The organism is Hymenobacter puniceus (genome assembly GCF_014333525.1).
GTDB lineage: Bacteria > Bacteroidota > Bacteroidia > Cytophagales > Hymenobacteraceae > Hymenobacter.
In genome coordinates this window covers 633,806-690,958 of sequence record NZ_JACSCX010000003.1, presented here as the reverse complement: position 1 = coordinate 690,958, position 57,153 = coordinate 633,806, and the positions used below count along the sequence as shown (strand labels likewise).

The window sequence follows — 57,153 nt, the reverse complement described above, 5'->3', positions numbered from 1 at the left end:
GCCGGCATAGCCGAGGGCCGTGGCGTAGGGCAGCGTTTCGGTGCCGTACACGTGGCGGCGGAAGAAGTCATCGTAGCGGCGGCCGGCTACTTTGGCCACGGCCGCCTGGTATTCCTCGTCGGTGAAACCACGCTTCTTTTTCACGTAGTATTCGTCGTAGAGGTAACGCATCACGTCGTCGAGGTGCTTCTGGCCCTTGGTTTCGTTGATGATCATCAAATCCAGCACGGCCCCGATCAGCTCGCCCTTGTCGTAGTAGCTGATGCCGGTGTTGCTGGAGTTTTCGTTGGGCCGGTAGCCTTTAATCCAGGCGTCGAAGCTGCTTTCAGCGGCCGACTGCTGCTTGTTGCCGGGCGTGTTTTCCACGCGCGTGATGCCGTTGCTGGTGCTGGCCAGGTACTCATCCACGCTCACGAAGCCGGCGCGCTGCACCAGCAGGTCGCCGAAATAGCTGGTGCCGCCTTCGCTCACCCACAGCATACGCGTGTAGTTCTCGTTGTCGTAGTCGAACGGGCCAAGGGCCACAGGGCGGATGCGCTTCACGTTCCAGAGGTGGAAATACTCGTGCGCCACCAAGCCCAGGAAGCCTTTGTAGCCGGCGTCGGAAGCATACGCGTTGCGCGACACCGACAGCGTGGTGGAGTACAGATGCTCCAGGCCGCCCGTACCCCGGTCGATGTTGTGCACAATGAACAGGTAGCGGTCCAGCGGATTGCGGCCCACCACGCGGTGCGCTTCCTCGCACACCTTTTTCATGTCGGTCAGCAGCTTGGTTTCGTCGAGTTTTGCAGCCTGCCCGAACATGGCTACCGTGTGCGGCGTCCCGTTGGCCTCGAAGCTCAGCACCTTCTGATTGCCGATTTCAATGGGCGAGTCAGCCAACTCATCATAGCTTTCCGAGCGGAACGTATTGGGGGCGCCAGCGGGCTTCAGGCTGGTCGAAACCTGGGTCCAGCCGGTAGCGGGCTTCACTTCCAGCGTGCTGGGCAGCTGCTGGCCATCGGCTGGGTACATAAATACGCTGGTGCCGTTTACGTAGCCGTGGGCGGCATCCAGGAAGCTGGTGCGCACGCTCAACTCGTAGGCATATACCTTGTAGCGCACCGTGAAGCTGCTGGCTTTGGGGTGGTACACGCGCCAGGTATTTTTCGTAATTTTCTCGGTGCGCAGGTTTTCGCTGCCGGCCTGGGCCGTGAAGTTTTCCACGTGGCGGGCAAACTCGCGCACGAGGTAAGAGCCGGGGGCCCACACCGGCATTTTCAGGTCGGTGTAAGCCTTGCCAAAACCGCTCAGGCTGGTTTCAACTTCAAAGTAGTGGGTTTGGGGCGCGGGCATGGCCAGCGTGTAGCGCAGTACAGGAGCCGCCATGGCCGGGCCAAACTGGCTCAGCAGCAGCCCCAGCACCAGCGTCATCAGCACACGGGTACGAGAATGAGTCATGAAAAAAGAAGTGAATGAGGAGGTATGGTTGGGGCAAAGAACGGCGAAAAGTGGGCAGGGCTGCAACCTCTCCGGCGACAGCCAGGAAACTACGCGCTTAGCTCCACCGTTAGGAAGGTCCTCAACCCTGCTTCACTTATGCGCTACGTCTGGATTTCCTTTGTTGCGCTGGCGGCCCTGCTGGTCGGTGTATTTGCCTGGCCTGCCCGCACGCCTTCTGCTCCTGCAAACGAGCCCCGCACCTTGCCGGCCCGCCAGGTGGCACTAGTAACCAGCACACGCCCAACCCCTACCGCCGACAGCATCGTGACGTTTGCTATGCGCCAACTGGGTACCAACTACTGCTACGCCGGCAACACCCCCGAAACGGGCTTCGACTGCTCCGGCTTTGTGCAGTATGTGTTTCAGGAGTTCAAGGTGGCCATGCCGCACTCCACTTCCCTGCTTATTGCCGTGGGCCGACCCATAGCGCGCGAGCAGGCCCGCCGCGGCGATATTGTGGTGTTCACGGGTACGGCCGCCACATCTGCCACACCGGGCCACGCGGGCATTGTGGTTTCCCACCCGGGCCAGCCGCTGCGGTTCATTCATTCTTCGTCGGCACGGCGCGAGTCCGGCGTTAAAGTCAGCCAGGTGGAAGGCACCGACTATGAGCGCCGCTTTATGCAGGTACGGCGGGTGCTGTAGAGCAGTTGAGTAACTGAGTACTCGTTCTGTTTGAGCGTATTTGGTAATTCGAAAAGAACGTCCTGCTTGATCTGGCATCCGCTTGTCGAAGCGGCCTTACTGCTTCGACAGGCCCAGCAGGACCGCACCGATGTTTTTACATAACTCGAAGCACACGCTAACAGAACGAGTACCCAGTTACTCAACTGCTCAGTTATGCTATAAAAAAACGATGCCCGGCCGCCTGTGCAGTCCTCACAAGAGAGGCTGCTGGGCGAACCGGGCATCTAATCCTTCAAATCTTACCAAGCGACGAGTCTGGGGTACAGCCCCGCCATCCGTTGTGTAAGACCTTGCCAGAATGCGGGAAAAAGCCAAATAGAGCGTTTTTCCGCGCGAAAGCTGTTGTTAAGCGCGTTCGGCGGTGAGGCGAACTACATTCGACAGGCTTGGCAGGATTTGTTTGGGACTACTAGACATTTTGTACCTCCTTTCTTTACGTTCGACATAACCCCGGCCGCGCCTCCCAGCACCTTAGGGCTGCTTGGGCGGGGCTGTAGCACTCACTACGGTAGGTAAAGTTATAAGCCTGCCGGATGGTTCAAAATAAAAACCCCTTTTTTTAGAACGCCAGCGGCCTTTACCGGCCATACCTCTGACCATCAGGCGCTTTCTTTTCCAAGGCATACCAGTAAAAAGCCTGGCCTCAAACTTGCCACCCGTCTGGTCGGCAGTTTCGTATAGTTGGCATGCTTGCATGCAGGAGATTTGTCCTATCTTTTCCCACCTTTACCCATATTCCCATTCAACACCATGAAAAAATTCCTTTTCCTTTCCCTGATTTTCCTGTTCGGCGCCGTCCGGCTGGCTTCAGCACAAACCCTTTCTCCGCTGGGCACCTGGACCAACGAGGAAAAGAAGGCGACGTTCGAAATTTACAAGTGTGGCACCAAGCTATGCGGTAAAATCGTGACGCTGACTGTCCCGAATGATCCGGCAACCGGAAAGCCTAAAACCGACTCGCAGAACCCTAACCCAAAGCTGCGTACCCGTCCGCGGCTGGGCATGGTCTTCATGCAGGGCTTCGAGTACGACGATGCCAACAAGTGGGATGATGGCAAAATCTACGATCCGGAAAGCGGCAAAACGTATTCCTGCTACATGAAGATGATCAACGCCAACAGCATGGAAGTGAAAGGCTATATCGGCTTCTCCATGATTGGTAAGTCGCAGAACTGGACCCGCGTGAAATAGGCCTTTGTGCCATTGATTGCGTATACTTGACGACGCTTCCGCATTGCGGGGGCGTCGTTTTTTTGTTGCCTGTCCGGTACGCCCTGGTTTTAGGGGCGGACGGCGGGCCGGTTTTTTCTTACGATTTCCTGCCGCTTGAAATCCTTGTTGCTGAGTTTGATGATAAGCCTGTTGGCGCTGCTGCCTGCTGCGGCCCAAACGCCTCCGTTAGGCGTCTGGGCCGACGACACCGGTGACTCGCACATCGAGCTGTACCGCTGCGGCGAGCAGCTGTGCGGGCGCTTGGTGTGGCTGCGCGCGCCCACCGACGCCAACGGCAAGCCCCGCCTCGATGTACGCCACCCCAGTCCCGAGCGCCATACGCAGCCTCTGCAGAACCTGACGGTGCTCCAGCACCTGCGCTACAATGCCGAAACCGACCGCTGGGAGGACGGAGAAATCTATGATCCTGAAAATGGCCGCACGTACTCCTGCTACGTAGCGGCAGCTGGCAAAGACCGGCTGGAAGTGAAAGGCTATATCGGCTTCTCCCTGATCGGTAAAGCACACTATTGGCAGCGCGTGAAATAGCTGCTGCGGTAAGCCAGCAGTCTGAAGAGCATACCCCTCACGGATTTCGCTTTTTTGGACTGAAATTCGCTTTTCAGCAGCCAGCACTGCGCTGCGGCTCTCTAAACCATTTGCGGCGGCGGGTGTTCTTGCCTTATACACCCCTACCGTTTTGCTTGACTTTTTCAAACAGTTGTTTTCTCCGGGCGCTGCCACCCACTCCACGGACTGGCAGCCGCTGCACCGAACTGCGGCGCAGGAGCGCAACCGTGCCCGCTGGCTGGAACAGCAGGTATATCTGAACTGGGCGGGCCCTTACTTCAAAGCGTATCACTACAGCAAGGCCGGCATCACGGGCCAGCAGTTTCGGGTGCAGTTGCTGGAAGAAGCCGGCCGCCAGGGAGCCGTTCTGCTTTATGACCCCAGCATCGGTCCCGGAAACTTTCGCCACTTTTTCGACCTGCTGCGCGACCGGGTGCAGGCGCTGGGCTACAATGTTTCGGCTTCCGACCACCGCACCCTGCACCATGAGCGATACTCAGAAACCGTAGAAAAGCACTTCTTAAAGCCGCTACCAAACGACTGCACCGCCACAGGCCTCTGCAACCAGCGCTATGGCAATGTTATGGTGGATCTGGTGCGTGTGAACGGCCAGCCGGGATTTATTCGCCTGGTCAGCAACCCCTACCAGGACTCTTTTTTCACGCCCGCGCACAGCTTCGATGAACTGATGGCAGCCGTGCTGGACCTGCCGCCGGCCCCACCTGAGGTACAGGCGCTGGTCAAGGAATACTGGAAAGACTAGCCTGGCCTCGGCAACTTCATCACACAAAAAAAGCGGCCCGTCTGTACAGACGGGCCGCTTTTTTTGTGTGATGAAGGCTTGCCTTATTCGCGCACAAAACGAGCCAGCGACACTTCGCCAGCCGCCGAAGTGAGGCGCAGGTGGTAGAGGCCGGCAGCCAGCGTGCGGGTATCCAGCTGAGCATGTAGCGGATCGACGCTCTGGCGCAGCAACACCCGGCCGGTAGCGTCCGTCACCTCGGCTGTGGCACGGGCCGTCAGGTCTTTCAGGCGTAGCGTTTCACGGCATGGGTTTGGGTACACGCTCAGGCGGGCGGCGCGGGTGGCAGCCGTGGCCAGCACCAGCGCATTGTCGCGGAGGATGGTGGGAGTTACCTGCAGCACCCATTGGTCGGGGTCCACGAAAACGGCGGTAACGGTTTTACTGGTGGGGATACTAAATGAGGATACGGCCTGCCCATGACGCACCCGCAAGGTCTGGCTGGTATTGTCGCTGAAAACAAGGCGGTAATCCAGTTCCACATCAAAGAAGGGCGTGACAGCCGGCATGCTCACCGTCTGGGTGTTGCGGATAAACACAGTTGGGCCTACCTGATTCCAGCGCACATTGAAAATCGGGTACCCTTCTCCTGCATACCACTGGTTGAAAAAGTACTGGAGCGAGCGGCCGGCTTCGGCCTCAAAAATACGCTGCAGGTCGATGGTGCGGGCCGTGCGGCCGCTGTAGGTGCTCTGGTAGGTGCGCAAGGCCCGGAAGAACTTCACGTCGTCGTTGAGCAGGTAGCGCAGCATGTGCACGACAGTGGCGCCCTTCTTGTAGCTGAGGCGGGAGCTGAAAATCCGGCCTACGTTGGTGGTATCGGGCACCCGGACGCTACCGCCGAGCTGCTGCCGGGCCGTAGCCTGCGCACTGTTCATCCAGCTGCGGGCATTGGCCGCCGACGAAAACCGGTCGAGTGAGAGGTACTCACCATAGGACGCGAAGCTTTCATTGAGCCAGATATCCTCCCAGGAGGCGCAGGTCACGTTGTTACCAAACCATTGATGAAACAGCTCATGTGCCGTGAGCGTGAAGCTGAAGCCGTCCTGGGTGGTCATGGTCTGGTGCTCCATGCCGCCGCCAATCGGGGCCATGCTGTGGCCGTATTTTTCGCTGGCAAACGGATATAGGCCTACCTGACTGGAGAAGTTTTCGAGGAAACCCGGCGTGCGGTCAATTTCAGCACGGTAGAAGTTGAGGGCCGCCTGGCTGTAGACGTAATTGACGATAGGAACCTGGGGGCCACCCGTGGGGTTGGCGTAGTTCACATACTCGATGTAAGGCGCCACGGCTACCGACACCAGGTAGTAGGCAATGGGCTTGGCGCGGTGCTTCCACTCGTAGCGGCTCTTGCTGTTGGCAAGGGGCGTCACGCGCTGCAGCACGCCGTTGGACCCCACCTTGTTCACGCTGCTCGTCGTCACCCACACATCCAGCGAGTCGGCTTTGTCGGTGAGCACCTGCTTGCAGGGCCACCACTCGTGGGCCGAAAACGGCTCGGAGAGGCTCCAGGTAACATTCACGCCGTAAGTGCTCTGAAACTGCGTGTTCAGGGCATTGCCGATGGCGGCGCTGTTGCCGTTGGGCGCGGTGCCACGGTAATAAACTACGGTGCTAAACAACGTATTGGCCGGCACTACCTGCGGCAGCAGCACGGTCACGTCGGGGCCGGCGCGGCGGATACCGTTGGCACGGCCCCCATTTACCACCACCGAGTCGATGGTAAACGTGGGGTACAGTTCAAATGCTACTGAGTCGAGAGGCTGCGTGAGGGTGCGGGCCAGCATACGGACGTTGCCGCCCACATTGCGCGAGTTATTTTCCAGCGCAATGTCCAGCTTGTAGTATTTCACGTCGTAGCGGTCCATCTTCCGGCGGTGCGGCACGCTGGTGGCGGGGCCCCGCAGGGCGGTGCGGGTGCGGGCCTGGCTGCACAGCAGCGCGGCATCGTCGGGCGCTAGCCGGGCGGGCGTTGGGTCCGAGGGTTGAGCCTGCAGAGCAGGAGCCAGCAACAGCAGCCCCGTCAGGAAAGAGTAGAATCGCAGCATGGAAGCCTAAGTGGGTGAGAATAAAGGAGTGTCACAAATTCAGTTCCCAAGATACAGAGCCTGTAGCAGACAACTGCTGCTGTTAAGGTGCAGGTTCCGGCGCGGCGTCGTATATTCGAAAGGTATCCGCGCCAGCCCACTCGGCCTCTTCTATGCATGCACTTCTATCCTACTGTTTCGGCCCCTGTGGTTCGGTCCGGCGCCTGCTACCGGCGCTGCTCCTGTTATTGGCCCTGCCAGCCCGCGCTACCCACATTGTTGGCGGCGAAATGGACCTGCAATACCTGCAGAACGCCACCTACCAACTCACGCTCAATCTGTATTTCGATGCCGTGAATGGCAGCTCCGGAGCCCTGGACAATGATTTGACGGTTAGCATTTTCGAGAAAGGCACCAACCGGCGCATGCAGAACCTGACGCTGCCGCTGGGCGCCAACACGCTGGTGAACTACACCAGCCCGGCCTGTGCGCTGCCCACGTCTCTGGTCACGCGCAAGCTCGTATACTCGGGCCGGCTGGAGCTGCCCGCCAACACCTACACCAACCCCGCCGGCTACTACGCGGCCGTGGAACGCTGCTGCCGCAACAGCGGCATCCGCAATATTCAGGACCCGGCCGACGCCGGGCAGACGTTCTATCTTGAGTTTCCGCCGGTGGTGCGCAACGGACAGCCTTTCCGCGACTCCACGCCCCGCATCTTCCCACCGCTCGGCGACTATGCCTGCCTGGGGGAACTGTTCTACTACGATTTCGGGGGCCAGGACGCCGACGGGGATTCGCTGATTTATGAGCTGGCCACGCCCCTAAACGGAAACTCCACGCCGGGCCTTCCCAAGCCGCCCGTAGCCAACCCACAGCCGTACCAGGAAGTACGCTGGACTGCCGGCCTGAGCACCTTCAACCAGATTCCCGGCACGCCTACGCTCAGCATCAACCGGCAGACCGGCCGCCTGCAGGTGCGCCCCACCGACGAGGGCCTATTTGTGTTCGGCATCCGGTGCTCGGAGTATCGGCAGGGCGTGAAGATTGGGGAAGCGCGGCGCGATTTTCAACTCAAAGTCATCAGCTGCCCGCGCAACGCCGCCCCTACCATGCGCGTGACAATGCCCAACGGCGCCGGCACCTTCCGGCCTGGCCGCGACACGCTGCGTTTGCGCCCTGGCTTCAGCCGCTGCCTCACCCTCAAAGTTTCCGACCCCGATTCGCCGTCGCGCCTCACCATGTCGCTGCGGCCCGTGAACTTCTCGGCCGGGCAGCTGCCCACGTTCAGCACCACCCAGGGCACGGTGCGCAGCCCCGGCGCGCCCGACACGCTGGTGTCGCAGCTGTGCTTTCCGGCCTGCTTCAACACGCGCGGCCAGGTATATCTGCTGGATTTGATAGTGGCCGACAACGGCTGCAGCCTGCCCAAGCGCGACACCGTCCGTCTGGCTTTCACGGCTATTCCCGACCCGAACACGCCGCCTGTTATCAGCAGCACGGCCGCCCTGCCTCTCCGTGCCCGCATCGGTGACCTGATAACCTTCGACGTAACGGGCTTCGATGCCGACAGTGACCCAATGACGCTGAGCATGGCCGGGCGCGGCTTTGCGCCCACCGACTTAGGCGTCACGTTCGTGCAGCAAGCCAACGGCAATCAGCTGCTGGGCCGCTTCACGTGGCGCGTAGACTGCCGGGCGGCGGCCCGTACCTCCTACGAGTTCGACTTCACGGTCAGTGCCGGGCCCTGCTCCGAGCCTACGGCCGTGAGTTTGCGCATTCCCATCCAGATTGACTACTCCAACACGCCGCCCGTGCTGGTTTCCAGCCTGCCGGCCCCTAGCCCTACCGGCCCGATTGATGCGCCGGTACGCATCCGGCGCCTGATCGGCAACGCCTACGAAGCCACCTTTACGGGTACCGATGCCGATACCGACCCGCTGGTATTGTCGGCTACCGGCAACGGGTTTGATCTGGCGGCAGCGGGCATGAGCTTCCGGCCGCAGAACGGCAACGGCCGCGCCACTGCCACTTTCCGCTGGGACCCAAACTGCACCGGCCTCAAGCTGCCGGAAGGCGCCCTGGAAGTGACGTTTCGGCTGCAGGAAACCACCTGCCGCCCCGAGCCCCGCTCCCGCGTGGTGCGTTTCGAGTTGATCAATCCGGATACCGTGGCTTTCACGCCGCCCAACATCTTCACACCCAACAACGACCCGGGCCGTCTCAACGAATACTTCCAGGTGGAAAACCTGCCGCCCGACTTCTGCGACTCGCGCTTTGCCGACGTCAAAATATTCTCGCGCTGGGGCAACCTGGTATTCCGCAGCACCGACCGCAACTTTCGTTGGGATGGCGGCCAGCTGGCGCCCGGCACCTACTTCTACCTCATCGAATTCACGGATGGCCGCAAGTTCAAAGGCCCTATCACGCTGGCGCGGTAGTGGTTTTAAGTGATGAGGTGAATGGTAATGGAATAATGAAGCGACACATGTGTGTCCGACGCCTCATTACCCCATTACCATTCACCTCATCACTTAAAACCACTAATACATAAACACAAACACCACAAACAGCAGCACCCACAGCGCGTCGATGAAGTGCCAGTAGGTACCCAGCATGCGGAGCTGCAGCCGGCGGTAGGGGTTGCGGATAAACACCAGCGTACGCACGGCGTCGCGGGAAGCATGCATGGTGCGCAACAGCAAAGCCAGCAGAAACAACATGCCGCCCAGCAGGTGCAGCACGTGCAGCGCCGAAATCAGGTATACATAAGTGCCGCTGGCTTTCCCCTCGAAGAATACACCCTGCAACATCAGCTCCCGCCAGCCCAGCACCTGCAAACCCGCAAAGATGCTGCCCAGCAGCAGCGTAGCCCCGAGGCAGCGCGCCAGCCCGTTCACGTCGTCGGTGCGGTAGAGGCGCGGGGCCTGCGCCAGCACGTAGCTACTCAGAAGCAGCACGATGGTGCTGATGGAAAAGAACTTGGGAAACTGCTGAATGCCGGCCGGCAGCTGGGTGGCCGAGCGGGTGCTGATGTAAGCGCCCACCAAAAACAGGAACAGCACACCGATGCCCACCAGCCCCAGGTACAGCATCATTTGCAGCGGCGGCACCCGCTCCATGCGCTGGAAGGTGGAAACCGGCTGGTTGGCACCCACTTTGTCTTTACGTTCTTTATCGGAGTTCATGCGCAGCAGAAGTAGCAAGGGTTGTTTGGCAAACCATTCCAACCGCCTTTAGTTCCGGTAAAATGATGCTGCCCAGGCGTTCTGCCTCCTTCCAAGATACGCAAACCACACGCCCCCCGACAAGCAGGATTTGGGGTATTTTGGGGCTCAGGGAATAGGGCTCAGTGCTTGGGGCGTCCAGAGAAATGAAGCACCCAAGCACTGAGCCCTATTCCCTGAGCCCTAATTTTTAAAGAATGACCCGATTTTGCCTAGCACGGCGTTGAGTGTGATTTTTGGGCTGCGGCTGGTGCCGAACGTGACGTAGGTTTTGCCTGCAACCCGCAAATCCAGCACCAGCCCTAGGCGCAGGGCCAAGTCGTTGAGCTGCTGTAGTGGGTCGGGGGCGCGCGGGTCTTTGGGCTTGGGCGGCGCGTTGGGGTCTTTGGGCGGGCCGCTGGTGAGCTTGTCGAGCACCCGCTGGCTGGGCACATTGAGAATCAGGTAGGTACCCGAGGCCGCTACCTGAATATCGTCGCCATCCAGCGAAACAACCAGCTGCGCCTCTATTTCGAGGCCACTAGCCAATGGACGAAGGCGTAGTGGGTGGCAACGCAGAATCGGCGGGCTTTTCGCCGCGCGTACGGATGCGCAGCGAGCCATTGAGGCGCCAGGTAGCAGCTGGCGCGGTGGGGTTTTGCGGGTTGGGCACCTGCAGCTCCATCTGGTCGAAAGCCAGGGCCAGCTCTACGCCACCCGACAGCTTGGATAGCAAAGAAGCGGCCGTATCGGCCCAGGAAGTAGGTTGTGCGGAAGAATCGGGCATGAGAATGAGTGGTTGAGGAATGATGCAACGCGCAATAGTCGGCAGTTTCTGCCAAACGGCGCGCTGGTTCGCAAGTTACACGCCCGCCCGGACTCCGGAATGCCGGTGGGTAGCACTAAAGCATACTGGCAGCACTTTTGAGAGGTCACTGCTTAAGCTTGCAATCAAAATATGCCGGATTGCGTATGTTGGCCCACTCACCTTTTTTATTGTTCAGCTGGCTTATGCCCTTCTCCTTTCGCTTTCTGCTGCTGGCCCCTGCTCTGGCACTGCCGCTTTCCTCCGCTCTGGCCCAAACTGCCAACCTGGCTCCTGGCGCTACAGCCACGGCGGCCAGTCAGCCTTTTGCCCTCACCGACAATACAGAACTGGTGTACCGCGTGCTTGATGCTGGTGGCAAGGCCATAGGCGAGGTTCGGCAGCGGGTAGCAGACCTGAAAACTACTGAAAGAGAGGAAGACAAGCTAAAGGTAACCGAGCAAACGGCACTGCTCAAGAGCGGCACCTACAGCCGTAAAAACACGCTGGACCGCATTCAGGACCTAACTTTCCGGGCCCGCCGCGACACCAGCTTCACCGATGGCATGGGCGAAATTAACAACGACGCCCTCCGCTCCTTCCGCGACCGGAAGCTGGCCTTCGAAACCACGCCGCTGGCCTGGCCCAACCAGCCGACGGTAGGCACGGAACTACCGGCCGGTGGGGTCAGCATCAAGATCAGCAGCTCGGTGGTGAGCATTGCTACTGTCAGCACCACCCTGCAGAAGCGGCGCGTAGTAAGTGGCCCGGCCCCGATTACCACGCCGGCCGGCACCTTCCAGTGCTACAAGGTAGAGGCCGAGCGTGAGGAAGCCACCATCCCGCGGCCCGACATGGCCATGCGCAGCAGCACCAAGCAAATCGACTACTATGCGCCGGGCGTGGGCATTGTGCGCACCGAGCGCTACACCAAAAACGGCAAGCTCAGTGAAGTGCGTGAGCTGACGTCTCGTAGTGCCGCCAGCCGCCAAACGTCCGAGAAGGTAAAAGTCAAAACAAAAAAGTCGTAATTTCAGGGCGCAACCTTTTTTCAGCGCCCATATCCATGACCATCAAGCAATTCAGCCTGGCCGCCACCCTCCTGACGCTGGCCGCCTGCCAGACCACGCCAGCCACCGAAACGACTGCTACCGCCCAAACGCCGGCCGCTACGCCGGTAACCCTCACTGGCAAAACCTACGGGGCCGCCGTGACGGCCGAAGGCGCACGGCCGCTGTCGGAGCTGCAGCAGGTGCTCGGCACTCAGGACTCGGCCCAGGTGAAGCTGGTGGGCAAGGCCGATGCCGTGTGCCAGGCCAAAGGGTGCTGGCTGACCATGAAAACGCCCGAAGGCCAGGAAATGCGGGTTAAGTTCAAGGACTACGCCTTCTTCGTGCCAAAGGACATTTCCGGCCAGACGGTAGTGATTGACGGCTGGGCCCACCGCGAGGTAGTGCCCGTGTCAGATCTGCAGCACTATGCCAAGGATGCCGGCAAGTCGGAAAAAGAAGTGGCGGCCATTACCAAGCCAGAAGTGCAACTCAATTTTGAAGCCAGCGGCGTACTCGTAGCCGACAAAACCCTGTAGGGCACCACCGCTTTGCTAACCTCACTAAAAAGCCCACCTGATGGTATTCAGGCGGGCTTTTTCCGTTCTAGCTGCGCATAAAGCCGTAGCTTGCACTCCCGAAATCAGTTGCTTCTACCGTTTGCTTTAGGTGGGCGGCCCTTGTGCCGGCTGCTTTCTTCTCTGCCTTATGACGCCCGACATCCAAGCCCGAATTACGGCCCTCACCGAACGCCTGCACCACCTCAATTACCAGTACTACCAGCGCGACATCAGCGAAATTCCGGACCAGGAGTTTGACCACTTGCTGGCGGAGCTGGCGGAACTGGAAAAGCAATACCCTGAACTGGCCCACACCAATTCGCCCACCCAGCGCGTGGGCGGCACCATCACCAAGCAGTTCCCGACGGCAGCGCACCGTTACCCGATGCTCAGCCTCGGCAATACCTACTCCGAAGCCGACCTGCGCGAGTTCGACGAACGGGTACAGAAGGGTTTGGAGGGCGCCGACTACGCCTATGTCTGCGAGCTGAAGTTCGATGGCGTGGCCATGAGCCTAACCTACGAAGCTGGCCAGCTTACGCAGGGCGTCACGCGCGGCGACGGCACCCGCGGCGACGTGGTAACCAGCAACGTGCGCACCATCAAGAACCTGCCGCTGCATTTGCGCACGGCCGGCCCCGCCCAGCCGCCGGAGTTTGAGGTGCGCGGCGAAATATTCATGCCCCTGCCGGTTTTCGCGGAGCTGAACGCCGAGCGCGAGGAAAACGGCGAGGCTCTGCTGGCCAACCCGCGCAATGCTGCCAGCGGCGCCCTCAAGCTGCAGGACTCGGCGCTGGTGGCGGCGCGGCGCCTGCGCTTCTATGCCTACTCGTTTCTGATGCCGGGCCGCAGCATCTTTGACACGCACAGTGCCTCACTGGAAGCCCTCAGTGGCTGGGGCTTGCCCGTGTCGGACACGTGGCGGCGGTGCGGCTCCATTGCGGAGGTGCTGGATTTCGTGCACGAATGGGATAAAAAGCGCTTCACGCTGCCCGTAGCTACGGATGGCATCGTTATTAAGATCGACGATTTCCGGCAGCAGGAATTGCTGGGCTACACGGCCAAAAGCCCGCGCTGGGCCATTGCCTATAAGTATCCGGCCGAAGCGGGCCGCACCCGTCTGCGCGACGTGCAGTACCAGGTGGGCCGCACCGGCGCCGTCACGCCCGTGGCCCTGCTCGACCCCGTGCCGCTGGCCGGCACCGTGGTTAAGCGCGCGTCCATGCACAACGCCAACCAGATTGCGGCCCTCGATTTGCGCGTCGGCGATATGGTATTTGTGGAGAAAGGGGGCGAAATCATTCCTAAAATTACGGGTGTGGATTTGATTGCGCGGCCCACTGACAGCCAGCCGATTGTGTACCCTACGGTGTGCCCGGCCTGCAGCACCCCCCTGATCCGGCCCGAAGGCGAGGCGCATTTCCGCTGCCCCAACGACCGAGGCTGCCCGCCGCAGCGCAAAGCCAAGCTGGAGCACTACGTGTCGCGCAAGGCTTTGAACATCGACGGTCTGGGCGCCGAAACCGTGGGCCGCTTCTTCGACCTGGGGCTTGTGACGGACGCGGCCAGCCTCTATGACCTGCCGGCCAAAGCCGAGGAGCTGGCGCAGCTCGACCGTATGGGCGAAAAGTCGGTGCAGCGGCTGGTGGCTGGGCTGGAGGCAAGCAAGCAGGTGCCCTTCGACCAGGTACTGTTCGGGCTGGGTATCCGGTACGTAGGCGAAACCGTGGCCGAGAAGCTGGCCAACCACTACCGCACTATGGAGGCCCTGATGGCCGCTACAGCCACCGAGCTGGCGGCCGTGCCGGAAGTGGGCGGCGTCATTGCCGAGTCGGCGGCGGCGTGGTTTCAGGAGCCGCAAAACCAGGAGCTGGTGGCGCGGCTGCGGGCGGCGGGCGTGCAGCTGGCCCTCACCGGCGAGGCGCCCCAGGCTATGAGCAACCGCCTCGAAGGGCTGACGTTTGTGCTGTCGGGCGTGTTTGAGCTGCACTCCCGCGACGAGCTGCAGGCCCTGATTCAGGCGCACGGCGGCAAAATCACGGGCAGCATCAGCAAGAAACTCAGCTTTTTGGTAGCCGGCGACAAGATGGGCCCGGCCAAGCGCGAAAAAGCCGTTGGCTTCAAGGTGCCCATCATCAGCGAAACTGAGCTGCTGGCCATGCTGCCCGCCGGCCCGGAAGCCACTTCAGCCCCCGCAGAAACCGACGATACAGCACCTACTATGTCGGCCGATTCGGATTCAACGCCACTCCAGGGCACCGGAACCCAAACTTCATTGTTCTAGCGCAGTCCGGTTTAGCTTCCCGGCTGGACAACTTAGCAGTTTGCCTTCTTTCACAAAGTCCCTAACAATGTACCGCTACCTTTCCACCCTGGCGCTGGCCAGCCTACTTACGGGCAGCGCGGTACTGGCCCAGGCGCCCACGCCACCCCCACCCGACATGGCGCCGGCCAAGGCCACCAAGCTCATCCGGCGCCATAAAGTGGTGGTGCTGGACGTGCGCACGCCGGCCGAATTCGCCACCGGCCACGTCGTGGGGGCCCGCAACGTGGATTTCAAAGCCGCCGACTTCGCCCAGCAGGTCAGCCAGCTCGACAGCACCCAAACCTACCTAGTGTACTGCGCCAGTGGCAACCGCAGCAGCAAAGCCGCCACGCTCATGCGCCGGCAGGGCATGCGCAGAGTGGTAAACGGCGGCTCTTTGCCCAGCCTCAAGCAAGCCGGCGCCAAAACCGAATAGCTTCCTCCCAACTCAACAGCTAGACAACGCAAAACGCCCCACCTGCGCAAGCAGACGGGGCGTTTTCACGAAAGCATCAGGAAGAGCACCAGCTACAAAATCCGTGTAATCCGCTAAAATCCGTGCTAATCCGTGATCCTAGAAGGACTGCACGATGCTGTTGTGCAGGGTGCGGGCGCTCCAGTAGCCGCTGGCAATGATCCGACGAATGGTGAACAGCGGGTCCTGCGGGTCGCGCTTTTCAGCCAGCACGAAGGCGGCCACCATGCCGCGCTTCTTCAGCTCCGGAATGGCTTCGGGATTCCAGAGGCCGAAGGGATAAGCGAAATACTTGATGTCTTTGCCGGTGATTTCCTCCAGCGTTTTGGTGGGCTTCTCGATCTGCGTCACCCAGTCCTCGCCCTGGTACTTCTTCACGTTGTGGTGGTCCCAGGTGTGCGAGCCGATGACGTTGCCTTCATCCGAAAGCTGCTTCACCTGCGCCTTGCTCATGTAGCGCGGCCGGCCCAGGCTCACGGTCATGATGAAGTAGACGGCCTTGAAGTTGTGCTTGTCCAGCTCGGGCTTGGCCACCGTGAACTGGTCGAGGTCGGTATCGTCGAAGGTGAGCATGATGGGCTTGCTCGGGAGCTTGGCGCCGGTGGTGAGGTAGGCGTAGAGCTGGTCGGGCAGGATGGTGTGGTAGCCGGAGTCGGCCAGCATCTGAATCTGCTTTTTGAACGCATCCACCGGCACGATGTAGTCTTTAGCGCCTCTTGAGTCCTTGGCGCGCCAGTCGCGGATCTGGTGGTAGCACAGGATGGGTACCTGCGGCCGGGCCGTGATGGTGGCGGCATCGGCGATGCTACCGGCCGGAATGGTGCTGGGGTCAGGAGCAGCGGCGGTGGTACCTGCTTTAGTAGCAGAGTCTTCGGCGGCCGCGGTGGCGGCGGTGCCGCTCATGGCGGTGCTGGCAGGGGTGCTGGTTTCGGCGGTGGCGGCCGTTTTGGCGTCGTTGCAGGAAGGCAGGGTGAGGGCCGAGGCCAGGGCGGCGGCGGTCAGCAGCGCGGAGGAAGTAAGCTTCATGAAAAAGGAAAAGCGGCCGGAGAGCCGGCAAATGCTGTAATTTTGTGGAAAGAAGGCCCATCAGAACATCGGCGTACCTTTGTTCCTGACCTCCTACCCTACAAAGCAACAGCTAATTCCTCGCATGGACAAGCTTCACGGCACCGGCGTCGCCCTCGTCACGCCCTTTACTTCTGATACGCACGCCGTGGACTACCCGGCCCTGCGCCGCCTCCTCGATTTCGTTGTTGATGGCGGGGTGGAGTACCTCGTCATCAACGGCACCACAGCCGAGTCGCCCACCATTTCCACCGACGAAAAGGCGGAAATCCTGCGCGTGGCCCGGGAGCACACCGCCGGCCGCGTGCCGCTCGTGTACGGCATCGGCGGCAACGATACGGCCGCCACAGAAGCCCTGCTGCGCTCCACCGACCTTACCGGCGTTTCGGCCATTCTGTCGGCCTCGCCCTACTACAACAAGCCCAGCCAGCGCGGCATCATTGCCCACTACGAGCGGCTGGCCGACGCCTCGCCCCTGCCCATCATCCTCTACAACGTGCCCGGCCGCACCGCCTCTAACCTCACGGCGGCCACCACGCTGCACCTGGCCCAGCACCCCAACATCATCGGCATCAAGGAAGCCAGCGGCAACCTGGAGCAGTGCATTGCCATTGCCGCCGCCAAGCCCGCCGACTTCCTGCTGATTTCCGGCGACGACATGATGACGACTTCTCTGATCAGCTTCGGGGCCGTGGGCATCATCTCGGTGCTGGCCAACGCCTTCCCGCGCCGCTTCTCCGACATGACCCGCGCCGCCCTCTCCGGCGACTTCCCAAAGGCCAGCCAGCTGCTGTTCGGCTTCACCGACCTCAACCCGCTGATGTATGAGGAAAGCAACCCCGTCGGCGTGAAAGCCGCCCTGGCCGCACAAGGCCTCTGCTCCGGCGCCGTACGCCTGCCGCTGCTGGAGGCTTCGGAGAGCCTGATGGAGCGGGTGAAGCAACTAATTTAGTTGCTTTTACCACCGAGCCTGCCTTCCTGAGCATGCCGCTTCATACGCACTTTGCTCAGGAAGACAGGCTCTCCTATTTGCTTGTTGTTCAGCTACCAACTAGGGCTTGACAGCACGCAATTTGGTCAAGTCTGCAGCAAAACGCTGTTCGAGTTCAGTTACAGATAAATCGGCTGAACCTCCTTGAGCTTGAATAAATAAGATTTCCCCTAATTCAATTAGCCGATAAGCTGTAGCAGTCGCACTATCGCCAAATAGCTCTGCTTGCTCAATCTCGACGTCCCGTAATAAACCTCCAGCTAAGCGCCTGCTCAATGCGCCCACCTTAATCTGCTGCATAAAGGGATTTCCAACGGAGTTGGTAGCTTGAAGCTTTTCCACACACATTTGAGCGGCTGCCATTTGTCCGGCTTCAATCCGCAGCTTCCATTCCAATGCCAGGGTCAACTCTACCCAAGTCCATTGATTATAATCCTGCTTGAACTCCAAATCATTGAGCAGCCGACAAACTTGCAGGCATATTTCCGGTAACTCATACACGTACAGCCAATAAGCTAAGACCTTTGTGCGCTCGAGTGTTGCAGCTACACTTGGCTTAAAGCGTTCTGCCAAGCTAACGGCTAAGCGGACCAAACGTGGATAAGCAGGAATGCTGGTGGATATGGAGGCCAGTACATTACGTTTTTCGTCAAGTGTCATACCTGTTTGGTTCGCCACTCATAATCGGAACGTTAACGCCGAGTTTGTCAAGTTGAAACTCCCTTACCAGCCACTCGCCAGCACATCGGCAATGTGCATCGTCTTGATGGGCTTCTTCTCGCGGCGGATGTAGGCGTCGAGGTGCATGAGGCAGCTCGTGTCGGTGCTGACGATGTAGTTAGCGCCGGTGGCCAGGGCGTGCTCCACCTTCTGCTCGGCCATGGCTACGGATATGGCCTGAAACTTCACGGCGAAGGTGCCGCCGAAGCCGCAGCAGGTTTCGCTCTCCACCATTTCCAGCCGCTGCAAGCCCGGAATAGCATCCAGCAAACGGCGCGGGCCTTCTTTGATGCCGCACTCGCGCAATGCCGAGCATGAGTCGTGGTAGGTGTAAGTGCCATTGAGGCGGGCCTGCGGCACCGACTGCACGCCCAGCACGTCCACCAGAAACTCGGTCAGTTCGTGGATGCGGCGCTGGATACCGTGGTATTGGCCTTGCTCGGGGCTGCCATCGAACAGCTCGGCGTAGGAGTTGCGCACCATGCCCACGCACGAGGCCGAAGGACTCACGATGTAGCGGCCCGGCTCGTTGGGGAAATCATCAAGAAACTTGCACGCCACTTCGCGGCTTTCCGCCTTGTAGCCCGCGTTGTAGGCAGGCTGACCGCAGCATGTCTGATTGCTGTTGTAGTGCACCTCGCAGCCCACGGCTTCCAGCACCTTCACCATGTTCATGGCAGTTTGCGGAAACAGCTGGTCTACAAAGCAGGGAATGAAGATATCGACGGCAGTTGGCATGAAGCTGATGACTGTTTTTGGGAGTTATAAATAATCCTCAATTAGTTGCCATGTATAAGGGTAACTAATTTCCTCTGAATACCTACGTTCAAAAAGCTTATAGCCAAAGGCACGTTGTATATACAGCACAATCATACTAGCATCAAACTCTAAACGATATTCCTGATCCTTATCATTCGATTCAATTCTGTACTCTGTGTCTGGTTTCAGCTCGATTTCATAGCAATCAGGCTCAACCCATATTGCTAACTTATTAGCTTGGCGGTTGTAAAATTCTATTCCAATCATGGACATAGTATTTACTAGCTAATGCCCCGCAAATATCTCCTGATTCAGCTGCATGGCCTCGGCCAGCGCTTCCAGGTTCAGATGCAGCTCCTCCCCTTTTTCGGTGGCAAACTCAATCAGACGCTCGGTGGGCATGTTGCCGGTTAGCTGGTCCGTGGCCATGGGGCAGCCGCCGTAGCCGCCCAGGGCGCCGTCGAAGCGGCGGCAGCCGGCTTCATAAGCAGCCTGCACCTTCTCGCGCCAGGTGGCGGGCGTGGTGTGCAGGTGCGCCCCGAACTCGATGTGCGGGAAGGCCGCCGTCAGCTCACGGAAAGCCGGCGCAATGGTGGCCGGCATGGAGGCCCCAATGGTATCCGACAAAGCCACGATGCCCACGCCCAGCGCGTCGAGCTTCTGAGTGAACTCGCCCAGGATTTCGGGGCTCCACGGGTCGCCGTAGGGGTTGCCGAAGCCCATGCTCAGGTACACCACCTGCTCCTGCCCGGTACGCGCGCACAACTCCTGCATGCGCGTCACGTCCTCAAATGCCGCCGTAATGCTCTTGTTGGTGTTGCGCTGCTGGAAGGTTTCGGACACCGACAGCGGGAAACCGATGTAGCGGATCTGAGGGTACTGGGCAGCGGTTTCGGCCCCGCGCAGGTTGGCCACGATGGCCAGCAGCCGGGTGCCCGACTGCGCCAGGTCCAGCCCTTCCAGGACCTTGGCGGTGTCGGCGAGCTGCGGAATGGCTTTCGGCGACACGAATGAGCCGAAATCCAGAGTGTCGAAGCCCACACGCAGCAGCGCGTTCAGGTAGGTGGTTTTCTGGTCGGTCGGGATGAAAGTGGGCCAGCCCTGCATGGCGTCGCGGGGGCAGTCGATAAGTTTCATGGGCAGCAAGCTGAGTGGGAGGCGCAAAGGTAGAAGCCTGCCCGACATCTGCCCGCTGTGGCCCGGTTGGCCTGTTAGCGCGGCACTACGCCGTAGCGGCGGCCCTTCACGTCCAGAATCAGGGTGCGGCCCTCAAACGGCTGGTTGCCCAACATGCCCGCCATCCCCGAAAAGCGCATCAGCGTCGATTGCATCAGGCCCATGCCTTCAATGTAGGTGACGGTGCGCAGCGGGGCCTCGATGGTGCCAAAGCGGATTTGGGCGGCCGTGGGGGCCGTGTGCACGAGCAGCTTTTTACCCCAGGAGTTGGAAGCAGTGGTGCGGGTGGGCGCACCCGGCGTTGCCAGCTGGCTCCAAATATCCTCGCTGGTAATCAGCGCGTTGGCACTAGAACCCGAGTCAAACAGCAGCTGCTGAGGCTTGCCCTGCAGCCCGGCATCGAGCAGCACCCGGCGGTTGGTGAAAGCCAGCGGCCCGAATTCGGCGCGCCGCGCCAGGCTATCGGGCACTTTGGTGCTGAGGGTGAACTGGTTACGGGCATAATCCAGAACCAGCACGCGGCCGTCCAGCACATCCGTGCCCAGCGTACCAATGACATAGGGCGCCAGGCTATCGGCGGGCAGTTCGGGGCGGCCCAGGGCCAGCACCTTGGCTTGGCGCATCGTCACGGGTGCCCCGCCCAGGCTGAACCGGAAGTTCTGCACCATATCCTGGGAAACCTGCAGCGAGGTGCTTAGGGCCGGGTAGTGGCGGCGCAGCACTTCCAGCTGATGCGCGTAGAGCAAGGTGTAGGGGGCGCCGGTATCAAATTGCAGGTAGAGCGTGCGCGGGCAATTCGGCAGCTGCACGGGCACCAGCAGGGCGTCGTGCTGCACGGCGGGTTTGGCGGTAGTATCGGTGGTCCAGCGGAGCGAGCCGACAGCGGGCAGGCCTGTTACCGAGAGTTGGTTAACCGGCGGCGCAAACTTCTGCTTCATATAGAAGTACCCGCCAATGCCGCTCACAACGAGCAGCAGCACTACGGAAAGCAGAATTTTGAAGAGCGTTTTCATGACACTGAAATGAGGGGTGGAAGACGGCAGCAAACCTACCTGCTCCTCTCGCTCAGCCGTGCGTCATTTGCCCGCCATTTGCCCGCCACATGCCGCAAACAACTACACATCAGCAGCTTACACTATATACGTCGATTTGCTTTAGCTCGAAAATGGCGTATTTCTATCAGCCAATTAACAGCCCTTATCAGCTGAAGCAACGGCCAGTCATTGTCAGAGCCGCACCGGATAGATGTCCAGCCGCCCCTGCCGCAGGCGGCGGGCATAGTAGGCCACTGTCAGCACGTTGAGCAGGTAAGTAACCACCATCACCAGCAAGAAGCCTCCTTTAATGGGCGTCCGCTGAAACTGCACCGCCACCACCTGTCCTACGGCCAGCAGCACGTACGCGAAGAAGCTGCCCACCTGCCACAGCACCTGAAAGCCCAGCACCCGCCGGCCCACCTCGGCCGCATGCGCAATGGTGTGCCGCTGCTTCCGCCACAGCACAAACGGCACCACCAGATTGAGCAGCGGCAACACCAGAAAGCTAAGTGCGCTTAGGTTAATAAGCTGCAGGAAATCGGGGTCGGAACGCAGGACGGGCGTGGGCGCGGGCATATCAGCTGGCACTACAGTAGCTGTAGCGGCCTCCTGCCAGGCGGGCAGTGTGGCCGTAGTTGTAGCCAGGTTGGCCGGGGAAGCCGCCGCCAGCGCCGCAGGCGCCGATTGAGCCGGTTCCAACGGCAACGCTGCAGACGTTACCCGTGTGGGCTCTGCGTGCAGCTGCTCTAGCGGCACCTGCAGGGCAGTCGCCAGCGCCAGCAGCGTGTGGCCGCGCGGCACCGTATCGCCCTGCTCTACCCGCTGAATGGTGCGCAAGCTCACCCCCGATTGCTCGGCCAGCACTTCCTGAGAAAGCCCTTTACTTTTACGAATGGTAACGATACGGGCAGCAGAAAACATAACGGCAGGCGAAGTAAGGCTAATAACGCCTCAAGTATACTGGTTTCCGCTGCTCCAAGCACCACCGCCGCTCCGAGGCCGAATTCACCTGACCGGTTGTTGCAAGCGGGTATTGCCAGGTCATTGCTGAAATAGCACCGCTGTAACAGCCGCACCGCAACCAGTCCGTGGTAGTGCCGGCGCAGGCCGAACTACAGCGCCCGGAATGGGGTTGAGCAGGAAACCAACTGTTCTTCATGCCACTCCCCGTTCGTTACGCCCTATTTCTAGCGTCCTTATTCTTGCTGGCTGCCTGTGGCAAACAGCAAACCCTGCAGGGCATCTTTCAGAAAACTACTCCCCACGAAGCCTACGCCCGCCAGCTGCGCCAGGCCGGCCTTGCCGAAACGGCCTTGGGCCGCGACTGGCTGGCTGCTGCCGACCGCGCCTTGCGCGACTCGCTGGTGGTGACGCTGCCGTTTCAGGAAACCGGCTACTTCGCGGCCGACCGCGCTACGGCCGCTGCCTACCGCTACCAGGTGCGCGAGGGTGAAACCGTCCGCATCAGCCTCACCCTCGACAAAAACACCGACGCCCGCGTGTTCCTCGATGCCTTTGAGCTGGACCCGGAACGCCGCGCCACCCGGCCGCTGGCTTCCGCCGACACAACAGCACTGGCCTTCAGCTACGTGGCCGAAGACGACCGCCAGCATCTGCTGCGCGTGCAGCCCGAACTGCTGCGCACCGGCCGGTTTACGCTCCGGATTCAGCGGGCGCCCAGCCTGAGCTTTCCGGTGCGGGGCAAAAACGACGTGGCCGTGGGCAGCTTCTGGGGCGTTGACCGGGACGGCGGGGCCCGCCGCCACGAGGGCATCGACATTTTTGCCAAGCGCGGCACGCCGGCCGTGGCAGCTGCCAACGGCTACATCACCCGCGTGAATGAGACCCCACGCGGAGGCCGCGTGGTCTGGCTCATGGACACCGAGCACAGCCAGCACCTCTACTACGCCCACCTTGATAAGCAACTGGTGCAGCCCGGCCAGCAGGTGCGCATCGGCGATACGCTGGGGCTGGTGGGCAACACCGGCAATGCCCGCACCACCCCGCCCCACCTGCACTTCGGCGTGTACCGCGGCGGCCGGGGTGCCGTCGACCCGTTCCCGTTTGTGCGCCGCGCCGATGCTGCCCCCGCCGCGCCGCGCACGGCCCCGGGCCGCCTGGGCGAATGGGTACGGGTGCAGGAGAAACGTACCGACCTGCGCCGGGGTCCCGTAGCCAAGCAAGCCGCTGTGGCAGTTCTCGCGCGCGATACCCCGCTGCTGGTGGTAGGCAGCCAGGCCGACTGGTACCGCGTGCAGCACCCGAATGGGCAGATTGGCTATGTATCGGCGCGCACTGTAGTACCGGCCGCCTCCCTTCGCCGCTTAGCGCTACCGGCCGCCACCGACTTGTATGCTGCCCCTGCTGTGGGCGCCGCCGCCCTCGATTCGTTGCCGGCCAAAAGCTCGGTGGCCGTGTTGGGTGAGTTTGGCGGCTACCGGCTGGTGCGTAGTGCAGCAGGCCAGCTGGGCTGGCTGGCCGCCGAAAACTTCGGCTCCTGATTCAAAAAAACACTGTCAGCCACCTATTCACCTATTTGCTATTTAAACCATTGCACCGTTTTATTATAAACCAACAAGGCCCTGCTCGTCTGTGAGCAGGGCCTTGTTGGTTGTGTACAAGTTGCAGTATTTACTCTGCTACAATCACGGCTTTCTGTAGCTTCTTGGCATACGCCAAACGACGTTCTTTGCCATTGGCAATATAATCGAAGCCATAAGCCTTGGTGTCGGCCTTCACGGCTTGCCACGCGGCTGGATCTACATCTGCTGGCTGAGTGGCGGTGCGCGCCACAGCCGGCTGGGTGAATCGGTCTTCCCGGAAGAAGGCATTCATACCCTGCAGAATGGCAATTTCCTTGTCGCGCACGGTGGCCGACTGTGGGTCGTCCATTTCCCGCTCGTCGAGCAAGGCCGTTGCAGGCATTGACTCTTTGCGTAGCGTATCGCCGGTGCTGCTGATGATGATAAGGTTGGCTTGAGCGTTCAGGATTTTAGTGCCTTGCAGCTGCAGCACGAAGTTGTCTTTGGTCTTGGTGTTAGAAAAGTAATGCGTAGCATTCACGGTGCGCAACACCGTGCGCTCGTTCACCCGGCTACGGGTTCCTTCAGGCGTAGGCGTGAAGGGGCGGTCGGGGTTGCGGGAGTTGCCCATCTCCTTCTCCGTATTGATGCAGGAGGTAGTCTGAAGCAGCATTCCCGTGCAGGCGGCGGCCAATAGAATTTTTTTCATCTGGTGGTAAGAACCCATTATCAAGTCAGTTCGGCTGCGTGAAAAACTTCCCAAAATCCGGAAAGCATCTAATAAGCCGCGGCAAGGAAATTCTCTATCAAAGTTACGGCTCTGTGCCTATCTACCCAAAAAATGGCACAGGGTTGGGCTGGTTTACTTTTTTCTTTTTCCATCCCTACAATAATTCCGGCTTCCAGCTTCAATAAAGCTCCGCTGGCAGTTAGCATTTCAGGCTTGGCGCATCATAGCCAGCCTATTTCCACTCCTACGGTCCAGCGGGGCAGTTCCGGAAATTCCATCGGAGCAGCGGAGGTGAACGTATCGGAGAGGCGGTAGCGGGCCACAGCGGCATAGCGGCCCGTGCCCAGCCGGCCCCCCACTCCGTAGGACCAGCGGCGCAGATAAGGCAGCCCGGTTGCGATGATCCGAACCTTTTTGGCACTGTTGCCGGAAGACCGGTCTTCGGTGCGGTGCGCAGTGCTCAGGGCCCAGCCGCCCCAGCCATTCAGGTCGAGGTAGCGGCCGACAACGTTGCCACGGGCTCCCACATTCAACCGGACAAATGTTTCCAGGTGGGTTTCCATCAGCGCCAACGACTCGCGGTAGTGCTGCGTGGGTGTGGGCAGCAGTTTGCCCGTCTTCTGAGCCAGATCATAGGTGCGGCGCACAAAACGCAGGTCGAAACCCGCGCTCAGGGGCTCACTGAACCGGAACTTGTTGCGTACGCCCACTGCCAGCTCGGCCGAGCTGCCGTAGCGCAGCGGGGCGCCCGGTCCGGCAGCCACACCTACTACGGGCATATAACTGACATACAGATGATTGTAAAACGCCCGGTTCGGGCCATACTGTTCGTAGGTGGTATCCTGAGAGACGGTGGACTGCAGTAACACCCGTTGGCAATGCCCGAGGCGAGGGTGTAGCCACATGGCAGCCAGCAGGATAATCAGGTAGCAATGCTTCATAAAACCGGGTAGCTGTGCGTAGCGCCCAAATAAAATACGCGGACCACATCACCGGACTGCAGGGTGCGGCGCGGAATGCGCAGAATAGCCCGCTGGCTGACCTCCACCACTTCATAGCGCCGCAGCACTCCGCGCGCGTCGGCAATATGCCAGTAGAGGTAGCCCGAAGCAGGTAGCCCCATTGCTCCGCTCACGCCCCCCACCACCGACTGGGTGGAACCGGCCGGACGGGACTCTTCACGTCCAACTGCCGACACCCGTTTGGGGTCAGGCAGCGTACTCAGGGAGTCAGAGTAGAATGGCAAGGGTTTCAGAGCTTCAGTCCGAATATTCACAGCCAGCAAACTGTCCTGCACCACAAAATCGATGGTTGGCGACGGGCCAGCGGCGGCGCCCCCACGGGCAGCCAGGTGCAGTAGTCGGCTGGCCTGCGGCAGCCCATAGCCGTGGGCATAGTCGTAGTAAGGATACAAAGTGGCCGACTGCTGGAGCAGCCCAAACAGTTGCATGGCCGTGAGGCCGCGCTGCTGCTGCCAAGCGCAGGCCGCCAGCCCCGCTACCAACGGGCTGGAGAAGGACGTACCATCCACCCGCACATAGCTGCCGTTGGGCGCCGCTGCCAGGACTGTACCGAAGGCGGATACGTTAGGCTTGAGCCGCCGGTCGGCAGTGGGGCCATAGGCGCTGAAGTTCAGATGCAGGCCCGTTTCGGGATCTACTCCTCCTACAGCCAGCACCGAGTCGGCATCGGCGGGAGTGCCCACGGTGTGCCAGTCGTTGTCGTCGCCATCGTTGCCGGCGGCACTTACCACCAGCATACCTTTGCGCGCGGCCAGGCTGGCGGCACGGGCCACCAAACTACGGCGCCCGTTCATTTGCTCCGGAAAGTAGCGCCGTGTGGTGTAGCCCAGCGAGGAATTGATGATGTCGGCGCCGTTGCGGTCGGCCCATTCGGCGGCGGCCAGCCAATCCAGCTCTTCGCGGTATAGCTCACGCTGCATCCGCTCGGTGCGGGCCAGCAGGTAGGTGGCGTCGGTGGCCAGCCCCAGCGGCGTGCCATCGGGCAAGCGGCCGGCCAGGCAGGCCAGTACTTCGGTGCCATGGCTGCCGCCGTGGAAGACATTGGTAGTATGCCGGGCAAAGTCATAGGTGGCCACTACCCGTTTTCTCTCAAACAATTCCCAGAACGCCGCGTGCTTGTCGGCCCCACTGAAACCAACGTCGAATACGGCAATGCGTATCCCGGAGCCAGCCAGGGCAGCCTGGCGCAGCGCATCGGCGCCAAGACTACGGGTCTGGCGGCGGGCCAGCTGCCGGTCGGCGGTGCTAAGCGGGCGGTCAGTAGTTAGGGCATCGGTTGGGGCTGCCTGGGAAGCCGGTAGCAACGCCAGCGCCTCCAGCCGCGACACACGCACCACGCCTGGCAGCCGCGCCAGTGCAGCCGCCTGCGTTGGCGTGGCACGGCAGGCTACCGCATTAAACCAGCGGCTGACAAGCAGCACCGAATCGGTGTGCTCACGCACCGCCCGCAGGTAATCAGCGCGTAGCGGAAAGTCGGAGCTATCAGCAGCGGGCAGGTGCTGGCGCTGGCGCCGGGCTTGGGCAGCAGCGCTGAAATACGTAGTCGGGCTGAACTCTACGCCTGCCTTATTGCGCAGCTCCACCCAATAGCCCGCAGTGGCTGGCGGAACAGTGGCCTGAGCCGAAGCAATAGTTGCGGCCAGCAGGAGCAGCATCCAGCACATGGCTGCCGCGCATCGCGGCGGAAACGTCAACTCATTCATGCAAAAACATCCATCAGATACAGGCGCTACTCTCCTGCTTAGTTTCCGGCTTAGTCTGCTGGCCGGGGCCAGCCGTAACACGGCGAAACGCTGCAACAGCCGGGAGCCTGCTGCTGGGTTAGAGCCTGACAGACTTGCCAGCAAAGTAACACAGAATCCGGACGGCACTCAGGGCGCCAGCAACTCCTCGGTGGCCTAGTCCGTTTGAAACTGTAGTAGTACAGTTGTGCTGTCCCCATCGTTCGCCCTTTTATTCCACCGTTGCCCATGCGTACTTCCCTGATGATGCTGTGCAGTGCCGGTTCTTTGCTGCTCGGCGGCTGCAATGCCAAAGAAATTGCCGCTCTGCAGCAGCAGAATGCGGCCCTGACCTCTTCCCGCGACCAGCTACAGGCCCAGAAAACGGCTCTGGAGCAGGAAAAGGCCCGTAACGAAGAAGCTTTGCGCTCCAGCCTGCTCAACAAAAACCAGCAGGTAAACCAGCTCAACCAGAATCTGAGCGGAGCAGAGCAGGCCAATACAGCTCTTTCTGCCGACCTACGCTCCAAGGAACAGCGCATTGCTGAAATGCAGCGCATTCTGGAGCAAAAAGATGCCGCCGTGAAAGCGCTACGCCAGAAAGTGGGCGACGCGCTGCTGGGCTTCAATGCCCAGGATCTGCAGGTGAATGTAAAAAATGGAAAAGTTTACGTGTCGCTGTCCGAACAGCTTCTTTTCAAGTCGGGCTCGACGAAAGTGGATCCGAAAGGCCAGGAGGCGTTAAAAAAACTGGCTACTGCCTTACAAGGCAACCAGGACGTGAACGTGCTGGTGGAAGGCCACACCGACAACGTGCAGCTGAAAGGCGTTGTGAATGGAGCCAAAGACAACTGGGACCTAAGCGTGCTGCGCGCCACGGAAATCACGCGCATTCTAACCAGCGCCGGCCTGCCCGCCGCTCAGGTGACTCCCTCCGGCCGTAGCGAGTTTATGCCGGTAGCCAGCAACGATACGCCCGCCAACAAGGCCATCAACCGCCGCACCGAAATCATCCTGACGCCGAAACTGGATGAGCTGTTTCAGATTTTGGAGGCTAATTAGCAAAGCTGATTTTCTAGCTTTCTCAGGTTAATTGAATTTTGTGGACGGAACTACATTCGCGTCCTTGCATACAACTGCCGACTGCTCTTCAGAGCAGTCGGCAGTGTTGTTAAGTGGAAAATACACGTTGCAGCAGATCACAAGCAGCGTCTTCATGAGCGACTAAGAACGACGAGGCCCCAGATAGAGGGGCATAAGACGGAAACAACAGAAAGGCGCGCATCAGGCGCGGAACGTCCCGATGAATGTGGTGCCCACGCCTGGCTCACTGCTCACAGCAATGCCCTCGTTCTCAATGAGTCGTTTAATCATGTAAAGCCCAACGCCCGACCCTTCGACGTGGGTGTGCAGGCGTTGAAATACCTGAAACAAGCGCCCCTGCTGCGCTTGGTTTAAGCCCAGGCCATTATCCTGCACGGTCAGCGTTACCACCCTGGCCTGCTGCTCAGCTCGCACCCAGATGTGGGCTGGCCGCTCAGGAGCACGGTATTTCACGGAGTTGCTGAGCAGGTTATACACGATGGAGCGCAGGTTGGCCGGGATGAAGTTGATCTGTAGCTCTGCCGGTATATGCAGGTGCACTGTGGCCTCGGCCGCCTTTATTTCGGCGGCCAGATCGTGGCATACAGCCTCCAGCAGGGGCTCCAGCATCACCGGTTGAGTCGGGCCTGCCTGGCTCTGCTGTAAGCGCACCAAGTCGGAGAGCTGCGTGATGGTGACGCGGAAGCGGCTGACCGTGTCCTGCAGCAAGCGCAGTGGCTCAGCCACCAGCTGCGTCTGTTGCACCTCGGCCGGCAGTACCTCGTGCAGGGTCAGTAACAGGCCCTCAATGTTGGTGATTGGCGCTTTGAGGTCGTGCGAGGCGGTGTAGACAAAGGTATCCAGGTCCGCGTTGGTGCGCTGCAAGTGGGCATTGCTCTCGCGCAGCTCCTGGGTACGCTCCTGCACGCGGGTTTCCAGCGCCTGGTTGAGCTGCTCAACTTGCTGGCGGGCGCGCACCTGCTCGCTCACGTCATACGTGAAGTCCATCACCCCGTCGATGTGGCCCTGCACATCGCGCAACGGATGTAGGGAGATGTTTAGAAAGACCTGCACCGGCTGCCCGTTGCCGTGAAAGTCAAACCAGCCTTCCATTTCGCGCAGGTAGACCGGCTCCCCAGTTAGGTACACCTAATCAAATAAGGCCACAACCCCCAACTCGACGGATTCCGGGGGTTCCCTCCCGAAATGGCCGGCCCAGAAAGGAGCGGTGCGGAAACAAGCTCTGGTAGGCGGGGTTAACGAACTGGTAGATGTGGTCTGGCCCCTGGTAAACGGCAATGTATGCGGGCATCTGCGTGAGCACCTCGCGGAAGCGTTGGCGCTGCTGCTCGGCCACGGCAAAAGCTTCTTGCTCAGCCTGCATGCTGGCCAGCAGCTGCCGCTCGGCCTGGCGGCTAGTGGTGATGTCCTGCACGGATTGAATGATGAACTGCACCTGCCCCTGCGCATCAAGCACCGGCGTGTGGCGCGGCTGCCAGTAGCGCTCAACGAACTGGCCGGGCTGCGTGCGGTCGGGCACATCGTAGTGCTGGGGCGCCATTTCGTGTGGCCGTTTTGTCGCCATCACCTGCTGCAGGGAGGCGCGTACGTTTGCTACGGCGTTGGCCTCGGGGGTTTGGGGATTGTCGGGAAAGGCCTCGAAGATGAACTGTCCCACAATTGTATCTCGCTGGGTCAGGGTCGCGGCCAGGTAGTCATCGCTGGCACCCAGTATCACCCAGTCCGGAGACAGCAAGAGGGTAGCGCCGGGCTGAGCGTTAAAGACAGACAGGAAATCTAGTGCAGGCATTAATTAGGCAATAAGAGCGGGATACAGGTCGAGGAAATACGATTTGCGGACCAAAATTTCAACCAAGCATCTGGGTTTGCCCCCGCCAGGGCACATCTGCCAGAGCAACCAGCTAAATAAAGATGCTTTACCAAAATGGTCGTTCACACAATATTACAACCGGCATGTTCAAAACACCTCACGCAAACGCGCCGGGAAACAGAGTTTCAAGTGCGTCTGCATCAGCAGTAGTACAGTTCAAAACAGGTCTCTAATCTGGTTTGCCGCAGGAGCCAATGCTGAGCTGGCTTAAGTTAAGGGCAGGCGTGCCGCCGGGAATGGTGGCGGATACCTGCATACTGCTGCTACACGACTGCTTACTGCTGACGAGACCAAGCACGGCCTGACGGTATCCATCAGGCCGTGTTTCTTATGCCTTATGCAGCGTACTGGATGGGCACAAAAAAACCGTCCCCACCCGGAAACGGCCTTTCTGAAATCATGACCCAGAGAAAATTCCCACCCAACTCCGGGTCCGATTCTGAACGCTGGGCTTAGTGCCGGAACAATAGTTCACGGTACTTCACCAGCGGCCAGTCCTCATCGGCCACCATCAGCTCCAGCTTGTCAGCCGAGCGGCGGATGGCGTCGAAATGCGCTTTGACAGTGTCGCAGTAGGCAATGGCCCGCTCACGCGTGTCGTCAATCTTGTTGGCCACTTTGCGGCTGTTCACCATCTCTTCCACCTGCGTTTTGATGGTGAAGATGTGCCGCGAAATAGCTTTGATGGTGTCTACTGTTACCTGAGAGTACTCATCGTCGAGGCCCAGTTCCCGCAGGCCCTGTACGTTGCTCACCAGCTTGGTCTGATACGCTACGGCCGTCGGGATGATATGGTTGACGGCGAGGTCGCCCATCACGCGGCTCTCAATCTGAATCTTTTTGATGTAGTCTTCCAGCAGAATCTCGTGGCGGGCGTGCAGCTCCACGTGCGAGAAAATGTTGTGACGCTCAAACAAGTCCGACGACTCTTTCTCCACCATGGCGTCGAGGGCCTGGGGTGTGGTAGGCACGTTGGACAGGCCACGCTTGGCGGCTTCGTCTTTCCACTCGTCGGAGTAGCCGTTGCCTTCGAAGCGGATGCTTTTCGAGCTGATAACGTACTCGCGCAGCACTTCCACGATGGCCACTTCCTTCTTCTTGCCCTGCTCAATCAGCGCATCCACCGACGTTTTGAAGTCGATGAGCTGCTCCGCTACAATAGCATTCAGCGTGGTCATGGCCGACGAGCAGTTGGCGCTGGAGCCCACGGCGCGGAACTCGAACTTGTTGCCGGTGAAGGCGAAGGGCGAGGTGCGGTTGCGGTCGGTGTTGTCGAGCAGGATGGCCGGAATCTTATCGATGCCGAGCTTCAGATAGATGTTGTCGCCTTTGTCGAGGGGCACTTTAGCGGTGCGCTCCAGCTCATCCAGCACCGAGTCCAGCATCGACCCCACGAACACCGACATGATGGCCGGTGGGGCTTCGTTGGCGCCCAAGCGGTGGTCGTTGCTGGCCGAGGCGATGCTGGCGCGCAGCAAATCGGCGTAGCGGTGCACGGCCTTGATGGTGGTGATGAAGAACGTCAGGAACTGTAGGTTCTCCTTCGGACGGCGGCCGGGCGCGAGCAGGTTCACGCCGGTATCGGTGCTCATGGCCCAGTTGTTGTGCTTGCCCGAGCCATTGACGCCGGCAAACGGCTTCTCGTGCAGCAGCACTTTGAAGTTGTGCTTGTCGGCCACGCGCTCCATGATGTCCATGAGCAGCTGGTTGTGGTCAACGGCCAGGTTGGCATCCTCGAAGGTCGGGGCGCACTCGAATTGGTGCGGGGCTACCTCGTTGTGGCGGGTGCGCAGCGGAATGCCCAGCTTGTTGGCTTCCTCTTCGTACTCCAGCATGTAGGCGTGCACGCGGGCCGGAATTGAGCCGAAATAGTGGTCTTCTAGCTGCTGGCCTTTGGCCGGCGAGTGGCCGAACAGCGTGCGGCCGGTCATCACCAGGTCGGGGCGGGCGTTGAATAGGGCGCGGTCGACGAGGAAGTACTCCTGCTCGATGCCCAGCGTGGTGTGCACGCGGTTTACATCCTTATCAAAGTACTGGCACACATCCACGGCGGCCTTTTCCAGACGGGCCAGCGACTTCAGCAGCGGGGCTTTGTAGTCGAGAGCCTCGCCGGTATAAGCGACGAAGATGGTAGGGATGCAGAGGGTTTTGGCGCCGGCGGTTTCAATGATGAAAGCGGGCGACGTCGGGTCCCAGGCAGTGTAGCCGCGGGCCTCAAACGTGTTGCGGATGCCGCCGTTCGGGAACGACGAAGCATCGGGCTCCTGCTGCACCAGCGCCGAACCTTTGAAGTTCTCAATTGGCCGACCGTCGGAGTTCAGGTCGAAGAAGGAATCGTGCTTTTCGGCCGTAGCGCCGGTCAGGGGCTGGAACCAGTGCGTATAGTGCGTGGCGCCCTTAGCCATGGCCCAGGTTTTCATGGCCGAAGCCACGGCGTCGGCTACGCTGCGCTCTACCGGGCTGCCCAGTTTAATGGCGCTTTGCAGCTTCTTGAAATACTCGCCGGGCATGGTAGCCCGCATAGCATCCAGGTTGAATACGTTCTTGCCGAAGCTGTCGGAGCGACGCTCACCACTGCTTTCTACCGTTAGCGGCTGACGCTGATCAACCAGTTCAAGTGCTTTAAAGCGAAGAATTGCCATGAAAGTGGTAAGCGGGAATTAGTAGATAGACCAGTTTGAGAGATACAAAGGTTATAGATCAGAGCTTACTTTCCAAACCTACCCTCGAAATTGAAGGCATTATTTTCAAAAACCTGTCATTTTGAACCAACACCCCCCCTTCACAAGCGCACAATTTTTAAATAATCTGTAAAAACCACCTTATACCCCCTCTTTTACTGACACCATAGAGATGCTGAGAAGTGAGGTAAGTACTCACTATATCTATATGGGCTCTTACTTATTATAAAGAAGGCCGACTTCGTTAGGTATCGCGCCCTCCGCTTAACGGGCTGGCTATTGGCTACGGGCCGTAGATAGGGCACGTTGCAGTGGGCATGCGGCGCAGGCGTTACCTTTGGGGCGTGAAAAACCGCTTTGCGTTTCAGCCACGCTACTTCCTGTTCTGGCTGCTCTTCTTTTTCGGTAACCGGGCGCTGTTTCTGCTGTATCATTTTGGCCGGACGGCTACCCTGCCGGCAGGCACGGTGGCCGGCACGTTCGGCTACGGGCTGCGGCTGGATGCTTCGGCTGCGGCCTACCTGAGTTTGGTGCCATTTGGGGTGGTGCTGGCCGGCAGTCTGCTGGGCCGGCGCCTGCCCACCGACCGGCTGCTGCGCTTCTATACGGCCATAATGGGCGTGGTAGTAGCGTTTCTGAGCACCGCCGACCTGGAGCTGTACCGCACCTGGGGCTTCCGGCTTGATGCCACGCCGCTGCAATACCTGAACTCGCCGGCGGAAATGGCGGCCTCCGCGGGCAGCGCACCGCTACTGCTGCTAGCGGGGCTATATGCGGGTCTGCTGCTGCTAGGCTGGCTGCTCTACCGGCTAGTGGTGGGCAAACTACCAGCGCTGCCGGCCGGCTTCGGGCGGGGGCGCGCTGCACTAGTATGCGTGCTGTATGCGGTGCTGCTGGTGGTGCCGCTGCGAGGCGGCGTGCAGCAGATTCCAGTGAACCAGAGCGACGTATATTTTGCCCAACAGCCTTTTGCCAACCACGCTGCCGTCAACCTGCCCTGGAATGTGGTCAACTCGCTGACAATGCGCGAAGCTGACCCGGCGCGCTACCGGTTTCTGCCCGACAGCACCGCCCGGCAGCTGATGCGCCCGCTCTACACCTACACCGCCCCCGACACCGCACGCCTGCTGCGCACCACGCGCCCCAACATCGTCTTTATCATTCTGGAAAGCTTCACGGCGAAATTCGTGGCCGGCACTGGTGGTGAGGCTGGCGTGACGCCTAACCTAGACAGCCTGGCCCGCACCGGCGTGCTGTTCTCCAATATCTATGCGGCCGGCGACCGAAGCCAGAAGGGTCTGGTGGCGCTGCTGTCGGGCTACCCCAGCCAGCCCACGTCGGGCGGTATCATCAAGTATCCGCGCAAAACCGAGCAACTGCCGCACCTGCGCCAGTCGCTGGGGAGGGCGGGCTACAGCTCGCACTATTACTACGGTGGCGAGCTGGCTTTTGCCAATATGAAAAGCTACCTGCGCGCCGCTGGTTACGATGGCCTCACGGAGCGCGAAAACTTCCCCCAGAGCCAGCAAAACTCCAAGTGGGGCGCCCACGACCACGTGCTCTTTGACCAGGTGCTGGCCGATTTGCGCACCCAGCCACAGCCGTTTTTCGTGACGGCTTTCACGCTCAGCAGCCACGAGCCGTTTGAGATTCCCATTGCCCCGAAGTTCAAAGGCACCACCGAAACGGCGCTTTTCCGCAACTCAGTGTATTACACCGATTGGGCGCTGGGCCGGTTTCTGCAGGTTGCCCGCCAACAGCCCTGGTACGACAACACGCTGCTGGTGCTGGTGGCCGACCACGGCCACGCGCTGCCCGGCAACAGCGCCGCCCAAGAACCGGCCAAGTTCCGGATTCCGCTAGTGCTGGCCGGCGGCGCGCTGCGGCCCGAAGTGCGCGGCCGGGTGCTGGGCAACCTGGGCTCCCAGACCGACGTGGCGGCGACGCTGCTGGCCCAGTTGCAGTTGCCCACCACCGACTACCGCTGGAGCCGCAACCTGCTGCGCCCCGTGCTGGAGCCCTCCGCCTTTTACTGCTACACCGATGGATTCGGCTTCATCACGCCCCCCGGTTTCCTGGCCTACGACAACGTGGCACGGCAACCCATCATCCGCAGCCGCGGCGTAACGGCGCGGCAGGTGCAGCAGGGCCAAGCCTACGAGCAGCTGTCGTTTGCCGATTATCTGGGGAAGTAGTCACTCGTTTTGTAGCTAAATTCCCGCTTGCTGTAGCTGTATGAAAGAACTGCTTTTCGTGTACAACGCTAACGGCGGCCCGCTGAACGGCCTGCTGGACACGCTGCACAAAACACTGTCGCCGGGCACCTACGACTGTGCCTTATGTGCCCTCACCTACGGCGCTTTCACCATGCGGCCCGAGTGGCGCGAGTTTCTGCAGAATCTGCCCATCCAGCCCACCTTCCTGCACCGCGACGAGTTGCGTGCCCAGCACCCAGAACTCGTCGGCCAGCCCCTGCCTGCCGCGTTTCAGCGCACTGCGGGCGGCAGCTGGCACCCTTTTCTGACACCACAGGAGCTAAGCCAGACCGATTTGCCCGGCCTGATGGCGCTGGTGCGGGACCGGCTGTAGATTCCAGCCAGTCTGGCGACACAAAGGACTACCTCAGAAACGCGGCTACAAGTTCTGGCCGCTTGATTTGCTGTGAGTTACTTTTCTTGGAGTTGCTGTAGAGGCCTACAGGATTGCTCCCTATTTTAACTGACTTACCTCACGGAGAAGCATATATTACAGCTCAACTACCACGAAATTGCTGCAATGGTTGAATTTTGCTTACTCATAGGCTTTCTATAAAATATATGATTCAACGATTAACCATTTTGTTTGGGCTCTTAGCAACTAGCTGCCATGACGGTGATGAGAAGTCCACCTACGCCTATCGTCGTAATCCAGATGGGGAGGTTATTCGCACAGAAATGCGGCATGGCTCGGCCAACGGCCGCATTATCGCTTACACCCCAAACGGGAAAATAAACGCCATCATGCATGTGCAGGATAGTGTGCTCACGGGTAATACTTACCGTTTTTACCCTAGTGGACATGTGGCGCAAATCACACCTTATGCTCGCGGCTACATGAATGGGCGAGTGCGACAATTTTACGATAGTGGTGGGCTCAAATCAATTGAAACCTATGTCAAAGATGAAAAAACGGGACCTGCACGAGGCTATTACCCCAACGGGAGCCTTCAGTATACCGTCAAATTTTGGCGGGGACAAGCGACAGGTGACTACCTCGATTTTTATGAAGTACCTCCTAATCGGGTGCGCCGACGTGTCGAGTACGTATTAGTGCGGGGCAAGCAATGGGGAAACGGTCATATTGATTATAGTCCTACTGGGGCCATCACTAAGCGTTTTGAACAGCTGGACGCAATATTCAACCAGCCTCGGTATTCACTGAGCGATACAGTTGTATTGACCCTTCGCCTTCATGGCCCTCAGTTCAAGCGCTTAAAAGCAACTGTTGCTGACTTCGATTCGCTATTTAACGGCAATGACACCACCGCAGGCCACGTGGTATACGGCCATCGTGGATCAATTCGAATCCCCCTACTGCCTCGACATACTGGGTTGAATTATGTGCGGGGATACGTGACTGATTACGATTCTGGAGCCTCGCCTCAGAAGGGGTCGGTGTATCAAATGAAAGAAAAGAACGTCTACTTTCAGAGTAGATATTGGGTTGATTTGTAATCTTCCCCACAAGGTAGGCCAACCAAAAGCAAAGGGGGGCATTTCTCAGTTCCAAGTCCATTGGTTTACAGCCACTGCCGCAAACCCGCAACTTCCGCCGTATCTTTGCCGCCTTGTTTATGGAAATGGAAACCAGAAAAGTTGCCTTTTACACGCTGGGCTGCAAGCTCAATTTCTCCGAAACTTCCGCCATCGGCCGGCAGTTTGAAGAACACGGCTTCGTGAAAGCGGCCTTCGAGGACGCGGCCGATATCTACGTCATCAACACCTGCTCCGTCACGGACCACGCCGACCGCAAGTGTCGGAAGGTGGTGAAGGAGGCCCTCAAGCACAACCCCGAGGCCTTCGTGGCCATTGTAGGCTGCTACGCCCAGCTCAAACCCCAGGAAATTGCCGAAATCCCGGGCGTGCACGCCGTACTGGGTGCCGCCGAGAAGTTTCAGCTGGTAGAAACACTGGCCGGCTTCCAGAAGCCGGCCGCTGGCCAGCCCGGCCAGGTGTTTGCCTCCCCTATTTCCGAAGCCACCGAGTTTCACGCGGCTCACTCCTACGGCGACCGGACGCGCACCTTCCTGAAAGTGCAGGACGGCTGCGACTACTCGTGCTCGTTCTGCACCATTCCGCTGGCGCGCGGGGCCAGCCGCTCGGGCTCGGTACAAAGCGTGGTGGAGCGCGTGCAGAAGCTGGCTGAAACCGGCGTTAAGGAAATCGTGCTGACCGGCGTCAACCTCGGCGACTTTGGCCTGCAGGGCCCCGACCGGGAGCGGAAAGAGAACTTCTTCGACCTGGTGCAGGCCCTGGATGAAGTGGAAGGCATTGAGCGGTTCCGCATCAGTAGCTGCGAGCCGAATTTGCTGTCCGACGAGATTATCCGGTTTGTGGCGCAGTCCAAGCGGTTTATGCCGCACTTCCACATTCCGCTGCAGTCGGGCTCCAACAAGATTCTGGGCCTGATGCGCCGCCGCTACCGCCGCGAGCTATACGTGGAGCGGGTGCGCCTCATTAAAGAGGTGATGCCGCACGCCTGCATCGGCGTGGACGTCATCGTGGGCTTTCCCGGCGAAACGGAAGCCGATTTTCTGGAAACCTACCAGTTTCTCAACGAGCTGGACGTGAGCTATCTGCACGTATTCCCGTACTCGGAGCGCGAAAATACGCTGGCGCCTACCCTGCCCGGCCGCGTGCAGGACCGCCACCGCCACGAGCGCACCACCCAGCTGCGGGGCTTGTCGGAAAAGAAAAAGCGTTATTTCTACGAGCAGCACGCGGGCCTGGAAACCGCCGTACTCTTCGAGGACGACGTGACCAACGGCCAGATGGAAGGCTTCACGCCCAACTACATTCGCGTAGTGGCCAAATATGACCCGCTACTGGTAGGCGAGCTAAAACGCCTGCGCCTCACCGCCGTGACACCCCAGAACCTAATGGAAGCCGAGGAGTTGGGCCTTGAGGTGTTCCAGCACTAGGTTCGTGCCGGCTTGCGGCAGCTGTTATTGTAAGCAGCGCGAAGCAACCCGTCCTTCCCGCGAGACACACAGCCCTAACGGAGAAGCCCTCCGGCGTTAGTGTATCACACTACTGCCGGAGGGCTTCGTTGTAAGGAAAGTGTCTGTTATGAGAGGCAGGATTGGCTGCGCTGTTGAACACAACTAAAGATCAGGCTACATCCGGCGCTGCATAAGGTCCAGCATTTGCTGCATCAGGCGTTGCTGGTCCTGCAGATGCTGGTTGCGCAGCTCAGCCATAGCGAGCTGGTGGGCCATTTGCTGAGTGTATAGCGCCGTTTGCCAAGCCGCATCGGGGGCCGGAGCAGCTGCTACAACTGGTGCAGTTGGCGCTGAAACTACGGCCGGTGCGGGTGCCGGAGCCGGCATGGCGGGAATTTCAATAGGAGCCTCGGCAACTGGCGTGCGTTGAGAAGTTGGGGCTGAAACAAGTGCAGGCTGAGAGGCAGCAGCTTCCGGCTTAGCGGGTTCGAGCTCAGCTTCAGTGGCAACGGGCGCAACTGCTGGCGGCAGAGCCTGGGCAGTTTCAACGGAACCAGCGGCAACTGCAGCGGCGGCCGGCGGTGTAGTAGGCGCTATCGGGCTGGACACCAGCATAGGCCCCACGCCCTCAATCAACCAATCTTTAGAAACATTTGGGTACACTTCAAATACCTTACACAAAAGGTCAAAACCAGGTTTATTACGCTCTTCCACAAGATGTTGCACCACGGTTGCCGTCTTATCAAGAGAGTTAGCAAATGCGTTTTTGCTTATTCCCAAATGAGAAATAAGCTGCACAAAACGCTGCCCTACTGTTGTATTGTTAACCATATTACCCAAATGATTTTATATGCAAATGTATATAAAATCATTTGATTTATTCTCCGCCATGTAACGACACGCTCGCCACCTAACCGCAGTTGTTCAGCCGAGCCGCCGCACGAGTTGAGCGGCATAACCAGCTATTTACTCCTGCCAGGGTAGGCGCTCGGCGCTCGGTTCACCGATTTAAGTGATACTGCGTGGCCGGTTCTGATACGCCCTGATAGCTGTTCTGGACCTTAACAGACAATGGATACTTCTACTTTGACAGCACATAATACACTGCATCTGTCCGGACGTGGACTTCATTAATGCAGCCTATCGTATGCCCGTTGTAGCAACATTCCCGCACAACTAGCTGCAGTTGCTGTCGCAGGCTCGCCAGCATATCATGCTAAGCTGGTGTACTTAAAACGCGTTTGGGAATTTGTAAAACAGTGTTTCTGTCCTGCTGGGCTTGTCAAAGCATCTCTCCCGCCTCGTTGCAGTAGTAACCCAACGAGGCGAGAGATGCTTCGATAAGCCCAGCAGGACGCTCTTCGCAAATTCCCAAATACGTTCTTAAGTGGTCTAGCGCAGCAACTGTCGATTGATACGCCACGCTACAGTTGAATGAGGCAAGTGGTACCGGTAGCACCTAGAAACGCGCAGGTTTATCAGATCTGACAACGGGCGAAACACTGGTTCACCAGCCCACGTCAGCTTACGCAGGTGGTGTTTGTGCCCCCTATCCTATCTGTATACCAGCCCAGCCAGGCCGCCATGGGTTACTACTTTGTGTAGCGACAGCGGGAGTTTGCACCGGATCGACTCTACTCGTAGCGTAGGCTTTCAATGGGGTCGAGGGCGGCGGCTTTGCTGGCCGGATAGTAACCGGAGGCCAGTCCTACAGTAACGCAGATAACCAGCCCCATTGACATCCACAGCCACGGCACAATGAACGCGCCCTGCTCCATGAATAGCGTGAGCAGGTTGCCGCCGCCCACGCCCAGCACGATGCCCAGCACCCCGCCCAGCACGCAAATCACAATGGCCTCGATGAGGAACTGCTGCCGGATCTGGCGGGCCGTGGCGCCCAGCGCCTTCCGGATCCCTATTTCGCGGGTCCGCTCCGTTACCGATACCATCATGATGTTCATCAGGGCAATGCTGGCGCCAAGCAGCGTGATGAAGCCCACCAGAAAGCCCCCTACTTTCAGGCCACCGCTCAGCTCATCGAGCTTGGCGGCCATGGAGTCGGAACGCTCCACCTCGAAGCTGTCTTCCTGGCCCAGCGCATCGTGGCGCACGGCGCGCATGATGCCGGTGGCCTGGCCCGTGAGGTAGTTGAGCTCCTCGGGGCGGGTGGTGGCCGTTTTCACGTCGAAGGTGAGGGCGCGCTGCCGGGGCAGTTGGTTGCCGGTTTCCAGCGGGATGAGCACCATCCGGTCGGCGCCGCCGCCCTGGCCGCTGCTGCCGCTTTTCTCCAGCACGCCCACCACCTGAAAGCGCCGCCCCAGCAAATACACGTACTTGTTCAGGCCGCTTTCCGACGGATACAGCTTGTCTTTCACCTCGGAGCCAATGATGGCCACGTTGGTGCCGTTGTCGAGCTCCAGCGACGAGAAGGTGCGGCCCGTGCCCAGGGTGTAGCTCTGGATCTGCAGGTAGTTTTCGTCGCCGGCCACCACCTGAATGTTGGGGTTGGTTTTCTGGCCGTTGCCCTTCACTTCGGTGGCGCCCGATATAAAGGCTGAAATGCCCACCTGCGCTTCGTCGCTGAGCTGCTCTTTGTATTTTTTGGCTTGCAGCAGATTGATGGGCGGATACACCTTGCCTTGCACCCCACCCCGGCGAAACCGGTTGGTGTAGCCTTTCGCCTTCATTTCAAAGGAATTAGCGCCCAGGCTGGCAAACGTCTGATTCAGCGAATATTTCATGGCATCAATGGCCGTGAGAATCCCCACCAGCGCCATAATACCAATACTCACGATGAGGGCCGTAAGAATAGTACGAAGCAGGTTGCTCTTGATGGAGCGAAACGCTTCCCGAATGTTTTCCAGCAGATCCATACGTCGTCAAATTCCGGCCAATCTACACATTTGCGGCGGGTTTTTCGTGTATTTTTCCGAGGCTGCTTGTTTGCTGATTCCAGCCGCTGACAGCGCGGAACCGGAACTGCCACCGCCCCGTTCTGGCTGGCACAGCCCCTAGCTGCTACCGGCTGCCTGGCTGTGCTGGCAACAGTAAGTTGAGTACCTTGAGCGGTGGTTGAACGCGGCCGGACGGCTTTATTTTCTTTGGCTATGATACACAGCAAACAACGATTCCGGGCCTGCCTGCTGGTGCTGCTCTGCCTGCTGGCCGGGCCGGGCGCCGCCTGGGCCAACCAGGTGCTCATCCCGATGGACAACACTCAGAAAGAGCACCTGAAGGCCTACGGCATTGCCTACTGGCTGCTCGGCAAGCAGATAGAAGTGGACTGGCTGCTCAACTACCGCGGCGGCTCCTTTGCCTGCGAAGTAGCGCCGGGTGTGGAAAATGAGCTGGCTGTGCGCGGCGTCACGTACCAGGTGATTTCGGCGGCTCAGTACAACGGCATCCTCTCCGAAATAGCCGACCCCAATGCCAACATGGACATCATGAAGCTGGAGAAGGTGCCCAAAATTGCGGTATACACACCCAAAGGCAAGCAACCCTGGGACGACGCCGTGACGCTGGTGCTGGGCTACGCCGAAATTCCCTACGACCAGATCTACGACGACGACGTGCTCGACGGCAAGCTGCCCAAGTACGACTGGCTGCACTTGCACCACGAAGACTTTACGGGTGAGTACGGCAAATTCTTCGCTCAATACCGCAACCGGCCCTGGTACCAGCAGCAGCAGCGCGACTCGGAAGCCACGGCCAAGCGGCACGGCTTTGCCAAAGTCAGCCAGATGAAAGCCGCGGTGGTGGTGAAGATGCAGGAGTTTATTGCCGGCGGCGGGTTTCAGTTTGCTATGTGCTCGGCCACCGACACCTACGACATTGCCCTCGCCGGCCTGGGCGTAGACATGGTGGAGAGCATGTACGACGGCGACGCTGCCGACCCGGCCGCGCAAAGCAAGCTCAACTTCAACCGCACGCTGGCCTTCCAGAACTTCCAGCTGGTGCGCGACCCGTACCAGTACGAGTACAGCAACATCGATATGCAGCCCCAGGAGCGCGGCGTGTACGAAGACAACGACTACTTCCAGCTGTTCACGTTCTCGGCCAAGTACGACCCGGTGCCCACCATGCTCACCCAAGACCACGAAAAAACCATCAAGGGCTTCATGGGCCAGACTACAGCGTTTCGCAAGCAGCTGGTGAAACCCGACGTGGTGGTGATGGGCGACAACAAGGCCTCAGGCGAAATCCGCTACATGCACGGCACGCTGGGAAAAGGCACCTGGACCTTCTATGGCGGCCACGACCCCGAGGACTACCAGCACCTGGTGGAGGAAGAGCCCACCGATCTGGCGTTGCACCCCAACTCGCCCGGCTACCGCCTCATTCTCAACAATGTGCTGTTTCCGGCTGCTAAAAAGAAGAAACAGAAAACCTGAGTTGAGATTTCGCTTTTATTGGCAAAGTCAGCTGTCAGTTCGGGTATCGGGAGACTTGGAGTGGTTTCTACCAGGCTGTTGCCAACTTCTTGCGGCATTCCAGGCAACCGAAACGGCCGGCACCACTCGCCTGGAGTAACCTCCGCATCATACATTGCAGAGCCTGCCCGGCGACACGTCTAACCTTACACGTATGAATTCGGAGCACACCAACTACAGTTTGTCGGATAGCCAGGAAGAAGCTAACCGGCAGGAAGTAGAAGCCGCCAACCCGCTGCCGCGAGCCGTACTGCGCCTCAACAACCACGTGCTGCTCGATGGCGAGTGGAAGTTTGCGTTGGACCCTGATGATAACGGTCTGCGCGAAACCTGGTACCTCGGCCACGACTACGACTACGTGGCCCAGTGGCCGGGCTCCATTGAAGAGCACATGGCCCAGGCCAAGGGCCAGGCCCACCCCACCGCCTGGCACGATAAGGTTGTGGGCTGGTACGAGCGGGAGTTCACGCTACCCGAAGTTGAGGAGCCCCTGACCCGGTCCATGCTGCAGCTCACCTTTGGGGCCTGCGGCTACGAAACGCAGGTGTGGCTGAACGGCCGCCAGCTGCGCACCATCGAGGGCGAAGACGTGCATTACGGCGAGTACACCTCGTTTTCGTACGAGCTGCGCGAAGAAAACCTGCACCTCGTCAACCGCCTCACCGTGCGCATTGCCGACACGATGGACGCCGAAACCACGCGCGGCAAGCAGGAGTCGCACATCTATAAGCGGGGGGGCATCTGGTACCACACCTACACCGGCGCCGTGCGCAGCGTGTGGCTGGAAATGGTGGAGCGCAACCGCCTCCGCTCCCGCCTCGGCGTAGACAGCGTGGTAGAAGACCAGTTGGTGCGCTTCAACGTCACAACCCGCATCCACGACCCCGGCCACTACACGCTGCGCCTGCGCGTGTATGAGCGCACCGGCCCCAAAGGCCGCGAGCCGCTGTTCACTTCCGAGTTTCCGCTGCGCTTGGAGGCCGGCCAGAAGCAGCAGCGCGTGGTGATGGAGATGCCCGGCGCCCGCCTTTGGTCGCCGGAGTTGCCGCACCTGTACCGGCTGGTGGCCGACCTGGTGGACGCGGAAGGCTATGAGGCCCAGATCAAAACCAGCTTCGGTTTGCGCAAGATTGAAAGCCGCGGCACCTATGTTTACCTCAACAACCAGCCCACTTACCTCGACGGCATTCTGTACCAGCCCGGCACGGCCACCTACGAGGAAATGAAGCGCCACATGCACGCCATGCAGGAGCTGGGCTGCAACCTGGTGCGCGTGCATATTGCCGGCGTCGATCCGCGCATCTACAACCTGGCCGACGAACTGGGGCTGCTGCTGTGGGTGGAAGTGCCCAGCCCGCACACTTCCAGCCCCCGCTCCCGCCAAAACCATTTCGAGGAGTTACAGCGCATGCTGGCTTTAATTGAAAGCCATCCTTCGGTGGTCATCTGGAGCCTCTACAACGAAGACTGGGGTTGCCAGGACATTGCCACCAACCTCGAAACCCGCCGCTACATCATCGACACCTACCACTACATGCTCATCGAGCATCCGCAGTTTCTGGTGGTTGACAACGACGGCTGGCACCACATTTCTGATGCGGGCCGCCTGAAATCTGACTTGCTTTCGGCCCACCTCTACACACCGGATCTGCCGCGCTGGCGCGAGCTGCTCGACCGGCTGGTAGCGGGTGAGATGTTTGGCACGGCGGCATATCCACTTATTGTCGGCGACGCGTTTTTCTACCGCCGCCAGAAGCCGCTGGTAGTTAGCGAATGGGGCGGATTTGGCTTCGCCGACTACGGTGGGCCTCAGGCCGGCGAGGAGCGCACTGAACGCATCCGGCAGTTTAAAAAAGAGCTGCGGGCCCGCCCCATCGCCGGCGACGTGTACACGCAGGCCACCAACATCGAGGACGAGCGCAACGGCATCATCGACCCGCACACCGGCGAGCTGTCGGTGCCGCCCGGCATACTCAACTCTCGCAGTAGTACGCCGGAGTAACCAGCAAAAAACCCAGCCGACTGAGTCGGCTGGGTTTTTTGCTGGTTTTAGGAGTGCCTGTATAGACACTGCCATACAAGAGGCCTCTTACTTATCGAGGCGCACGAACTGGCGCGCGAACTCCGGAATTTCTTTGTTGCTGGAGGGGTCAACGTCCAGCGTCAGCTCAATCATTACCGGCTGGCCTTTGGCAATGCCGTAGGCCAGCACGTCGTAGGCCATGCCCCGCTCGGTTTGATAATTGAATTTGTAGGCTTTCGCGGGATTATCCTGGATGAAAACCGTTATTTCCTGCATATCGTCGCCTTTCAGCTTTTTCATTTGCTGTTTGGCATACGCCTTGGGGGTTTCACGCAGATCGGCGAAGTTGATGTACATCAGCATGACAGCAAAGTTTTCAGCCTGCACCTCATACGGCGTCACTAGCTTGGCTTTTGCGGGCAGATCGTATTGCTGACCGCAAAAAACAAATTTCTCCGGCGCCGACTGACCAAGTGCTGCTATAGCCACAAAAACAAGGCAAAGAAAAATAGACAAGAATTTCATAGCCTGTAAGATATAGGATATCAGGCAAAGGTATGCCAGCCTTTTTTTTCCAACAGATTATTTTTTCCAGGGCTTGGCCGGCTCAATGCATCCGGTCGTCGCGCACGGGCAGGCTGGTCACGATTTCGCCCTCAATTTTCAGCAGCTCCTGCAGGCGCTCTTCCACTAGTTTGGGGTCGCAATACTCTTTGGCCAGCTCCACGTAGCTCACGAAGTGGCCTGCTTCGGACACCATCAGCTCGTAGTAGAATTTGCTTAGCTCGGGGTCGGGAATGTGCTTCCACAGCAGCTTGAACCGCTCGCAGCTGCGCGCCTCAATCAGGGCCGATACCAGTAGCTGATCCATGAGCTGCCGCTCGCGGGCGCCGCCTTTGCGCACGTGCGCCAGCAGTTGCACCACGTACTCGTCGCGGCGCGGGCGGCCCAGGGCGTAGCCGCGCTTGCGCAATTCCAGCAGCACCCGCTCGAAATGGCTCCACTCCTCGGCTACCAGATCGGTCAGCTCGTCCACGAGCCGGGTTTTCTCGGGGTAGTGAATGATCATGCTGATGCCGGTGCTGGCCGCTTTCTGCTCGCACCAGGCGTGGTCCACCAAGATGTCCTCGATGTTTTTGCTGGCAATATCCACCCACCGCGGGTCGGTGTTGAGCTTTAGCTTGAGGATGGTTTTTTCTCTTTCTGCTGGTTCCATGAGGAAATTCCTGAACGGGTATAGCGTGGATGACGGCGGCTCACTGATGAAACAACCAAGCTCCTAGGAACCCAAGCCTCTATTAATCAAAAAACTGCCACCGCAGCCCAAACTCGAAGCGGCGGGGCAGGCCGGTGTAGTAAGGCGTAATGAAGTAGCCGTTGCGCAGCAGCCCCTGGTTGACGTAGGCCATCTTAAGAAACACCGCTACTGTCTTGATGTCGCCGCTCAGAAACACGTCGGCCACAGCAAAGTTGCCGGCCGTGAAGTTGTCCTGCACGAAGAACTGCTGGGTGCTGGGGCTGTAGTTGTAGGGTTTCCAGGTGGACTGGTAGTATACCTCGGCCCCAATCTGCCCGAATAGCGCTTTTTTGAACAGATAGCCCTGGTAGTACACCTTGCTGTTGGTGACGAGGGCCGGAATCCGTAGGCCTGCCTGGTCGCCACCCTGGGTGCCGTGGGCTTGGTTGTCGAAAAAGATATTGCCCATGTTGAAGCGGTGCCGCGCCGAAGCTGTCAGTAGCCGCCGGTCCTCGCCGAGCTGCGCCGGCGCCCCATCGGCCCCATAGTACACCAACGACGTGATGTTGACAATAGCGCCCGAAGCTTCCAGACGGTGCCGGCCCAGCGTCTGGTCGAGGCGGGCGGTGAGCTGGTTTACTTTGGTGTTGTCGAAGCTATTCGCCCAGCGGTAATGGTTGCCGTCGAACTGCTCCTGCGTAAGCGTGGGCGAATAGCTGGTGCTTAGCAGCTCACCCGTGAGCGGGCCCAGCCGCGCCGCGCCGCGCAGCCAGTACTCCTGGTTACGGTCCGGGTTTTCCACGTCGAGGGCAAACACCTCCCCGGCCGTTTCGATGGCAAATAGCTTGTAGTTGAAAGCGGCCGTACCGCCCGCAAATACCTGGCTGTATGTGTTGCCGTCGGCCGCGGCGGGCTGCAGCTGGCCTACGTCGCCAATGGTCGGCGTGCCCACCAGGTGGCGCGTGGCCAGCGAGAGGCTGCGGTGCCGGGCATACAGCCGGTACTGCACCGCAGGGCTGCGGCCCAGCACGCCAAAGGTATTTTCCAGCCGCTGCGTCTCTGCCCGGTCATCGGTGCCAATGGTGCTGAGCAAGGCCCGCGGGTAGTAGAGCGGCTGGCTGGTGCCTGCCACCAGAGCAAGCTTGGTATCCTGAAAGCGGTTCATCTGGCGGCGCCAATCAATGACGTGAAACGCCGTGAGGCCGCGGCCTACCAGCCGATAGGAATGCGCCAGCCGCAGTCCGTCCCGGTGCTCGGTGCTGATGGCCGTAAACAGCCAGGGCCGCTCGTCGCCGTAGTCGAAGAGCTGGCTGAGTGTGGTGTCACGCCGGTCTACGGGAATTTCGGGGCCGTTCTGAGGGCGAATTCCACCCTGCTCGGCAGCGCGGTGGCGCGCGTTGTTGTAGTTGAACAGCGCGTGGTAGCGCTCATCGGTGCTTTCTAAGCGGGCAAAAAACAGAAAGTTGCTGTGCTCCACCAAGGGCTCACGCGGGTTGGTGGTGTAGAGCTTGTTGGCTGCAATCCGCTCGTAGGCCAGCCCCACGCTGGCTTTTTTGCTGATGCTGCGCGTGTACGACAGCTCAAATACCTGCTCGCCATTGCCGCCCTGAATGAAGCGGAAGAACATATACGGCGACTTGGAATCATAGTACGGAATGGTGGCCGGGTCGCGGGCGTACCGGTCAAAGGAGTGGCGGCCGAGGCGGGCGCCCAGCTCCATATTCGGGCGCCAGAGCAGCGGCCGGGCCGCCGTACCCACGTGCCCCAGGTCCTGGTGGAAGGTGCTGTCGTGGTACCAGTAGCGGGCCGAAGGAAAATTGGTGAGCGTGGTATCGATAATGCGGCCCTCGGTCTGGTCGCGCAGCAGGTCGGCCTCGCGCAGCACGCGGGTGGTGCGGGCACCGTAAAGCACCTTGGTAGAATCATCCAGAATCTGCGCCTGCCCGGTTGCCGGCCCGGCCAGCACTATCCAGAGCAGCCCCAGCAACCGGGCAGGCCCTGCCAACCGGCCATATAGCAGCCGATAATTCATACACAACGAAGGCAACAACGAGTCAGACAACAGCTTGGGGCTGAATGAAGGGTGACAGCAGCTGGCGCAGGCGGGCGGCGCCATCGGCCAGAAACTCCACGGTGATAGGAAGGTAGAAAACGGGCAGGCGGGCTATTTCCGTATGCAGCGCGGGCGCCAGCAACCGGGTGGCGTCTTTCTGCGTGGTAAAAATACAACGTCCGGGCCCGCAATGCGCGGCCAGAGCCGCAATTTCCGGGGCCGTGAAGCTATGGTGGTCGGCGAAGGCCGCATGATGCACCACCCGGAAGCCTGCTGCCGTGAGATAATCCAGCAGCGGCTCCGGCTGCGCAATGCCCGTCAGCAGCACGATTTCCGGCCCGCCCGGGGCCGATGGGGCGGCGCTGCCGGCCAATGGCACCGGCGCGGCGTAGGCATAGGTGGAAAACAGCACCGGCACCTCGGGCCGGGCGTAGCGCCGGATGCGGCGCGCAATTTCCTGCTGCCGCACAGCGTCCAGGTCGGTGTCGCACTTGGTCACAATCACCACGTCGGCGCGGCGGGCCCCGGCCCGGCTTTCGCGCAGGCGGCCGGCGGGCAGCACGTAGTCCTCATAAAAAGGCCGGTGCTGCTCGGTAAGCAGCACGCTGAAATCGGGCTGAACGCGGCGGTGCTGGTAGGCATCATCGAGCACCACGGCCCCTACCTGGGGCAAGGCAAACAGCTTATTGAGGCCGGTCAGGCGGTCTTCGCAGACGGCCACCGGCACGGCGGCGCCAAAGTCCTGATAGTGCTGCAACGGCTCGTCGCCGAAGGTTTCGGCGGTTTCCTGGGCACTGCCGAGGCGGAAGCCGCGGGTGCGGCGGCCGTAGCCGCGGCTGAGGATGGCGGGCTGCTGGCCCTGCCGCAGCAGCTCACGCACCAGCCACGCTACGTGCGGCGTTTTGCCGGTGCCACCCACCCGCAGGTTGCCCACGCCAAGCACCGGCACCGGCCAGAAATTGCCGTACGGCTTGCGGCCCGTATCATACAGCCAGTTGCGCACGGCCATCACGCCGGCGTAGAGCCAGCTGAAAGGCAGCAGCAACAGCGTCAGGAACGAGGGCATAGGGTGACAAAGGTAGCGGAGCAGGATCTTGTATGCTGTAGAGACGCAATATTTTGCGCCTCGTCGTTGCTGCCGTTGTTTTTGCCGTCATTCCAAGCAGCGCGAGGAATCTCGCCAGTGCAGTAAAGTCAGTCACTACACCCCGGAATTCCGAGTGCTATCCGGGTAGAGGGTCAGCTTTCGGCAAGATGCTTCCGCCGCACCTTTGCCTGATGCTTTCGGTCGTCAGCAGAGCAGATCAACCAACGTTAGCAACGCCAGGCCGCGAATATGCGTCTCAACAGCATATGCCCGACACCTTCGCTGACCGCCTGCTGCACCTGCTTGTCACATTTCCGCCGGCCCCGGCCCTGCCCGACGAGGTACAGGCCTACAACCCCTATCAGGAACCAGTCGTAGCGGCGCTGCTCACGCAGTTTGCGCAGAAATTCTACGCCGACAACCGCCCGCGGGTGGCGCTGCTGGGCATCAATCCGGGTCGGTTTGGTTCGGGCCGCACCGGCGTGGCCTTCACCGATCCGGCTGCGCTGGCCGACCATTGCGGCATCCTTAACGGCCAGCCGCGGCACCCGGAGCTGAGCAGCCAGTTCGTGTACCGGGTGGTAGCCGAGTTGGGTGGCCCCACCGAATTCTACCGCCACTTCTACCTAAGCTCCCTGTACCCGCTGGTGCTGCTGCGCGACAGCAAAAACTACAACTACTACGACTCGCCGGCGCTGCAGCGGGCCCTGGAGCCCGAAATCCGGGTGACGCTGCAGCGGCAGGTGTCGGAGTTGGGGCTGGCCCGCCACGCGGCCATTTGCCTGGGCCGGCGCAATGGGCTGCTGTTTGAAAAGCTCAATCAGGAGTTGGAGCTGTTCGACAAGATTATCGTGCTGGACCATCCGCGTTATATCATGCAGTACCGGCGCCGTTACCTGGCCGACCACGTGGCGCAATACGCGGAGGTGCTGCTTCAATTAAAAAGTGAGAATTAAAAATTATGAATTGGGGCAGCTGGCGAAATTTGCGGCGGGTTGACGTTGCTCTGGTCGGAAGCCTCCGCCGCCGGACTGGGAGGATGACACAGCGTCATTTTTAATTTTTAATTCTCAATTTTTAATTCCCCAAATGCCAACCGTTCAGGAACTTGCCCGTGCGCTGGAAGCGGCGGCGCCCCTCGCCTACCAGGAATCCTACGATAACGCCGGCCTGCAGTGCGGCAACCCACAGCAGGAAATAACCGGTGTGCTGATTGCGCTGGACTGCACGCCGGCCGTGGTAGACGAGGCCATCCGGCGGGGCTGCAACGTGGTGGTGGCCCATCACCCGTTGATTTTCAAGCCCCTCAAACGCCTCACCGGCGCCAACGAGGTAGAGCAAACCCTGCTCAAAGCCATTAAAAACGATGTAGCGCTCTACGCCGCCCACACCAACCTCGACAACGTCCGCCACGGCGTCAACCGCAAGCTGGCCGACAAGCTGGGCCTGCAAAACGTGCGCATCCTCGACCCCAAAACCGGCTTGCTGGCCAAGCTGATAACCTACGTGCCCGCCACCCACACTGAAGCCGTGCTGGCCGCCCTCTACGCCGCTGGCGCCGGCCAGATCGGTGACTATTCAGCGTGCAGCTTCCGCATGGATGGCACGTTCACGTTCACGCCCGGCCTGGGCACCAACCCATTTTCGGGGGAGCCGGGCCAGCCGCACACCGGGCCCGAGCAGCGGGTGGAAGTGCTGCTGCCGCTGCATCGGCAGCGGGCAGCGCTGCAGGCGTTGCGCCAGGCCCACCCTTACGAGGAAGTGGCCTACGAAATCATCCAGCTGGAAAACGAAAACCAGGAAGTAGGCTCCGGTATGGTGGGCGAGCTGCCCGAAGCCCTGAGCCCATCGGCGTTTCGGCAGCGCCTCAAAGAAGCCCTGGGCGTGCCCGTGGTGAAGCACACCGACTTCGACCAACCCATCAAAAAAGTAGCCATCTGCGGCGGTGCGGGCAGCTTTCTGATTGGCAAAGCCCGCGCCGCCGGTGCCGACGCCTACGTAACCGGCGACCTGAAATACCACGAATATTTCCAGGCCGAAGGCCACTTGCTGCTCTGCGACGTAGGACACTTTGAGAGCGAACAATTCACCGGTGAAATCTTCCGGGATTTGCTTACCGATAAGTTTGGAAGTACTTTTGCGCTCTTCATTGCCGAGACCTACACCAACCCCGTCCGATATGACTGCTAAGACCGTCGCCACTGCCCCGGCCGATGCCCCCGTTGCCAGCAAGCTGGAATCCCTGCTCAACCTGCAACGCATTGACTCGCAGCTCGACGAAATCCGGCGCGTGCGCGGCGACCTTCCCGAAGAAGTGCGCGACCTGGAAGATGAAATTGCCGGCTACGAGGTGCGCGTAAGCAAGTTCGACGAGGAAATCTCCGGCCTCAACGACCAAATCAAACAGCGCAAGCAGGCCGCCAAAGATGCCGATGGCCTGATCAAGCGCTACGAAGACCAGCAGCAGAACGTGCGCAACAACCGCGAGTACGAGGCTATTGCCAAGGAAATCGAGTTGCAGAAGCTGGAAATCCAGATTTCGGAAAAGAAAATCAAGGAGGCGCAGTACCAGATCGACATGAAGAATGTTGAAATTGGTGGCACCAAGCAGAAGCTGGAAGAGCGCAAGAAAGACCTTGAGAACAAGAAAGGTGAGCTGAACGTCATTGTAGGCGAAAGCGAAGCCGACGAGAAAAAGCTGCTGGATGAGCGCGAAGGCGCCAAGCAGCCTATCGAGGAGCGCCTCTACACCGCCTATACCCGCATCCGTGGCAACGTACGCAACGGCCTGGCCGTGGTGACGGTGAAGCGCGACGCCTGCGGCGGCTGCTTCAACACGGTGCCCCCGCAGCGCCAGGCCGACATCATTGCCCACAAGAAAATCATCGTGTGTGAGCATTGTGGCCGGGTTCTGGCCGATGTAGAAGCCCGCGTAGCGTAGCTTTTCTCTTTCCTGAAGTTGAAAAAGGAACGGCCTCACGTCGTTCCTTTTTCTTTGTCCTTATAAGTCATTGAATGCTGGTTTTGGGCACAATATGCCGTCAGGAGTGTAGCAGTACACTACGTCAGTGGCTGCTGCTGCTGTGCGCTCTGCTGCGTTTCGGGATGGCCCACGGGGGGCCGCAGCTGGAGCTTCGGCAACCCGAAAACCAACTCAGCTCCATTCAGGTGCGGGCTTACACTGAAGTGCTGAAACTGCGCCCCAACGCGGCCCGCACCATGCTGCGCGAGTCGCCCGCTACGGCGGGCACGCTGCTCGTGCTTGATGCCGCCAGCATCACGGAGCTACTCGTCACGCAGGACGCCAGCCGCTACGCCGCCACCGTGGCCGCCCAGGACCAGCGGCTGGCCCAACTGGAGAAAACGCCGGCGCCAGGCGCGCTGCCGGAGTATGCCCGCGCTGAAATCCGGCTGCACCAAGCGGCAGCGCAGGTGGTGTTTGGGCACGAGGTGCAGGGCGCCTGGAGCTTGCGGCAGGCCTACCAGCAGATGCAGGCCGTGGTGAAGCGCTACCCCCACTACCTGCCGGCGCGCAAAACGCTGGGGCTGATGCAGTTCTTTATTGGGTCGTTGCCGGACGGCTACCGCTGGTTTCTGAAGCTGCTGGGACTGCCCGGCAGTGTAACGGGCGGCCTGAGCAACCTGCGCGCCGCTGCCCGCCAGCCCAACGACTTCCAGACAGAAGCCCGGATTTTGCTGGCCTTGGTGGAAGAAACCTACTACAAAAAGCCCGAGGCAGGGCTCCTGCTGATCCGCCAGCTCCAGCAGCAGCAACCCGACAACCTGCTCTACGCCTACCTACTTGTGAGTTTGCACAAAAAGCAGCACCACACCGAGGCAGCGCTGGCCGCCTACCGCGCCCGCCCCACCGGGCCAGCTTACGTGGCCTTGCCCTACCTGCGCCACATGGCCGCCGACCTGCTGCTCTACCAAGGCGAGTATGCCGCTTCCCGCCACGAAAACGAGCTATTTCTGCAGCAATACCAAGGCCAGCACTACCGCAAAGACGCCTGGTTCAAGCTTTACCTGGCCGCCTGGCTGGGTGGCGACGCGCCGGCCGCCGCCCGCTACCGCCGTCAGATTACCGCTGGCGGCCACACCGTAGTGGAGGAAGACACCTATGCGCAGCGTTTTATTGAAGGCAAGTTGCCGCTCAACCCGTTGCTTACGCGGGCCCGGCTGCAGATTGACGGCGGCTACTACCGCGAGGCCCTGACCACCCTAGCCGGGTTCCGGAGCACTGCCGCCACGCCCCTACGCGACCAGCTGGAGGAGCCCTACCGGCGGGCCCGCGCCTGGCACCTGCTCGGCCGCCCCGACTCGGCGCGGCTGCTCTACGCCCGCACTATCGCGCTGGCCGGCAACGCCCCGTATTATTTCGCGCCTCAGGCTGCACTGCAGCTTGGCTATCTGTATCAGGCTGAAGGGCAAGCCAACACGGCTCGGATTTATTTCAGAAAAGCCCTGAGCTACGCAAAGCACGAGTACAAAAACAGCACCGATACCAAAGCTAAGCTGGCCCTGAAAGAGTTAGGCGAGTAAGCACCCTGACGCCGGTTTCCGGCCCTTGGCCGTGTACCTTTGCCCCGTGTCCGCCACCATGCTGTCTGTTCCCCTTTCCGAGTTGCCCGCCGATTTCCGGGCCCGCGCCCTGCGCTGGGCGGTCAGCTTTCCGCACTGCGCTTACTTCGAGCCCAACAACTTAGCCTATCCACAGGGCCCTTTCGACCAGTTGCTGGGCGTGGCCACAGATGCGCCCGATGCACCCCGCACGCTGGACGAGCTACGCGCGTGGCAGCAACAGGCCAGCGCAGCACCACGCCTGGGCTTGCTGACGTACGATGTCAAAAATGAAATTGAAGACCTGCACAGCCGCAACGCCTCGGGGCTGGCGTGGCCGACACTGCATTTCTTTTCGCCGCAAACCTGGCTGATCTGGCGGCCGGATACGCTGGAGCTGCACGGCCACACGGCCGGCGTGCTGAATGCCATTTTGACCACGGAGCTACCGGTTTCGCCGGCACCTACCGTGCCGGCCCTCACGCCCCGCATGTCCAAAACGGATTACCTGCGGGCGGTAGATGCCGTGCGCGAGGACATCCTCAATGGTGAAGTGTACGAGCTGAACCTGTGCCAGGAGTTCTACGCCGAAGGCGTGCAACTGGACCCGGTAGACGTGTTTTTGCGCCTCAACGCCGCTTCGCCGGCGCCGTTTGCGGGCTTCTTCCGGCACCACAGCCACTACCTTCTCTGCGCTTCGCCCGAGCGGTTTTTGTCCCGCCGAGCCGACACCATCGTCTCGCAGCCCATCAAAGGCACCATCCGGCGCGGTGGCACCCCCGCCGAAGACGAACAGCAGCGCCAGACTCTGCTGCACGACGAAAAGGAGCGCGCCGAAAACCTGATGATTGTGGATCTGGTGCGCAACGACCTCGCCCGCGTGGCCGAAACTGGCACCGTGCAGGTACCCGAGCTGTTCGGCCTTTACCCTTTCCGGCACGTCTGGCAGATGATTTCCACGGTGCAGGCCCAGCTGCGCCCTGGTGTGGATCTGGTGGACGTGCTGCGCGCTGCCTTCCCAATGGGCTCGATGACCGGCGCGCCAAAAATCCGGGCCATGCAGCTTATCGAGCACTACGAGCAGACCCGGCGCGGCCTCTACAGCGGCAGCATCGGCTACGCCTGGCCCAACGGCGACTTCGAGTTCAACGTCGTCATTCGCAGCCTGCAGTACCGCCCCGATACAGGCTACCTCAGCTTCCAGGTTGGCTCGGCCATCACCTACGACTCGGTGCCGGAGCGCGAGTACGAGGAATGCCTGCTCAAAGCCCGCGCTATTCTGGATGTGCTGGGCGCAGTGGTGGCGGAGTAATGAGGTGACGAGGTAAAAAGAACGTCCTGCTGAGCTTATCGAAGCACCTCTACTGCTTCGATAAGCTCAGCAAAACGAAGCGGTAGAGATGCTTCGACAAGCTCAGCATGACGTTCAACCCACCAATCTATTACCCCACCAACCCACCACCCAGCCGCCGCTCGAACTCCTGCAGAAACAGCCCGACGTGGTAGCCATCGGCCAGCGCGTGGTGCACGTTCACCGAGACGGGCATGTAGGTGGCGCCGTTTTCCTCGTAGAGCTGGCCGAAGGAGATTTTAGGGCAGCTGTCGGGGTGCGTGAAGCTGCGGGCGTGGGTGAGGCCGCTGAAGCGCACCCACGGAATAGCCGAGCAGTGCAGCACGTCCACGCGGGCAGTGGTACCACTCAGACGCAGACCGGTGCTGGCTTGCACGGCCGCTATTTCCGCTTCGGCCGAGGCCACAAACGTGGCCAGGTCGGGGTTTTGCTCGATAAAGGAAAACGAAAACGTATGGTCGGGGCGGCCGAGCGTGGCCGAAACGTGCACCTGCTCATACTGGTACACCTGCCCATCTTCGATGCGGGTACGGAACTCGGGCACGGCATTGGCGGCCTGCGCGGCGTGGTGCAGGTAGTACAGGAAAAATGACACGCCCAGCCGCTTGGCCTCGGCCTGCGCACCGGTGCAGTTCACGGGCGCCACCAGCCCGAAAAACGGTTCTTCAAACTGGGAGAAGAAGGCAAAATGCTCACGGCGGTTCCAGGTGGCTTGGTCGATCAGCTGTTTCATGGCCGGCAAGTTCGGTAACTTTGCTGGCTCTCCGGGCCGTTGGCGCGGGTTTTCAGCTATTATCAGACCATGCCCGCTCCCCTGCTCATTGCCTTCGACGCCGACGACACGCTCTGGCCCAACCAGCCCCACTTCGACCAGGTGGAAGCGCGTCTTTTTGAAATTATGGCCCATTGCGGCGACGCCACCCACATCAGCACGCACCTCAATGACGTGCAGCGCCGCAACATGGAGCTGTTCGGCTACGGCGCCAAGTCGTTTATGCTCTCGATGATTGAAACCGCCATCCAACTCACCCAGGGCAACGTACGCGGCTCCGATATTCAGGAAATCCTCGACATGGGCAAAGACCTGCTGCGCTACCCCATCGAGCCCCTGCCCGGCGTAATTGACGTGGTGACAGAGCTGCGCCAGCGCGGCCACCGCCTGCTGGTGCTCACCAAAGGCGACCTGTTCGACCAGGAAAGCAAAATTGCCCGCTCCGGCCTTGGCGACCTGTTCGACCACGTGGAAGTGGTGAGCGAGAAAAACGAAACCACCTACCAGCGCCTGCTCACCCGCTACAACGCCTCGGCCGACAACTTTGTGATGATTGGCAACTCATTGAAATCCGACATTCTGCCCGTGGCCCGGCTGGGCCTCCGCGCCGTGCACGTGCCTTACCATGCCAACTGGATTTTCGAGCACGTTGCGCCCGAGCTGCTGGAGGGCTTGGCGTTTCACACCGTGCAGGACGTCCGCGAGGTGCTGGACTATCTGGGCTGAGGTGAGAGGGTGGATTGGAACGGTACTGTCATCCTGAGCTTGCGAAGGACCTTATAGAATGAGAACGACTCCGCGAACCTCAGCGCAACCCTCCGAGCCGCTGCAGGAACTACCATAAGCGCGGCTCGTTCTCGCGTGATAAGGTCCTTCGCAAGCTCAGGATGACAGAAACTACCACATCATTCCCCTCTGCCATTCTGTCATTTTAGCCCCGAAAAGCCTACCTTTGCCCTCCACCGAACTGTGTAGCTGACGCCGCCGAGGCTTTTTTCCATGTCCCAACCGCTGATTACGCTCGACTTTCTCGACACGCCTACCCTGCCCACGCCCGCCGTGGACGCTACCACCCACGCCCACGAGCCCTCCGGCGAAGTGCGCGTGAGTGCGGCTACCCGCACCGGTCAGGGCCGCAAGCTCTACATCGAAAGCTACGGCTGCCAGATGAACTTCTCGGACTCGGAAATCGTGTCCAGCATCCTGTTTGAGCAGGGCTTCGATACCACCGACGACCTGGCCAGCGCCGACCTCGTGCTGCTTAATACCTGCTCCATCCGTGAGAAGGCCGAGCAGACCGTGCGCATGCGCCTCTCCCAGATCAACAGCTACAAAAAACGCAAGCCCAGCATGCTGGTGGGCGTGCTCGGCTGCATGGCCGAGCGCCTGAAAAGCAAGTTTCTGGAAGAAGAAAAGCTGGTGGACCTAGTCGTAGGCCCCGACGCCTACCGCGACCTGCCCCAGCTGATCCAGCAGGTAGACGGCGGCCAGAAAGCCGTGAACGTGCTGCTGAGCCGCGAGGAAACCTACGCCGACATCACGCCGGTGCGCCTGAACAGCAACGGCATCACGGCCTTCATCAGCATCATGCGCGGCTGCGACAACATGTGCTCGTTCTGCGTGGTGCCCTTTACCCGCGGCCGTGAGCGGAGCCGCGACGCCCACAGCATCGTGCGCGAAGCCCAGGATCTGGTGGCTGCTGGCTACAAGGAAGTTACCCTGCTCGGCCAGAACGTGGACTCCTACAAGTGGGCCAGCGAAGACGGCCAGGAGCACGTGAACTTTGCGCAGCTGCTGGAGCGTGTGGCGTTGGTGAGCCCGGAGTTGCGGGTGCGCTTCTCTACCTCGCACCCCAAAGACAT

The 57,153-nt window shown here is 60.1% G+C and carries 50 protein-coding genes (2 of these 50 only partly in view); 25 read left to right on the top strand and 25 right to left on the bottom strand.

Annotation, left to right across the window (positions count from 1 at the left end; translation table 11 throughout):
• Positions 1-1,440, bottom strand: partial view of a M61 family metallopeptidase gene (locus tag H8B14_RS11575; protein WP_261989972.1) — the 5' portion only. Its footprint begins 366 nt before the window's first position; only the first 1,440 of its 1,806 coding nucleotides appear in the window; it begins with the start codon at positions 1,438-1,440; its stop codon lies off the left edge, out of view.
• A gap of 138 nt (positions 1,441-1,578) precedes the next feature.
• On the opposite strand from H8B14_RS11575, the gene H8B14_RS11570 reads away from it, so the two are divergent.
• The 4 genes from H8B14_RS11570 (at position 1,579) to H8B14_RS11555 (ending at position 4,714) form a co-directional block, all read left to right on the top strand.
• Positions 1,579-2,127 (top strand): C40 family peptidase, encoded by a 549-nt coding sequence (locus H8B14_RS11570; protein ID WP_187315788.1) that lies wholly within the window; start codon positions 1,579-1,581, stop codon positions 2,125-2,127.
• A 792-nt stretch (positions 2,128-2,919) separates the two neighbouring features.
• Positions 2,920-3,360 (top strand): DUF2147 domain-containing protein, encoded by a 441-nt coding sequence (locus H8B14_RS11565; RefSeq protein WP_187315787.1) that lies wholly within the window; start codon positions 2,920-2,922, stop codon positions 3,358-3,360.
• A 135-nt stretch (positions 3,361-3,495) separates the two neighbouring features.
• Positions 3,496-3,930 (top strand): DUF2147 domain-containing protein, encoded by a 435-nt coding sequence (locus H8B14_RS11560; RefSeq protein WP_187315786.1) that lies wholly within the window; start codon positions 3,496-3,498, stop codon positions 3,928-3,930.
• 151 nt (positions 3,931-4,081) lie between these two features.
• Positions 4,082-4,714, top strand: coding sequence for a hypothetical protein (locus H8B14_RS11555; protein ID WP_187315785.1), 633 nt, complete (start codon positions 4,082-4,084; stop codon positions 4,712-4,714).
• Positions 4,715-4,797: 83 nt separating this feature from the next.
• Here the strand turns inward: H8B14_RS11555 and H8B14_RS11550 are convergent, their stop codons facing one another.
• The gene (locus tag H8B14_RS11550; RefSeq protein WP_187315784.1) at positions 4,798-6,801 is read right to left on the bottom strand and encodes a M1 family aminopeptidase; all 2,004 of its coding nucleotides are present in this window, start codon (positions 6,799-6,801) and stop codon (positions 4,798-4,800) included.
• 152 nt (positions 6,802-6,953) lie between these two features.
• Between H8B14_RS11550 and H8B14_RS11545 the strand changes: the two genes are divergently transcribed.
• Entirely contained in the window at positions 6,954-9,221 is a 2,268-nt protein-coding gene (locus H8B14_RS11545; RefSeq protein WP_187315783.1) for a T9SS type B sorting domain-containing protein, read from the top strand.
• Positions 9,222-9,323: 102 nt separating this feature from the next.
• On the opposite strand, the gene H8B14_RS11540 is transcribed toward H8B14_RS11545, so the two are convergent.
• From H8B14_RS11540 to H8B14_RS11530, 3 genes are all read right to left on the bottom strand, one after another.
• Entirely contained in the window at positions 9,324-9,968 is a 645-nt protein-coding gene (locus tag H8B14_RS11540) for a cytochrome c oxidase subunit 3 (RefSeq protein WP_187315782.1), read from the bottom strand.
• A gap of 222 nt (positions 9,969-10,190) precedes the next feature.
• Positions 10,191-10,535 (bottom strand): hypothetical protein, encoded by a 345-nt coding sequence (locus H8B14_RS11535; RefSeq protein ID WP_187315781.1) that lies wholly within the window; start codon positions 10,533-10,535, stop codon positions 10,191-10,193.
• Positions 10,528-10,773, bottom strand: a complete 246-nt coding sequence (locus tag H8B14_RS11530; RefSeq protein ID WP_187315780.1) for a hypothetical protein — start codon at positions 10,771-10,773, stop codon at positions 10,528-10,530. The genes H8B14_RS11535 and H8B14_RS11530 overlap by 8 nt, the downstream gene beginning before the upstream one ends.
• A 224-nt stretch (positions 10,774-10,997) precedes the next feature.
• Between H8B14_RS11530 and H8B14_RS11525 the strand changes: the two genes are divergently transcribed.
• From H8B14_RS11525 to H8B14_RS11510, 4 genes are all read left to right on the top strand, one after another.
• Positions 10,998-11,822, top strand: a complete 825-nt coding sequence (locus H8B14_RS11525) for a TapB family protein (RefSeq protein WP_187315779.1) — start codon at positions 10,998-11,000, stop codon at positions 11,820-11,822.
• A 35-nt stretch (positions 11,823-11,857) separates the two neighbouring features.
• Positions 11,858-12,379: a DUF4920 domain-containing protein gene (locus H8B14_RS11520; RefSeq protein WP_187315778.1), complete on the top strand. Its 522-nt coding sequence runs from the start codon at positions 11,858-11,860 to the stop codon at positions 12,377-12,379.
• 169 nt (positions 12,380-12,548) lie between these two features.
• Positions 12,549-14,684, top strand: coding sequence for an NAD-dependent DNA ligase LigA (gene ligA, locus H8B14_RS11515; RefSeq protein WP_187315777.1), 2,136 nt, complete (start codon positions 12,549-12,551; stop codon positions 14,682-14,684).
• Positions 14,685-14,751: 67 nt separating this feature from the next.
• Positions 14,752-15,141, top strand: a complete 390-nt coding sequence (locus H8B14_RS11510) for a rhodanese-like domain-containing protein (RefSeq protein ID WP_187315776.1) — start codon at positions 14,752-14,754, stop codon at positions 15,139-15,141.
• 138 nt (positions 15,142-15,279) lie between these two features.
• On the opposite strand, the gene H8B14_RS11505 is transcribed toward H8B14_RS11510, so the two are convergent.
• Positions 15,280-16,206: a polysaccharide deacetylase family protein gene (locus H8B14_RS11505; RefSeq protein WP_187315775.1), complete on the bottom strand. Its 927-nt coding sequence runs from the start codon at positions 16,204-16,206 to the stop codon at positions 15,280-15,282.
• A gap of 124 nt (positions 16,207-16,330) precedes the next feature.
• Between H8B14_RS11505 and dapA the strand changes: the two genes are divergently transcribed.
• Entirely contained in the window at positions 16,331-17,197 is an 867-nt protein-coding gene (gene dapA, locus H8B14_RS11500) for a 4-hydroxy-tetrahydrodipicolinate synthase (protein WP_187315774.1), read from the top strand.
• Between the two features lie 99 nt (positions 17,198-17,296).
• Here dapA and H8B14_RS11495 read toward each other — a convergent pair whose 3' ends face one another.
• The 6 genes from H8B14_RS11495 to H8B14_RS11470 form a co-directional block, all read right to left on the bottom strand.
• Positions 17,297-17,896 (bottom strand): DUF6707 family protein, encoded by a 600-nt coding sequence (locus tag H8B14_RS11495; RefSeq protein ID WP_187315773.1) that lies wholly within the window; start codon positions 17,894-17,896, stop codon positions 17,297-17,299.
• A 63-nt stretch (positions 17,897-17,959) separates the two neighbouring features.
• The gene (locus H8B14_RS11490) at positions 17,960-18,694 is read right to left on the bottom strand and encodes a (Fe-S)-binding protein (RefSeq protein ID WP_187315772.1); all 735 of its coding nucleotides are present in this window, start codon (positions 18,692-18,694) and stop codon (positions 17,960-17,962) included.
• 24 nt (positions 18,695-18,718) lie between these two features.
• Positions 18,719-18,988, bottom strand: coding sequence for a hypothetical protein (locus tag H8B14_RS11485; protein ID WP_187315771.1), 270 nt, complete (start codon positions 18,986-18,988; stop codon positions 18,719-18,721).
• A 12-nt stretch (positions 18,989-19,000) separates the two neighbouring features.
• Positions 19,001-19,852 carry a hydroxymethylglutaryl-CoA lyase gene (locus H8B14_RS11480; protein WP_187315770.1) on the bottom strand — a complete coding sequence of 284 codons (852 nt, stop codon included), beginning with the start codon at positions 19,850-19,852 and terminating at the stop codon, positions 19,001-19,003.
• 74 nt (positions 19,853-19,926) lie between these two features.
• Positions 19,927-20,904, bottom strand: coding sequence for a hypothetical protein (locus H8B14_RS11475; RefSeq protein ID WP_187315769.1), 978 nt, complete (start codon positions 20,902-20,904; stop codon positions 19,927-19,929).
• 213 nt (positions 20,905-21,117) lie between these two features.
• A complete protein-coding gene (locus H8B14_RS11470; protein WP_187315768.1) occupies positions 21,118-21,849 on the bottom strand; it encodes a helix-turn-helix domain-containing protein in 732 nt (243 codons plus the stop codon).
• Positions 21,850-22,085: 236 nt separating this feature from the next.
• Here H8B14_RS11470 and H8B14_RS11465 point away from each other — a divergent pair, with 236 nt between their 5' ends.
• Positions 22,086-23,429, top strand: a complete 1,344-nt coding sequence (locus tag H8B14_RS11465) for a peptidoglycan DD-metalloendopeptidase family protein (RefSeq protein ID WP_187315767.1) — start codon at positions 22,086-22,088, stop codon at positions 23,427-23,429.
• A gap of 130 nt (positions 23,430-23,559) precedes the next feature.
• On the opposite strand, the gene H8B14_RS11460 is transcribed toward H8B14_RS11465, so the two are convergent.
• From H8B14_RS11460 to H8B14_RS11450, 3 genes are all read right to left on the bottom strand, one after another.
• On the bottom strand, positions 23,560-24,159 hold the full coding sequence (locus H8B14_RS11460) for a hypothetical protein (protein ID WP_187315766.1): 600 nt from the start codon (positions 24,157-24,159) through the stop codon (positions 23,560-23,562).
• A gap of 242 nt (positions 24,160-24,401) precedes the next feature.
• Complete coding sequence (locus H8B14_RS11455; protein ID WP_187315765.1) at positions 24,402-25,121, bottom strand: hypothetical protein; 720 nt, start codon at positions 25,119-25,121, stop codon at positions 24,402-24,404.
• The gene (locus tag H8B14_RS11450) at positions 25,118-26,857 is read right to left on the bottom strand and encodes a S8 family serine peptidase (protein WP_187315764.1); all 1,740 of its coding nucleotides are present in this window, start codon (positions 26,855-26,857) and stop codon (positions 25,118-25,120) included. The genes H8B14_RS11455 and H8B14_RS11450 overlap by 4 nt, the downstream gene beginning before the upstream one ends.
• Before the next feature lie 315 nt (positions 26,858-27,172).
• Here H8B14_RS11450 and H8B14_RS11445 point away from each other — a divergent pair, with 315 nt between their 5' ends.
• Positions 27,173-27,985 (top strand): OmpA/MotB family protein, encoded by an 813-nt coding sequence (locus H8B14_RS11445; protein WP_187315763.1) that lies wholly within the window; start codon positions 27,173-27,175, stop codon positions 27,983-27,985.
• Between the two features lie 222 nt (positions 27,986-28,207).
• On the opposite strand, the gene H8B14_RS21335 is transcribed toward H8B14_RS11445, so the two are convergent.
• From H8B14_RS21335 to H8B14_RS11430, 3 genes are all read right to left on the bottom strand, one after another.
• Complete coding sequence (locus tag H8B14_RS21335; RefSeq protein ID WP_187315762.1) at positions 28,208-29,155, bottom strand: sensor histidine kinase; 948 nt, start codon at positions 29,153-29,155, stop codon at positions 28,208-28,210.
• A gap of 4 nt (positions 29,156-29,159) precedes the next feature.
• Complete coding sequence (locus tag H8B14_RS11435) at positions 29,160-29,816, bottom strand: PAS domain-containing protein (protein ID WP_187315761.1); 657 nt, start codon at positions 29,814-29,816, stop codon at positions 29,160-29,162.
• 533 nt (positions 29,817-30,349) lie between these two features.
• Entirely contained in the window at positions 30,350-32,539 is a 2,190-nt protein-coding gene (locus tag H8B14_RS11430) for a glutamine synthetase III family protein (RefSeq protein ID WP_187315760.1), read from the bottom strand.
• 383 nt (positions 32,540-32,922) lie between these two features.
• On the opposite strand from H8B14_RS11430, the gene H8B14_RS21330 reads away from it, so the two are divergent.
• The 4 genes from H8B14_RS21330 (at position 32,923) to mtaB (ending at position 37,757) form a co-directional block, all read left to right on the top strand.
• The gene (locus H8B14_RS21330; protein WP_187315759.1) at positions 32,923-34,773 is read left to right on the top strand and encodes an LTA synthase family protein; all 1,851 of its coding nucleotides are present in this window, start codon (positions 32,923-32,925) and stop codon (positions 34,771-34,773) included.
• A gap of 40 nt (positions 34,774-34,813) precedes the next feature.
• Positions 34,814-35,167, top strand: a complete 354-nt coding sequence (locus H8B14_RS11420) for a hypothetical protein (RefSeq protein ID WP_187315758.1) — start codon at positions 34,814-34,816, stop codon at positions 35,165-35,167.
• Between the two features lie 227 nt (positions 35,168-35,394).
• Complete coding sequence (locus H8B14_RS11415) at positions 35,395-36,291, top strand: toxin-antitoxin system YwqK family antitoxin (RefSeq protein WP_187315757.1); 897 nt, start codon at positions 35,395-35,397, stop codon at positions 36,289-36,291.
• 119 nt (positions 36,292-36,410) lie between these two features.
• On the top strand, positions 36,411-37,757 hold the full coding sequence (gene mtaB, locus H8B14_RS11410; RefSeq protein ID WP_187315756.1) for a tRNA (N(6)-L-threonylcarbamoyladenosine(37)-C(2))-methylthiotransferase MtaB: 1,347 nt from the start codon (positions 36,411-36,413) through the stop codon (positions 37,755-37,757).
• Between the two features lie 195 nt (positions 37,758-37,952).
• On the opposite strand, the gene H8B14_RS11405 is transcribed toward mtaB, so the two are convergent.
• A complete protein-coding gene (locus tag H8B14_RS11405) occupies positions 37,953-38,618 on the bottom strand; it encodes a helix-turn-helix transcriptional regulator (RefSeq protein ID WP_187315755.1) in 666 nt (221 codons plus the stop codon).
• Between the two features lie 794 nt (positions 38,619-39,412).
• Positions 39,413-40,651 (bottom strand): ABC transporter permease, encoded by a 1,239-nt coding sequence (locus H8B14_RS11400; RefSeq protein WP_187315754.1) that lies wholly within the window; start codon positions 40,649-40,651, stop codon positions 39,413-39,415.
• A 234-nt stretch (positions 40,652-40,885) separates the two neighbouring features.
• Here H8B14_RS11400 and H8B14_RS11395 point away from each other — a divergent pair, with 234 nt between their 5' ends.
• Together H8B14_RS11395 and H8B14_RS11390 are read left to right on the top strand one after the other, a co-directional pair.
• Positions 40,886-42,169, top strand: coding sequence for an asparagine synthetase B (locus H8B14_RS11395; protein ID WP_261989971.1), 1,284 nt, complete (start codon positions 40,886-40,888; stop codon positions 42,167-42,169).
• 193 nt (positions 42,170-42,362) lie between these two features.
• Positions 42,363-44,210, top strand: coding sequence for a glycoside hydrolase family 2 protein (locus tag H8B14_RS11390; RefSeq protein ID WP_187315753.1), 1,848 nt, complete (start codon positions 42,363-42,365; stop codon positions 44,208-44,210).
• Positions 44,211-44,297: 87 nt separating this feature from the next.
• Here H8B14_RS11390 and H8B14_RS11385 read toward each other — a convergent pair whose 3' ends face one another.
• From H8B14_RS11385 to lpxK, 4 genes are all read right to left on the bottom strand, one after another.
• The gene (locus H8B14_RS11385; protein ID WP_187315752.1) at positions 44,298-44,594 is read right to left on the bottom strand and encodes a hypothetical protein; all 297 of its coding nucleotides are present in this window, start codon (positions 44,592-44,594) and stop codon (positions 44,298-44,300) included.
• 244 nt (positions 44,595-44,838) lie between these two features.
• The gene (miaE, locus tag H8B14_RS11380; RefSeq protein WP_187315751.1) at positions 44,839-45,447 is read right to left on the bottom strand and encodes a tRNA-(ms[2]io[6]A)-hydroxylase; all 609 of its coding nucleotides are present in this window, start codon (positions 45,445-45,447) and stop codon (positions 44,839-44,841) included.
• An 82-nt stretch (positions 45,448-45,529) separates the two neighbouring features.
• Entirely contained in the window at positions 45,530-47,500 is a 1,971-nt protein-coding gene (locus tag H8B14_RS11375) for a putative porin (protein WP_187315750.1), read from the bottom strand.
• 22 nt (positions 47,501-47,522) lie between these two features.
• A complete protein-coding gene (gene lpxK / locus H8B14_RS11370; RefSeq protein ID WP_187315749.1) occupies positions 47,523-48,587 on the bottom strand; it encodes a tetraacyldisaccharide 4'-kinase in 1,065 nt (354 codons plus the stop codon).
• 287 nt (positions 48,588-48,874) lie between these two features.
• Here lpxK and H8B14_RS11365 point away from each other — a divergent pair, with 287 nt between their 5' ends.
• The 5 genes from H8B14_RS11365 to pabB all read left to right on the top strand — a co-directional run bounded on the left by H8B14_RS11365 (position 48,875) and on the right by pabB (position 54,480).
• Positions 48,875-49,564, top strand: a complete 690-nt coding sequence (locus H8B14_RS11365) for a uracil-DNA glycosylase family protein (RefSeq protein WP_187315748.1) — start codon at positions 48,875-48,877, stop codon at positions 49,562-49,564.
• 133 nt (positions 49,565-49,697) lie between these two features.
• Entirely contained in the window at positions 49,698-50,798 is a 1,101-nt protein-coding gene (locus H8B14_RS11360) for a Nif3-like dinuclear metal center hexameric protein (protein ID WP_187315747.1), read from the top strand.
• Entirely contained in the window at positions 50,788-51,549 is a 762-nt protein-coding gene (locus H8B14_RS11355; RefSeq protein ID WP_187315746.1) for a zinc ribbon domain-containing protein, read from the top strand. Before H8B14_RS11360 ends, H8B14_RS11355 begins: the two co-directional genes overlap by 11 nt.
• A 164-nt stretch (positions 51,550-51,713) precedes the next feature.
• On the top strand, positions 51,714-53,150 hold the full coding sequence (locus tag H8B14_RS11350; RefSeq protein ID WP_187315745.1) for a tetratricopeptide repeat protein: 1,437 nt from the start codon (positions 51,714-51,716) through the stop codon (positions 53,148-53,150).
• A 46-nt stretch (positions 53,151-53,196) separates the two neighbouring features.
• Entirely contained in the window at positions 53,197-54,480 is a 1,284-nt protein-coding gene (gene pabB / locus H8B14_RS11345) for an aminodeoxychorismate synthase component I (RefSeq protein ID WP_315984823.1), read from the top strand.
• A gap of 130 nt (positions 54,481-54,610) precedes the next feature.
• Here pabB and H8B14_RS11340 read toward each other — a convergent pair whose 3' ends face one another.
• Complete coding sequence (locus H8B14_RS11340) at positions 54,611-55,252, bottom strand: chloramphenicol acetyltransferase (protein WP_187315744.1); 642 nt, start codon at positions 55,250-55,252, stop codon at positions 54,611-54,613.
• A 69-nt stretch (positions 55,253-55,321) separates the two neighbouring features.
• Between H8B14_RS11340 and H8B14_RS11335 the strand changes: the two genes are divergently transcribed.
• Complete coding sequence (locus H8B14_RS11335) at positions 55,322-56,017, top strand: HAD family hydrolase (protein ID WP_187315743.1); 696 nt, start codon at positions 55,322-55,324, stop codon at positions 56,015-56,017.
• Positions 56,018-56,290: 273 nt separating this feature from the next.
• Positions 56,291-57,153, top strand: the 5' portion of a protein-coding gene (miaB, locus tag H8B14_RS11330) for a tRNA (N6-isopentenyl adenosine(37)-C2)-methylthiotransferase MiaB (RefSeq protein WP_187315742.1). Its footprint extends 601 nt past the window's final position; the window shows 863 of its 1,464 coding nt (coding positions 1-863); its start codon is at positions 56,291-56,293; its stop codon lies off the right edge, out of view.

What these genes read in the sequence shown, in the direction of transcription:
- H8B14_RS11565 (WP_187315787.1), top strand. Translation starts at nt 2,920, where the DNA reads ATGAAAAAATTCCTTTTCCTTTCCCTGATTTTCCTGTTCGGCGCCGTC.
- H8B14_RS11360 (WP_187315747.1), top strand. Translation starts at nt 49,698, where the DNA reads ATGCCAACCGTTCAGGAACTTGCCCGTGCGCTGGAAGCGGCGGCGCCC.
- H8B14_RS11465 (WP_187315767.1), top strand. Translation starts at nt 22,086, where the DNA reads ATGCCACTCCCCGTTCGTTACGCCCTATTTCTAGCGTCCTTATTCTTG.
- mtaB (WP_187315756.1), top strand. Translation starts at nt 36,411, where the DNA reads ATGGAAATGGAAACCAGAAAAGTTGCCTTTTACACGCTGGGCTGCAAG.
- H8B14_RS11390 (WP_187315753.1), top strand. Translation starts at nt 42,363, where the DNA reads ATGAATTCGGAGCACACCAACTACAGTTTGTCGGATAGCCAGGAAGAA.
- H8B14_RS11550 (WP_187315784.1), bottom strand. Translation starts at nt 6,801, where the DNA reads ATGCTGCGATTCTACTCTTTCCTGACGGGGCTGCTGTTGCTGGCTCCT.
- lpxK (WP_187315749.1), bottom strand. Translation starts at nt 48,587, where the DNA reads ATGCCCTCGTTCCTGACGCTGTTGCTGCTGCCTTTCAGCTGGCTCTAC.
- H8B14_RS11445 (WP_187315763.1), top strand. Translation starts at nt 27,173, where the DNA reads ATGCGTACTTCCCTGATGATGCTGTGCAGTGCCGGTTCTTTGCTGCTC.
- miaE (WP_187315751.1), bottom strand. Translation starts at nt 45,447, where the DNA reads ATGGAACCAGCAGAAAGAGAAAAAACCATCCTCAAGCTAAAGCTCAAC.
- H8B14_RS11545 (WP_187315783.1), top strand. Translation starts at nt 6,954, where the DNA reads ATGCATGCACTTCTATCCTACTGTTTCGGCCCCTGTGGTTCGGTCCGG.
- H8B14_RS11475 (WP_187315769.1), bottom strand. Translation starts at nt 20,904, where the DNA reads ATGAAAACGCTCTTCAAAATTCTGCTTTCCGTAGTGCTGCTGCTCGTT.
- H8B14_RS11470 (WP_187315768.1), bottom strand. Translation starts at nt 21,849, where the DNA reads ATGTTTTCTGCTGCCCGTATCGTTACCATTCGTAAAAGTAAAGGGCTT.
- H8B14_RS11430 (WP_187315760.1), bottom strand. Translation starts at nt 32,539, where the DNA reads ATGGCAATTCTTCGCTTTAAAGCACTTGAACTGGTTGATCAGCGTCAG.
- H8B14_RS11505 (WP_187315775.1), bottom strand. Translation starts at nt 16,206, where the DNA reads ATGAAGCTTACTTCCTCCGCGCTGCTGACCGCCGCCGCCCTGGCCTCG.
- ligA (WP_187315777.1), top strand. Translation starts at nt 12,549, where the DNA reads ATGACGCCCGACATCCAAGCCCGAATTACGGCCCTCACCGAACGCCTG.
- H8B14_RS11400 (WP_187315754.1), bottom strand. Translation starts at nt 40,651, where the DNA reads ATGGATCTGCTGGAAAACATTCGGGAAGCGTTTCGCTCCATCAAGAGC.
- H8B14_RS11525 (WP_187315779.1), top strand. Translation starts at nt 10,998, where the DNA reads ATGCCCTTCTCCTTTCGCTTTCTGCTGCTGGCCCCTGCTCTGGCACTG.
- H8B14_RS11350 (WP_187315745.1), top strand. Translation starts at nt 51,714, where the DNA reads ATGGCCCACGGGGGGCCGCAGCTGGAGCTTCGGCAACCCGAAAACCAA.
- H8B14_RS11385 (WP_187315752.1), bottom strand. Translation starts at nt 44,594, where the DNA reads ATGCTGATGTACATCAACTTCGCCGATCTGCGTGAAACCCCCAAGGCG.
- H8B14_RS11395 (WP_261989971.1), top strand. Translation starts at nt 40,886, where the DNA reads ATGATACACAGCAAACAACGATTCCGGGCCTGCCTGCTGGTGCTGCTC.
- H8B14_RS11375 (WP_187315750.1), bottom strand. Translation starts at nt 47,500, where the DNA reads ATGAATTATCGGCTGCTATATGGCCGGTTGGCAGGGCCTGCCCGGTTG.
- H8B14_RS11480 (WP_187315770.1), bottom strand. Translation starts at nt 19,852, where the DNA reads ATGAAACTTATCGACTGCCCCCGCGACGCCATGCAGGGCTGGCCCACT.
- H8B14_RS11530 (WP_187315780.1), bottom strand. Translation starts at nt 10,773, where the DNA reads ATGCCCGATTCTTCCGCACAACCTACTTCCTGGGCCGATACGGCCGCT.
- H8B14_RS11490 (WP_187315772.1), bottom strand. Translation starts at nt 18,694, where the DNA reads ATGCCAACTGCCGTCGATATCTTCATTCCCTGCTTTGTAGACCAGCTG.
- H8B14_RS11540 (WP_187315782.1), bottom strand. Translation starts at nt 9,968, where the DNA reads ATGAACTCCGATAAAGAACGTAAAGACAAAGTGGGTGCCAACCAGCCG.
- H8B14_RS11450 (WP_187315764.1), bottom strand. Translation starts at nt 26,857, where the DNA reads ATGCTGCTCCTGCTGGCCGCAACTATTGCTTCGGCTCAGGCCACTGTT.
- H8B14_RS11570 (WP_187315788.1), top strand. Translation starts at nt 1,579, where the DNA reads ATGCGCTACGTCTGGATTTCCTTTGTTGCGCTGGCGGCCCTGCTGGTC.
- H8B14_RS11340 (WP_187315744.1), bottom strand. Translation starts at nt 55,252, where the DNA reads ATGAAACAGCTGATCGACCAAGCCACCTGGAACCGCCGTGAGCATTTT.
- H8B14_RS11355 (WP_187315746.1), top strand. Translation starts at nt 50,788, where the DNA reads ATGACTGCTAAGACCGTCGCCACTGCCCCGGCCGATGCCCCCGTTGCC.
- H8B14_RS11415 (WP_187315757.1), top strand. Translation starts at nt 35,395, where the DNA reads ATGATTCAACGATTAACCATTTTGTTTGGGCTCTTAGCAACTAGCTGC.
- dapA (WP_187315774.1), top strand. Translation starts at nt 16,331, where the DNA reads ATGGACAAGCTTCACGGCACCGGCGTCGCCCTCGTCACGCCCTTTACT.
- H8B14_RS11495 (WP_187315773.1), bottom strand. Translation starts at nt 17,896, where the DNA reads ATGACACTTGACGAAAAACGTAATGTACTGGCCTCCATATCCACCAGC.
- H8B14_RS11460 (WP_187315766.1), bottom strand. Translation starts at nt 24,159, where the DNA reads ATGAAAAAAATTCTATTGGCCGCCGCCTGCACGGGAATGCTGCTTCAG.
- H8B14_RS11365 (WP_187315748.1), top strand. Translation starts at nt 48,875, where the DNA reads ATGCCCGACACCTTCGCTGACCGCCTGCTGCACCTGCTTGTCACATTT.
- H8B14_RS11510 (WP_187315776.1), top strand. Translation starts at nt 14,752, where the DNA reads ATGTACCGCTACCTTTCCACCCTGGCGCTGGCCAGCCTACTTACGGGC.
- H8B14_RS11435 (WP_187315761.1), bottom strand. Translation starts at nt 29,816, where the DNA reads ATGCCTGCACTAGATTTCCTGTCTGTCTTTAACGCTCAGCCCGGCGCT.
- H8B14_RS11455 (WP_187315765.1), bottom strand. Translation starts at nt 25,121, where the DNA reads ATGAAGCATTGCTACCTGATTATCCTGCTGGCTGCCATGTGGCTACAC.
- H8B14_RS11335 (WP_187315743.1), top strand. Translation starts at nt 55,322, where the DNA reads ATGCCCGCTCCCCTGCTCATTGCCTTCGACGCCGACGACACGCTCTGG.
- H8B14_RS11485 (WP_187315771.1), bottom strand. Translation starts at nt 18,988, where the DNA reads ATGTCCATGATTGGAATAGAATTTTACAACCGCCAAGCTAATAAGTTA.
- H8B14_RS11420 (WP_187315758.1), top strand. Translation starts at nt 34,814, where the DNA reads ATGAAAGAACTGCTTTTCGTGTACAACGCTAACGGCGGCCCGCTGAAC.
- H8B14_RS11520 (WP_187315778.1), top strand. Translation starts at nt 11,858, where the DNA reads ATGACCATCAAGCAATTCAGCCTGGCCGCCACCCTCCTGACGCTGGCC.